This is a genomic window from Nesterenkonia lutea (assembly GCF_014873955.1).
In the GTDB taxonomy this organism is placed as follows: Bacteria; Actinomycetota; Actinomycetes; order Actinomycetales; family Micrococcaceae; genus Nesterenkonia; species Nesterenkonia lutea.
The window spans coordinates 1-57,671 of sequence record NZ_JADBED010000002.1 but is presented as its reverse complement, the minus strand read 5'-3'; the positions used below and the strand labels follow the sequence as shown (position 1 = coordinate 57,671).

The 57,671-nt window shown below is 60.2% G+C and carries 51 protein-coding genes and 1 pseudogene; 29 read left to right on the top strand and 23 right to left on the bottom strand.

Annotation, left to right across the window (positions count from 1 at the left end):
• Positions 1-179: 179 nt before the first annotated feature.
• A complete protein-coding gene (ald, locus tag H4W27_RS13405) occupies positions 180-1,298 on the bottom strand; it encodes an alanine dehydrogenase (protein WP_192596672.1) in 1,119 nt (372 codons plus the stop codon).
• A 120-nt stretch (positions 1,299-1,418) separates the two neighbouring features.
• Between ald and H4W27_RS13400 the strand changes: the two genes are divergently transcribed.
• The 3 genes from H4W27_RS13400 (at position 1,419) to H4W27_RS13980 (ending at position 2,639) form a co-directional block, all read left to right on the top strand.
• A complete protein-coding gene (locus H4W27_RS13400) occupies positions 1,419-1,913 on the top strand; it encodes an Lrp/AsnC family transcriptional regulator (RefSeq protein WP_192596671.1) in 495 nt (164 codons plus the stop codon).
• Positions 1,914-2,119: 206 nt separating this feature from the next.
• Positions 2,120-2,347: a type II toxin-antitoxin system RelB family antitoxin gene (gene relB, locus H4W27_RS13395; RefSeq protein WP_192596670.1), complete on the top strand. Its 228-nt coding sequence runs from the start codon at positions 2,120-2,122 to the stop codon at positions 2,345-2,347.
• The gene (locus H4W27_RS13980) at positions 2,325-2,639 is read left to right on the top strand and encodes a type II toxin-antitoxin system RelE family toxin (protein ID WP_192596669.1); all 315 of its coding nucleotides are present in this window, start codon (positions 2,325-2,327) and stop codon (positions 2,637-2,639) included. Before relB (H4W27_RS13395) ends, H4W27_RS13980 begins: the two co-directional genes overlap by 23 nt.
• Here the strand turns inward: H4W27_RS13980 and H4W27_RS13385 are convergent.
• Genes H4W27_RS13385 through H4W27_RS13370 form a run of 4 tightly spaced genes read right to left on the bottom strand, consistent with a single transcriptional unit; the run spans position 2,636 to position 5,927 of the window.
• Positions 2,636-3,106, bottom strand: coding sequence for a DUF4913 domain-containing protein (locus H4W27_RS13385; RefSeq protein WP_192596668.1), 471 nt, complete (start codon positions 3,104-3,106; stop codon positions 2,636-2,638). The genes H4W27_RS13980 and H4W27_RS13385 overlap by 4 nt on opposite strands.
• Positions 3,103-4,029 carry a hypothetical protein gene (locus H4W27_RS13380; RefSeq protein WP_192596667.1) on the bottom strand — a complete coding sequence of 309 codons (927 nt, stop codon included), beginning with the start codon at positions 4,027-4,029 and terminating at the stop codon, positions 3,103-3,105. Before H4W27_RS13380 ends, H4W27_RS13385 begins: the two co-directional genes overlap by 4 nt.
• Before the next feature lie 21 nt (positions 4,030-4,050).
• The gene (locus tag H4W27_RS13375; protein ID WP_192596666.1) at positions 4,051-5,538 is read right to left on the bottom strand and encodes a relaxase/mobilization nuclease domain-containing protein; all 1,488 of its coding nucleotides are present in this window, start codon (positions 5,536-5,538) and stop codon (positions 4,051-4,053) included.
• Entirely contained in the window at positions 5,535-5,927 is a 393-nt protein-coding gene (locus H4W27_RS13370) for a plasmid mobilization protein (RefSeq protein ID WP_404821871.1), read from the bottom strand. Before H4W27_RS13370 ends, H4W27_RS13375 begins: the two co-directional genes overlap by 4 nt.
• A 398-nt stretch (positions 5,928-6,325) precedes the next feature.
• Between H4W27_RS13370 and H4W27_RS13365 the strand changes: the two genes are divergently transcribed.
• Positions 6,326-6,589 (top strand): hypothetical protein, encoded by a 264-nt coding sequence (locus H4W27_RS13365; RefSeq protein ID WP_192596664.1) that lies wholly within the window; start codon positions 6,326-6,328, stop codon positions 6,587-6,589.
• A complete protein-coding gene (locus H4W27_RS13360; RefSeq protein ID WP_192596663.1) occupies positions 6,586-6,885 on the top strand; it encodes a hypothetical protein in 300 nt (99 codons plus the stop codon). The genes H4W27_RS13365 and H4W27_RS13360 overlap by 4 nt, the downstream gene beginning before the upstream one ends.
• Before the next feature lie 178 nt (positions 6,886-7,063).
• Here the strand turns inward: H4W27_RS13360 and H4W27_RS13355 are convergent, their stop codons facing one another.
• The gene (locus H4W27_RS13355; protein ID WP_192596662.1) at positions 7,064-7,948 is read right to left on the bottom strand and encodes an ArdC-like ssDNA-binding domain-containing protein; all 885 of its coding nucleotides are present in this window, start codon (positions 7,946-7,948) and stop codon (positions 7,064-7,066) included.
• A 527-nt stretch (positions 7,949-8,475) separates the two neighbouring features.
• Complete coding sequence (locus H4W27_RS13350; RefSeq protein WP_192596661.1) at positions 8,476-9,552, bottom strand: DUF4192 family protein; 1,077 nt, start codon at positions 9,550-9,552, stop codon at positions 8,476-8,478.
• Positions 9,553-10,376: 824 nt separating this feature from the next.
• Between H4W27_RS13350 and H4W27_RS13975 the strand changes: the two genes are divergently transcribed.
• On the top strand, positions 10,377-10,970 hold the full coding sequence (locus H4W27_RS13975) for a pentapeptide repeat-containing protein (RefSeq protein ID WP_225939526.1): 594 nt from the start codon (positions 10,377-10,379) through the stop codon (positions 10,968-10,970).
• Here the strand turns inward: H4W27_RS13975 and H4W27_RS13340 are convergent.
• The 6 genes from H4W27_RS13340 to H4W27_RS13315 all read right to left on the bottom strand — a co-directional run bounded on the left by H4W27_RS13340 (position 10,935) and on the right by H4W27_RS13315 (position 17,464).
• Entirely contained in the window at positions 10,935-11,540 is a 606-nt protein-coding gene (locus H4W27_RS13340; protein WP_192596659.1) for a hypothetical protein, read from the bottom strand. The genes H4W27_RS13975 and H4W27_RS13340 overlap by 36 nt on opposite strands.
• Positions 11,540-12,625 carry a transglycosylase SLT domain-containing protein gene (locus tag H4W27_RS13335; protein ID WP_192596658.1) on the bottom strand — a complete coding sequence of 362 codons (1,086 nt, stop codon included), beginning with the start codon at positions 12,623-12,625 and terminating at the stop codon, positions 11,540-11,542. Before H4W27_RS13335 ends, H4W27_RS13340 begins: the two co-directional genes overlap by 1 nt.
• 661 nt (positions 12,626-13,286) lie before the next feature.
• Complete coding sequence (gene istB / locus H4W27_RS13330; RefSeq protein ID WP_449867018.1) at positions 13,287-14,018, bottom strand: IS21-like element helper ATPase IstB; 732 nt, start codon at positions 14,016-14,018, stop codon at positions 13,287-13,289.
• A 53-nt stretch (positions 14,019-14,071) separates the two neighbouring features.
• Positions 14,072-15,328, bottom strand: a complete 1,257-nt coding sequence (gene istA / locus H4W27_RS13325) for an IS21 family transposase (RefSeq protein ID WP_192594411.1) — start codon at positions 15,326-15,328, stop codon at positions 14,072-14,074.
• A 470-nt stretch (positions 15,329-15,798) separates the two neighbouring features.
• Positions 15,799-16,287 (bottom strand): hypothetical protein, encoded by a 489-nt coding sequence (locus H4W27_RS13320; RefSeq protein ID WP_192596657.1) that lies wholly within the window; start codon positions 16,285-16,287, stop codon positions 15,799-15,801.
• Between the two features lie 949 nt (positions 16,288-17,236).
• Complete coding sequence (locus H4W27_RS13315) at positions 17,237-17,464, bottom strand: DNA-binding protein (protein WP_192596656.1); 228 nt, start codon at positions 17,462-17,464, stop codon at positions 17,237-17,239.
• Positions 17,465-17,731: 267 nt separating this feature from the next.
• Between H4W27_RS13315 and H4W27_RS13310 the strand changes: the two genes are divergently transcribed.
• From H4W27_RS13310 to H4W27_RS13295, 4 genes are all read left to right on the top strand, one after another.
• Positions 17,732-18,478 carry a DNA-methyltransferase gene (locus H4W27_RS13310; RefSeq protein ID WP_192596655.1) on the top strand — a complete coding sequence of 249 codons (747 nt, stop codon included), beginning with the start codon at positions 17,732-17,734 and terminating at the stop codon, positions 18,476-18,478.
• Between the two features lie 444 nt (positions 18,479-18,922).
• Positions 18,923-20,254, top strand: coding sequence for an AAA family ATPase (locus H4W27_RS13305; RefSeq protein WP_192596654.1), 1,332 nt, complete (start codon positions 18,923-18,925; stop codon positions 20,252-20,254).
• A gap of 2,221 nt (positions 20,255-22,475) precedes the next feature.
• A complete protein-coding gene (locus H4W27_RS13300; protein WP_192596653.1) occupies positions 22,476-23,129 on the top strand; it encodes a DUF6308 family protein in 654 nt (217 codons plus the stop codon).
• A gap of 779 nt (positions 23,130-23,908) precedes the next feature.
• Positions 23,909-24,988 carry a DUF5677 domain-containing protein gene (locus tag H4W27_RS13295; RefSeq protein ID WP_192596652.1) on the top strand — a complete coding sequence of 360 codons (1,080 nt, stop codon included), beginning with the start codon at positions 23,909-23,911 and terminating at the stop codon, positions 24,986-24,988.
• Between the two features lie 53 nt (positions 24,989-25,041).
• Here the strand turns inward: H4W27_RS13295 and H4W27_RS13290 are convergent, their stop codons facing one another.
• Entirely contained in the window at positions 25,042-25,617 is a 576-nt protein-coding gene (locus H4W27_RS13290; protein WP_192596651.1) for a recombinase family protein, read from the bottom strand.
• Between the two features lie 359 nt (positions 25,618-25,976).
• Here H4W27_RS13290 and H4W27_RS13285 point away from each other — a divergent pair, with 359 nt between their 5' ends.
• A complete protein-coding gene (locus H4W27_RS13285; protein ID WP_192596650.1) occupies positions 25,977-26,279 on the top strand; it encodes a histone-like nucleoid-structuring protein Lsr2 in 303 nt (100 codons plus the stop codon).
• 148 nt (positions 26,280-26,427) lie between these two features.
• Here H4W27_RS13285 and H4W27_RS13280 read toward each other — a convergent pair whose 3' ends face one another.
• The 8 genes from H4W27_RS13280 to H4W27_RS13245 form a co-directional block, all read right to left on the bottom strand.
• Entirely contained in the window at positions 26,428-27,114 is a 687-nt protein-coding gene (locus H4W27_RS13280; protein WP_192596649.1) for an RES family NAD+ phosphorylase, read from the bottom strand.
• Entirely contained in the window at positions 27,104-27,466 is a 363-nt protein-coding gene (locus tag H4W27_RS13275; protein WP_192596648.1) for a hypothetical protein, read from the bottom strand. Before H4W27_RS13275 ends, H4W27_RS13280 begins: the two co-directional genes overlap by 11 nt.
• A 336-nt stretch (positions 27,467-27,802) precedes the next feature.
• On the bottom strand, positions 27,803-28,390 hold the full coding sequence (locus tag H4W27_RS13270) for a ParA family protein (protein WP_192596647.1): 588 nt from the start codon (positions 28,388-28,390) through the stop codon (positions 27,803-27,805).
• Between the two features lie 925 nt (positions 28,391-29,315).
• The gene (locus tag H4W27_RS13265; RefSeq protein ID WP_192596646.1) at positions 29,316-30,386 is read right to left on the bottom strand and encodes a replication initiation protein; all 1,071 of its coding nucleotides are present in this window, start codon (positions 30,384-30,386) and stop codon (positions 29,316-29,318) included.
• Positions 30,387-30,677: 291 nt separating this feature from the next.
• Positions 30,678-30,878 carry a hypothetical protein gene (locus H4W27_RS13260; protein ID WP_192596645.1) on the bottom strand — a complete coding sequence of 67 codons (201 nt, stop codon included), beginning with the start codon at positions 30,876-30,878 and terminating at the stop codon, positions 30,678-30,680.
• Positions 30,879-30,968: 90 nt separating this feature from the next.
• Positions 30,969-32,363: an AAA family ATPase gene (locus H4W27_RS13255; protein WP_192596644.1), complete on the bottom strand. Its 1,395-nt coding sequence runs from the start codon at positions 32,361-32,363 to the stop codon at positions 30,969-30,971.
• Positions 32,360-33,871, bottom strand: coding sequence for a hypothetical protein (locus H4W27_RS13250; RefSeq protein ID WP_192596643.1), 1,512 nt, complete (start codon positions 33,869-33,871; stop codon positions 32,360-32,362). The genes H4W27_RS13255 and H4W27_RS13250 overlap by 4 nt, the downstream gene beginning before the upstream one ends.
• Positions 33,871-34,137: a helix-turn-helix domain-containing protein gene (locus H4W27_RS13245; protein WP_192596642.1), complete on the bottom strand. Its 267-nt coding sequence runs from the start codon at positions 34,135-34,137 to the stop codon at positions 33,871-33,873. Before H4W27_RS13245 ends, H4W27_RS13250 begins: the two co-directional genes overlap by 1 nt.
• Positions 34,138-34,289: 152 nt before the next feature.
• Here H4W27_RS13245 and H4W27_RS13910 point away from each other — a divergent pair, with 152 nt between their 5' ends.
• The 8 genes from H4W27_RS13910 to H4W27_RS13205 all read left to right on the top strand — a co-directional run bounded on the left by H4W27_RS13910 (position 34,290) and on the right by H4W27_RS13205 (position 44,927).
• Complete coding sequence (locus H4W27_RS13910; protein WP_318782404.1) at positions 34,290-34,919, top strand: DUF6668 family protein; 630 nt, start codon at positions 34,290-34,292, stop codon at positions 34,917-34,919.
• 23 nt (positions 34,920-34,942) lie between these two features.
• Complete coding sequence (locus H4W27_RS13235) at positions 34,943-35,206, top strand: hypothetical protein (protein ID WP_225939520.1); 264 nt, start codon at positions 34,943-34,945, stop codon at positions 35,204-35,206.
• A 35-nt stretch (positions 35,207-35,241) separates the two neighbouring features.
• Positions 35,242-35,982 carry a hypothetical protein gene (locus H4W27_RS13230; RefSeq protein WP_192596640.1) on the top strand — a complete coding sequence of 247 codons (741 nt, stop codon included), beginning with the start codon at positions 35,242-35,244 and terminating at the stop codon, positions 35,980-35,982.
• 14 nt (positions 35,983-35,996) lie between these two features.
• Complete coding sequence (locus H4W27_RS13225; protein ID WP_192596639.1) at positions 35,997-37,826, top strand: hypothetical protein; 1,830 nt, start codon at positions 35,997-35,999, stop codon at positions 37,824-37,826.
• Positions 37,823-39,334 (top strand): SCO6880 family protein, encoded by a 1,512-nt coding sequence (locus H4W27_RS13220; RefSeq protein ID WP_192596638.1) that lies wholly within the window; start codon positions 37,823-37,825, stop codon positions 39,332-39,334. Before H4W27_RS13225 ends, H4W27_RS13220 begins: the two co-directional genes overlap by 4 nt.
• Before the next feature lie 23 nt (positions 39,335-39,357).
• Positions 39,358-40,962: a hypothetical protein gene (locus tag H4W27_RS13215; protein WP_192596637.1), complete on the top strand. Its 1,605-nt coding sequence runs from the start codon at positions 39,358-39,360 to the stop codon at positions 40,960-40,962.
• A 438-nt stretch (positions 40,963-41,400) separates the two neighbouring features.
• On the top strand, positions 41,401-42,366 hold the full coding sequence (locus H4W27_RS13210; RefSeq protein ID WP_192596636.1) for a HamA C-terminal domain-containing protein: 966 nt from the start codon (positions 41,401-41,403) through the stop codon (positions 42,364-42,366).
• A complete protein-coding gene (locus tag H4W27_RS13205; protein WP_192596635.1) occupies positions 42,363-44,927 on the top strand; it encodes a DEAD/DEAH box helicase in 2,565 nt (854 codons plus the stop codon). The genes H4W27_RS13210 and H4W27_RS13205 overlap by 4 nt, the downstream gene beginning before the upstream one ends.
• Positions 44,928-45,995: 1,068 nt before the next feature.
• Here H4W27_RS13205 and H4W27_RS13200 read toward each other — a convergent pair.
• Positions 45,996-46,262, bottom strand: a pseudogene (locus H4W27_RS13200) (transposase); the annotation flags it as partial.
• Positions 46,263-46,563: 301 nt separating this feature from the next.
• Here H4W27_RS13200 and H4W27_RS13195 point away from each other — a divergent pair.
• From H4W27_RS13195 to H4W27_RS13900, 10 genes are all read left to right on the top strand, one after another.
• Positions 46,564-47,709, top strand: coding sequence for an FAD-dependent monooxygenase (locus H4W27_RS13195; protein ID WP_192596634.1), 1,146 nt, complete (start codon positions 46,564-46,566; stop codon positions 47,707-47,709).
• A 42-nt stretch (positions 47,710-47,751) separates the two neighbouring features.
• A complete protein-coding gene (torT, locus tag H4W27_RS13190; RefSeq protein ID WP_192596633.1) occupies positions 47,752-48,900 on the top strand; it encodes a TMAO reductase system periplasmic protein TorT in 1,149 nt (382 codons plus the stop codon).
• A gap of 17 nt (positions 48,901-48,917) precedes the next feature.
• On the top strand, positions 48,918-50,522 hold the full coding sequence (locus tag H4W27_RS13185; RefSeq protein ID WP_192596632.1) for an amidohydrolase: 1,605 nt from the start codon (positions 48,918-48,920) through the stop codon (positions 50,520-50,522).
• On the top strand, positions 50,519-52,063 hold the full coding sequence (locus tag H4W27_RS13180; RefSeq protein WP_192596631.1) for a sugar ABC transporter ATP-binding protein: 1,545 nt from the start codon (positions 50,519-50,521) through the stop codon (positions 52,061-52,063). Before H4W27_RS13185 ends, H4W27_RS13180 begins: the two co-directional genes overlap by 4 nt.
• A 5-nt stretch (positions 52,064-52,068) precedes the next feature.
• On the top strand, positions 52,069-53,088 hold the full coding sequence (locus tag H4W27_RS13175; protein ID WP_192596630.1) for an ABC transporter permease: 1,020 nt from the start codon (positions 52,069-52,071) through the stop codon (positions 53,086-53,088).
• Positions 53,085-53,645, top strand: a complete 561-nt coding sequence (locus H4W27_RS13905; protein ID WP_192596629.1) for a helix-turn-helix domain-containing protein — start codon at positions 53,085-53,087, stop codon at positions 53,643-53,645. The genes H4W27_RS13175 and H4W27_RS13905 overlap by 4 nt, the downstream gene beginning before the upstream one ends.
• Before the next feature lie 531 nt (positions 53,646-54,176).
• Positions 54,177-54,404 carry a type II toxin-antitoxin system RelB family antitoxin gene (relB, locus tag H4W27_RS13165; protein WP_192596628.1) on the top strand — a complete coding sequence of 76 codons (228 nt, stop codon included), beginning with the start codon at positions 54,177-54,179 and terminating at the stop codon, positions 54,402-54,404.
• The gene (locus H4W27_RS13160; protein ID WP_192596627.1) at positions 54,388-54,651 is read left to right on the top strand and encodes a type II toxin-antitoxin system RelE family toxin; all 264 of its coding nucleotides are present in this window, start codon (positions 54,388-54,390) and stop codon (positions 54,649-54,651) included. Before relB (H4W27_RS13165) ends, H4W27_RS13160 begins: the two co-directional genes overlap by 17 nt.
• A gap of 112 nt (positions 54,652-54,763) precedes the next feature.
• Entirely contained in the window at positions 54,764-56,482 is a 1,719-nt protein-coding gene (locus tag H4W27_RS13155) for a type IV secretory system conjugative DNA transfer family protein (protein ID WP_192596626.1), read from the top strand.
• Between the two features lie 610 nt (positions 56,483-57,092).
• On the top strand, positions 57,093-57,341 hold the full coding sequence (locus H4W27_RS13900; protein WP_318782401.1) for a DUF1016 N-terminal domain-containing protein: 249 nt from the start codon (positions 57,093-57,095) through the stop codon (positions 57,339-57,341).
• Positions 57,342-57,671 lie beyond the last annotated feature (330 nt).

Below are 57,671 nucleotides of genomic sequence, written 5' to 3'. Positions count from 1 at the left end.
GTCTCCATCATCCTTTCCAAACGATGGAGTCTCCAAGAATCCCAGTGCGGTTCACACGCCTCATGACTACGACCTCGCTCAAGCCATTCAACCGCTCACCGCCGGAAGCTAGTCACGACGAGTGGAAACCAGACTGCAGGTCACATCAAAATGTCACCTATCGGTGCGGCAGACCCTTGTTAACCTGGAACCAACTCGTTGCGGTCCAGATAGGGCCAGCCATGGGCAGCACTGACCGACCGGTGGGTAACATGGCCGTCCATGGTGTTAAGACCGGCAGACAGAGCTGGGTCAGCCGCCAGTGCGGCATCGACGCCAAGGTCGGCTAGTGCGCCCGCGTACGGCAGCGTGGCGTTCGTCAAGGCGTAAGTCGAAGTGTTGGGGACGGCTCCAGGCATGTTCCCCACACAGTAGAACTGTGTTTCATGCACCTTGAAGGTGGGATCCTCATGCGTGGTTGGATGCGAGTTCTCAAAGCAACCTCCCTGGTCTACGGCGATGTCCACCAGCACACTGCCGGGCCGCATGGCGGCGACCATAGCGTCGGTGACTAGTTTAGGGGCCCTAGCGCCGGGGATCAGAACTGAACCGATGACAAGATCAGAGTCTACGACTGCACGCTCAACCTCTAGAGCGTTGGAAACGATGGTTTTTAAGCGGCCCGCGTACTGAGCATCGAGCTGGCGGAGCCGGTCGACGTTTATGTCCATGATGCGCACCTCGGCTCCTAGGCCCACAGCCATAGCCGCGGCGTTGGTGCCGGCGGTGCCGGCGCCGAGCACCGTTACCTTCGCTTGGTGCACACCGGGCACGCCGCCCAGCAGAATGCCTTTTCCGCCGGCCGGAGCGGCCAGGGCGTTAGCGCCCGCCTGCACGGAAAGTCGACCCGCGACTTCGCTCATCGGGGCCAGTAGCGGCAACCGACGATCAGGAGTCTGGACTGTCTCGTAGGCGATTGCCGTCACGCCTGCGTCCAGCAGGGCTCGCGTCAACTTCGGCTCGGCGGCCAGATGCAGGTAAGTGAACAGCACCAACCCGTGACGGAAACGGTGATACTCGGACTCCACGGGTTCCTTGACTTTCAGGACCATGTCCGCTCGTGCCCACAGCTCGTCGGCACGAGCGACGATCGTGGCACCCGCTGTGCGGTAGTCCTCATCGTTGATCGCTGACCCGAGGCCGGCACCGGCTTCCACAAGAACCTGATGGCCCCGCTTGGTCAACTCGTGGACGCCAGGGGCAGTGATGGCAACCCGGTATTCATTGTTCTTCACCTCGCGGGGGACGGCGATGATCATGGGTGGTCCTTTCGAAGAAACGGTGGTTCGCTTCGGAAATTCTTGCTCAAATTTCAAGTCGATTCGATAGGATCGAAGAAATATCGGCGACCGCCCGGAAACCCACAGAATAATGGAGCTATGCCAACCTCTCGAGTGCGCACACCGAAGGATCTGCAACTGCGCGAGTTGGACCACGTCGACAGGCGACTGCTCGAACTGTTACGGGACGACGCCCGCATGACCAACCAGGCACTCAGTAATACTCTCGGTATTGCCCCCTCCACCTGCTTAGCTCGTATGAAGGCGTTGCGGCAAGCGGGGGTGATCCGGCGTTTCACCATTGACGTAGACCCACAAGCGCTCGGTCAGGGCATAGAGGCCTTGATCAGCGTGAGGCTGCGCCCTGGGGCCCGGCAACAGATGGCATCCTTTGGGGAGACGCTTAAGAAGGTCCCGGAAATCACCCAGTATTTTTTCGTCGGCGGGGTGGATGACTTCCTCATCCACGTCACGGCACGGGACATCGATCACATCAGACAGTTCGTACTGGAGCATCTGTCCGCGAATCCGATCGTGGCCACCACTCAAACCAGCCTCGTGTTCGACCATGTTGCCGGTCCCGCCACGCTCTGAACTCGAGTCCCGTGCCGCGTTTCCCTGACGCGGCTAATGCAGGAAGGCGGCATAGAAGCGAAATATTGTTGGCATGCGTAGGAAATCATCTCCCCCACTGGTCCAGACGTCATCATCTCCGACCGTCCCGTCGCGACGACTAGTTCGACCGCATCACGAATAAGTCTGGTGTGGACATAACACAACCTGGCGCAGGAGGTGCGGATATGACAACCACTGTGCGATTACCAGCAGAGCTAGAAGTCCGGCTCTCCCGAGTGGCTCAAGGCACCGGACGCCCAAAGAGCTATTATCTGCGCTCACTACTCGAAGAGAACATCGAACGACTGGAATGGGAGCTCTCACTTGGGCAGAAGGTCGCCGAGATCCGCCCCGGTCGGCGCCACACATACTCGCTCGAGGAAATAGAGCGTGAGCTCGACCTGGCGGATTGAACTCGATGCCGACGTTCGCAAGGTCTTGAAGAAGCTCGACAAGTCAGTGACGCAGCAGATTCTGCGAAAACTACGAGAGGTCGAGTCCTTAGACGACCCGACCAGCATGGGTAAGCCTCTTCTACCAAACTGCAAGGGGTTCTGTGTCCACCGTGTGGGCCACTACCAAGTCGTCTGCGACATCCAGCGCGGAGAGTTGTGGGTGTTGGCTACTGAGCTTCGACAGCGCAGCGACGGCTGCAAGATAGTGACCCAGCCACCTCCGGGGCCACAGTGCTTCTTTGTTCGCTAGTTCTCGCGGGAGTCACCTTCCTCGCGGAACCACCCACGCGGCGTGGAGTTGGTCTCCCAGGCCGGTGGAACAGTGTTGCTCTTCGCCGGGGCATAGGTGCCGTGGTAATTCCAGAACGGCCCGTCGCGGGCGGTGAGTTGTTCCATGATCGGGTAGAGATAATCGCGGTAGAACACCGCGATTCCTGTACCCGGTTCCAGTCGTAGGTGCTCCCAGGCTTGCCACAGCGCTTCGAGCGCGCCGCCTACCTCTTCGTAGTGCCACCAGTTCGGGTCCCAGCGGCGCTTGCTGCCACCCAGCTCGCGCCGGTAGTGCGGCAGAAGCCAGCCGTCCACCCATGCCCCAGCGTTGGGGTAGGCCAGCGAGGGCATTTCACCCTCGCTGGGCTCATCGACCGCCGTTTCACTCTCGGCCTCCTCGGGCTCGTGGATCTCTAGAGCGGGGGCAAAGGAGTTGGTGTCGCTCATCGAGAGATCACCTGCGACTTGTTCTGAGTCTTGACGGCTCCGCGTGCCGGGGTGGGTCCGGTCTTGCCTGTTCCGGTGGCGGCGGACTGCGCCGACACCGGGAATGCCTGGGCCTGCCGCTGTCGAACGGCGGCCAGGGCCGGATCGAGCTTCTGGATCTCGTTAAGCTCCTGTTTCGAGACCCGTGTGTAGGGCTCGGGCTGTCGGCCTCCGGTGGCTTCTTCTGATCGGGCGTGCTCCTGGTCCTGGTGTGTCTCTGATCCGGCGCGATCTGCGGTGGCAAGGTTCGCGCTCTCTGAGGACTGTGCCTCTGCTGCGCGGTCGGTTGCTTCATTGACCTCCGCGGTCTGCTCGGCTGGTGCGGCTGCCTGCGTGTTCTCGGCCGGCTGCTCAGCTTCGGTTTCTGCCGGCGCGATCTCAGCGGCGGCGACCTCTGGCACGGCTGTCTCGCGTTGGGCGTCGATCCGCGTCTGGTCGGCGTCGGCCTCGACTCGTGCACGGTTGAAATGATCATCCAGGGCATCGCGCAGCGCGTGGTGCCGGTCCTCCAACGAGTTCGGATGGTCGCGGTTCATGTGCTCGACGTTGATCCCGAAATCGTTGCGCAGCACATCGGCCGTGTGCATGGCTGCCATGCGGGCATCCGGCTGAGTGCGTCCCAGGTGTGAGGCCACGGTCATATGGTCAGCGATGTTCTCACTCGATGCCGTACGCCAGAACTCTCGGCTGTAGACCTCCTGGCGCAACCCTGATGCGAGCTGCGCCTCCGTGCGCTGCATGTTCGCCTGGGCGGCGGCGCGCTGCTGCGCTTCGGCCTGGTGCTGACGCGTGGCTGATTCTCTGTACTGCATCGCAGAGCCGGTGATGGTCCGTGCGAAAAACGCGATGCTTTCCGTGATCTCTGATTCTTCGTTGTCAGCCATGTTCCTACCTTCCGTAGCCGATTAGCGTCCGTGTCCCCGGTCTGCACTCCAACCTTGGGGGCGATGAACACTCATAGGAGTTCGTGTGGTCGGTTCCTTCGTCGGTGCCGCTACTGAGCTGCTGGCATTCTCCTTCTGCATACGGATGAGCTCGGCCCGAATGATCCGGTCAGCCTGAGCCAAAGCGGGCAACGTCGCGGCGGTGAGCTGGGGTCGGTTACTCGCCAGCTTGTCATCAGTCATCGCCCGGGCAAGCCGGTTCGCTTGCTGCAACACGGCAAGCCAACTACGCGCTGAATTCTTCGACGCGAACCGTGCTCCCAGACGCAGAGCGTGGGAGGCGTTGCCGCCTGACTGCGCGGCCCGGGCGTAGTTCTCCGATAGCTGGTGGAACACTCCCGGCTTGTCCTTCTCCATCGACATCGAGACCCGCGCGTAGATGTTCGCCAACGCATCGGGTGCCGCGTTTCCTGCCATGAGCTGCTGCGCACGGCGCGGCTCGAAGTCATGGACCTTACTCGCGCGATCTGGCTGCGCGATCGATCCTGAACGAATACCGCGCAACAGACGATCAGCACCCTCTCTACCCTCGCCGTTGAACCGGGCGCTGATGTAGGGCCAACCCAATGTGCGGTCGATCTTCGACGGCGCATAATAGATCGTCTGTTGGCTCGACCCCTTCTCAGGGGCAATGCCGACCCGATAGCCCACAACGTGATCTGTCGAGCCCTTGGCGAAGCGTGGAGCCACACGCACACCTGAATCCATGAGCCGCTGCACGTACTCGTGCTGACTCGATGACGTGGACAGGGCTGCGCGCATCCTGCGGCGCAGTTCAACCGGGGCCGGCATCGCCTGGTTGTTCCGCTGCGCAGTGCTGCGCTCGGCCGGCTTGTCTCCGGCGAGACCACGGCTTTTATCTCGTGATTCGAGCACCACGAGACCGCGCTTCTTCTCGATCTCCCCGACGACTTTCTGAGACCGGCGCTTATCAAAGTGCACGTCGGCCTTCGTGCCGTCCTCACGGACCATCTGCACGGCGATATGAATATGATCGTTGCCGTTCCTGGAGTCCCCGTGGTGAATGGCGGCCCAGCGAGACGATTTCGCGCCGTCCGGGTCGATGAAGCCCATGCCTTCTACGAAGTCGTAAGCGATCTCGGCCCACAACTCATCACTGAGTTTCCCCTCGTCTGCTTTGAGCGCGAGCGAGCAGTGCCACACGTGCGCGTCCTTGTAGCCGGTGGTGACATACGTGGACTGTTCCTCATCGAACTCACGCACGGGAACCTGCACGCTCGTGCCGTGCTGCTTGCGCGGAGCATCGAGCACATTGGCGATATCAAGCGCATCGTCTCGGCTGAGATCCTTACCGGGCGCAACAGCGAAAGTCACCATGTCATGTCCGGCGATCAGCCGGGGGTTCGTGTGCTCATTGGCGCGGCCTGGACCGGCCAGGTACATGACGAGTCCCGCCATACGATCACCACGCGTGACGTTAGGCATCATGTGGCATCAGCTTCCTCGGGGGACACAGCCAACGACGGCAACACATCATTGACACGCTGCATAGTGGCGCGCGCCTGAGTCAGTGAGTGAGTTAACTCCGCGCTGATCTCTTTGGTGAGTGCATCCTCGGCGTTGGCGTGGCGGGCGAGCTGATTGATGTTGTTGCCAATGGCCGCAATCGCGCCTTGGATCTGGTGAAGTCGAGTGATCAGTTCGTGGCGCTCCGACACGCTGATTCCACGGTGACGGGACAACGCAGATTCCTTGAGGAATCGCGCGGGAGTCATGCCGGCCGCCGAAGCTGCGAAGTAGAGGGCGTTGTCCTCGAACTCGGTCAGCTTCACCTCACGACGGATCGGGCGACCGCCCCTGGCGTTCGCTTGCCGCATCCGTCCTGACATGAAACTCACCGCCCTTGAAGCCCAGTGCAACGACCCTTGAACCCTATGGGTTCAAGGGTGCCACAGGCCCAGCGCAGCAACAAGGGCCGCAAGCAAGTTAGCCGTGCTAACTCTACAGCTTGCTCCGCCGGGAAACCTTCCGCGGTCCTTCTGTGTCTGAACGTGCGGACTTGAAAAGACAAGCGTTCTTTTCGCAGGGGGAGCTTGCGGGCTGCGCAGAACCGGTCAAGCCATCCGACCGGCTTTCGCGGCATATCCTCACTCAATCGCTTCGCTCAATCGCTCCGGTATTCCACGGACCAATCTCCAGGCTGGACCGAACCTGATCCACCCGATATTCGGCAGTTGCCGAAAAGAACGATGACCAAGCAAACCAGGAGGTAACCATGTCCCGAATCATCACTCCCAGCGAGGTAGCGCAGCAGCTCGACGTGACAGAAGCAGATCTCGCGTTCTGGCGCGGGGCCGGTCTCGGCCCGGTCTGGTTGGAGTTCGGAGAACACGTAATCCGCTATGTAGATGAGGCGGTGCACGCGTGGGTGATCGGTCAGCTAGAGCGGACTGAACCGACGTTGCATGTGTCCAGCTCAGGGAATCAGGCTGCGACACTTCAAACTGAGCAGCTACCCGGCATAGACTCAGACCAATGAGAGAACTCACCCCAGCACAGCGCCACGTCCTTGAAGAAGCACAGAAGGTCAACGAAGAGCGCATGGCAGCCGTTGAAGATCTCGCCAAGGCAGTCGCCCGGCGCGTGGATCTTGAACACGAACTCAACGAAGCGAAGAAGGAAGAGAAGCGCCTGATGACCGCTGCTGAAAAGCAGGGATGGACCCGCGCCCAGGTCAACAAGTTCGCCAAGCCACCGAAAGCAACTGCGCGCAAGACTGGCGACAGTGAGGGCGATAGGTCCGAACGGATCAACTACGAAATGACACACAACTAGAGGCACCTTCTCCTGGTCCGGTGGCGTCCCGGGGTCAGCGGGGAGCGCGAGGGGTGGCAGCCCCTCGCCGGTTTGCACCGCTCGATGCGGTGCACACCGATACCGCACTAGAATCAGAAAAGAGGCCCGTACCTAGCTAGTTTGGATAGCTAGGTACGGGCCTCTCTCTGTGTGCTGCTTAGGCTATTGCTTCTACCTGCTCGGCGGTCTCGGTCAGTGCCTCGTAGATGATGTGTGAGGCTTTCAGAACGTGGGCGGCGGTGCTGCGTATTATCTCGGTGTCCCCCTGCGCCCAACCTGCGATATACCCGATGGTGTAGCTGCTGGTGTCCAGTCCAAACATTCCCGCGACCACATAGGCAACGCTCTCGGCCTCGGTCTCCTTCTGGCCTCGGTGCTCGACGTACTCCCGGGGATCTTCGTCGGTGTGCAGCACAACGTGTGCAGCTTCGTGAATCATCGTCTTAGCGCGCTGGGCCGGTGAAAGCTTCTCCGAGATCATCACCTTGCGAAGTGCGGCACTCGTCATGCCGTTGGTCTCGCCGCCGATAGCCTCCGTGGTGACGGTCCAGCCTTCATCGGTGAGCCAGTCTTCTACGGCACCCGCGATACCTCCGGCGTCCTCACCTTCGAGGCGGTGGACGATCACTCCTGCGTTGGCCTTGTCCTCATCTATTATCTCGGTCTGCGAGATATCGAACACTGACAGCGGCGGGAAATACTCGACGTATCGTTCTTCGGTCTCGCCCTGCTCGGTCTCTTCTTCTATCTTCTTCTTGGCATATCCCAGGATGCGGATACCCTTCTCGCCACGAGACACGCACCGGCCCAGCTCCTGCCAGCGACGGAAGCCGGCCACACGCGAGGCTTCCGGCATCTGCGCCATGATCAACAAAATATTGCTGATGCTGTACGAGTGGAACGCGCGGCAATAGCTGAGGTACTTTTCCCACTGCTGCGAGTCGGTCAAGCTCTCGACTCCTGCGGCGATCTGAGCGTGCAGCTCGGCAGCTTCGGTCTTGCGCTGCTCGGGAGTCTTGGTGTTCTTGAATTTCTTAGCCACGGTAGCTATTCCTCTCGGTAGTGGGGGCTCAGGACCGGTGCCCTGGGTTGGTCTCCCCCATCGTTTTTCCTGCTGGCGAGTTTCACGAGCTGTTCCCAGCGGAGTTGTCACACCGAAGCCCAGCCGTCCGAGAGTTTTTCGAGGAAATAAGCGAGGCACGAGCGCCGAGGAAAAGTCTTGGACGGCGCAGACCCGGTGAGAAACGAACCGGGTTGTGGCGGCTCCGATGGGGACGAAAAATCCGAAGGACAGCAGGAAAAATGAGGATGGTTCCGGTGTGGAGTGAGGAACGAACGCAACACCGGGACCACTACAGGCCGGGTCGATGCGAGGAACGAGCAACGGCCCGGCCTGTAGTGCAGCGCACGGGTTTTCGCGCTGCGCAGCGGAGCGCGAGGGCGGGCAGCTCTCGCCCGCTGCGCGCCCTCGCGGCGGTACGCAGCGGTCCCCCGATTTTCAGGCAAAGGACCGGGCCGGCCCTAGCTAGTTTGGATAGCTAGGACCGGGCCCGATTAGCCTCTACTCGATCACTGGTTGCGGCGGATCTTGTACTGGCCCCAGGAGTGTTCTCGCACTGCGGCCCATCGGCAGACACCCATCACGTCCAGCATCCGGGGCAACTGGATCGTGGGATCAATCTCTAGCGCCTTGTCTCCGAACTCTCCCCCGATGGAGCCCCGGCCCTTAGTCCACTCAACCCAATTCATGACTGTGTAGGACTGCGCCGTGATCTTCCCTTGGTCCTTCAAGCCTGAGATGATCACCGCGAGGATCTCCGCTAGCGCGTCGATCCCTGCCCAGTTGGGGGCCTGCCCGGTGAGTCCGAGACGCAGTTTCTCGGCCCGCTCGTGCTGGGGCGCATCAGAACCGAGGTAGATGGCTCCGGCGGCGGGGCGATCTCCTGCCGCCAGCACCATCACCGCGTCGCGGTGCTTGGTGCGCTCTAGGGACACTGCCAGGGTGGCCAGCGTGCTCGGGAGGATCGGATCGTGCTTCGTGATCCGCTCTAGTGCTGATTCCCAGACGGTGAGCACCTGGGCGGCATCGAGGTCAGCGGCTCGGGCCTCGTCCAAAAGGTCCGCGAACTCGGGGGCCTCCACGGTTGAGAAGCGTTCCACCCGCTGAGCTGGGGTCACCATTGATTCCGTGGTGAGTCCTGCCAACTGTCGGTCGCATATCTCGGTGACTACCTGGGTCACGTTCGATGATGCTTCCGGGGTGTTGAAGCGGAACATATCTTCTGCTCCGACATACCAGCTCATGACTACCTCGGGGCCGTTGAACAGCTCCAACTCCGCCGCGATCTCTGAGACCAGCGGGGCCAGGGCCTGCGCGCCGTTCGGGGCCTTGTGGTCGTCGTAGACTCCGATCATGATTGCCTCTGAGCCGTTGCCTACGGTCGCGTCTCGGACCATCGCCAGCACGCGGCCGGTGTGGTTGAGGTCTGGCAGATCAACGCGCAGGTGGTAGGTCGTCATCCCGTCGTGGATTCCCTGGACCAAGAGTGAGTTCTCTGGCAGGTAACCGAACGTGGAGACGACACTTGCAAGGTAGCCGGTCGCCTCGGTGATGTTCAGGGCCTTGTTGCTCTCGTTTTCAAACATCAAGTGTTCCGTATCCGGGGCTATGAGACGGTGCCAGCTCCCCGACCCAAGCCCCTCAACGTTTTTTCTTCGTGCTGGCGAAGCTTGCGAGCTGCTCGCGTCGGAACGGAGACACCGAAGGCCAGCCGGCCGGGAGTTTTTCGAGGAAATAAGCGAGGAACGAGCGCCGAGAAAAAGTCTTGGACGGCGCAGACCCCGACGAGGAACGAGGAGGGGTTGTCGCAATGGAGCGCGGGCGTATTATCGGAAGGACAGCACGACAGAAAAAAGAGACTGGGCCGGACCTGTAGCGAGGAACGAGCGCAAGGGCCGGACCATCACAGCCGGACGCGCCAGCGGCCGTCCCCTAGTGCAGCGCGCGGGTTTCGCGCTGCACCGCCCTTGGTGGCTGGTGCTCGTGACATGATCACGGTGTGAAAACACGGATTCGGCGGCGGTGGGTTCAGCGGTGGGTTCCTCGCATTGGGGTTCCCGTTTGCCTGATCGTGTTCTTTGCTGCACTAGTTCTTTTGATAGTACGAGCCCCGGACCTATTTAGCTGGCTCGGTGCCGGTGCCGATGACGAAACCGACCAGGCAAGTTCACAGAGGCAAGTCGTCCTGCTGCTTTTTGGAGGAATCCTCGCGGCTGTGACCGCACTCCTCTCGTGGAAGCGGCATGAGCGGGAGCAACAGGCTCTTCAGATTGAACGGGACCGGCACTGGACAAGTCGTTACACCGAGGCCGTCTCACAGCTAGGCGATTCCTCGAACACGCTCAACTACGGAGGTCTTTACGCCCTTCAGCGTCTTGCGATTGAGACGAGAGAAACCGAAGACGCGCAGATGATCACGAACCTACTGAGTTCATACATTCGCGATCAAGCAGAGCGGCGTGATCCTCCAACGTCAGATGAGAACGCGCGCCAGCGGACCCCACCTCAAATATTGGTCGACACCTTCCGAGCCATAAGCCAAGTGGCGGGCCACCACGAAATCAGTGGGGACTTTCACGGGTCGAATCTCCAGAATTTGAACGTATCCAGCCTGACGTTGCCGCGTTCTCGGTTTTCGGGATGCCATTTAGGTGACGCCAGCTTCTACAAAACTGAGCTACCCGAGTCCGTGTTCATCTATAGCTATATGCCAGGGGCCAACTTGCAGGAGTGCGAGTTGATCGACTCGAACTTCCATAAAGCCGACCTACGCCGAGCCGTACTCAAAGGAGCGAGCTTGGAAGGCTGTCTTCTCCACGGGGTAAACCTGACCGGAGCGGACCTGCGAGGGACGATTCTCGCTGACGCCAAAGGGTGGCGTCGCAAGCAGCTCGAGGCAGCGGCAAGGTGGGACACTAATACGGTATGGCCAGACGGGCACCGACCTTCAACCCCAGAAAAGGGAATCTCAGGCGGTGTCGTAACTGTAGTTCGAGACCAGTAGCTCGCCGTCGTCGCCTTCCTCGAAGTTGAAGAAGAACAGCCGGCGCTCGGTCGGATTGCTGATCACGTCCCCATCCTGAGTGACCCATACCCACGTCGCCTCGATGGAGACAACCTCGTTAGACGTCGCCCGGTTGGGTTTCACGGTCGGTTGACTCGTCGCGCCGGCCTCGGCCGCTTCGAGCCATTCGGTGCCTGTGGTCGGGCGCTCGGGTGCGGTGATCGAGACGGCTAGTTCCTCGGTCATGAGATCCGCTGCGCGCATTTCGGCAGCGGTCTGGTTGAAGTCCTCGTTGGGGTCCCAGGTGGTCATGATTTCCGCGACCTCCATCCCCAGTTCCTCCATCGCCTCACGATCAGCAGCTAGGGGATCTTCGTCCTGACCTTCATCCAAGGTCTCTTCGGGCGGCTCGGGCTGAGACGCTGAAGGGCTCGGCGGCGTGGTCCGCGCGGGCGCGGGTTCCTCAGCCGTGGGCTCATTCGATGAGACAGCGACGTAGGCGAACGCTCCCCCGGCTGCGACGAGCAGCAGCACGGCGACGATGATTCCGATGACGGTGTTCCGGCCCATTAGCTAATGCCCTTTTCTCTCAGTAGCGGCGCGGGATCAACGAGGTTTTCCCACCCTGGAATGGACTCGTCGCCCTCGGGCGTTCCGATTTGGAAGTGTAGGTGCTCTCCTGCCGATGACCCGGTGTTTCCCTGGGTGCATAGCGGGGTGCCTGGTGCCACGGTGTCACCGGGATTTACCTCGATGCTGTTAGCGGCGCAGTGGGCGAATTCGATATGCAGACCTGGTGCGTTGGGCATCTTTGCCAGCACTACCCAGCCGAGTTGTCCCCAACCGTCGATCACGCCGGTTGCGCGGATCTCTAGATCCATCGGCGCGACCACAGTTGAACCGGATGAGCCGGCGAAGTCGATCCCCCGATGATCAGACGAGCCGCCTGAGCAGTTCAAGGCGTTAAGGATCGGACACGTCCGGGCACCAAAACCGGACGTTATGGGAGCACCTGGCAGCGGGCTTGTCCACTCCCCTGTGCCAAGCTCTCCGATCTCCTGGCCACCAACAGGTGAGCAGTCGGCCGAGTAGTTGCCCTGCGCGCTCCCCATGATCTTGTCTACATATTCTTCGGTCTCAGGGAAGCCTGGGATTCCCCCGGCGTTCTGCACAGCCCCTGGGCCGGCGTTGTACGCCGCGAGGGAGAGTTCGGCTAGCTCGCGCCCATTTCCGGCGAAGTCCGATACCTCGTCGGACACAGCGGCCATATAGCGGCCCATAGCTGCTATCGCGTCCTCGGGGTTGAAGGGGTCTCCCCCGTCGCCGTAGGTCGTCCACGTCTGGGGCATGAACTGCGTGAGTCCTTCGGCTCCTACCGGGCTCGTGGCGTCGGGGTTCCATCCTGATTCGGCGTCGATCTGTGCGGCTAATAGATCGACGGACAGCCCGGATTCAGCGGCCGCGGATTCAAGCGCCTCTTGATATTCCTTGGGAATGGCTGAGCTATCTTCCGTGGTGCCCGGTCGGCAGGAGGCTTGCGGCTGCTCTTCTTCGCCACCGCTGATCGCTATGACGAGGATGAATAGCGGCACTCCGATCAACACGGCGAGGATGCCAAGCACGAGGCCGCATCCTGATCCCTGGTTGTCTGCCATACGCTCCCCCGGTTGTTAACTAGACAACCCATAGTGTGTGGCATGGGTTATAAATCTAATAGTTCCCAAAAAGGCTATAAATGTTTTAGGTGTCCAAGAGGGCACCCTCAGCACTTGGCCAGCCGAGCCCCTGATTTGCTGGTATACGAGGGCATTCGGCTGTTGCGGATATGGGTGCGCGCGACTACGGTAGGGACTGCCCCCCCGTTACGACGGGTAGGGAAGAAGGCCTTAGAACCCCAGCCGGACGACTGGATCTAGGGCCTTTCGTTTGCCCTCTTCAAGATGAACCAGTGAATCTGGCGTGTGCTGTCGGAGCAGGATCGTGTCTTGAAGCGCCTCGAAGTGCGCCGGCTCGCCGAGATATGCAGAGTTCAAGGAACCAAGCACAGCGTCCGCGATCCACAGCAGCGGTTCGTCTCCACCTCGTAGGTGCTGGATGCGCACACCTTTATTGAGTCCCTGTCCCTGAAGGGCCACGATGTGAGCCCGGTCTTTCTTGTCCTGAGAAGATCCCCGGCTCTCCAATGTCACCGGATAGACCTCGTGACCGGCTAACTCGTAATAGAGGGTTTCAAGACACTTGCGGCGGAATCGCTTGTCAACGACGGCCGAAAACTGAACACTCAGCGACGGGTAAAAACTGAACGCCGTGTTTTCCTTACGGGGTTCTAGAGGTAGTGGTCTCGATGAGCTCGCGGCGGCTCCGTGTGCGGTAGGACTCTCCATCGAGGGTGAGGACCTCCGCGTGATGGACCAGCCGATCGATCATCGCCGCCGCGACGGTGTCATCGCTGAAGATCTCACCCCACCTGCCGAAGGAGAGGTTGCTCGTGATCAGCAAAGACCCCTGTTCATAGCGGGCAGCGACCAGTTGGAAGAACAGATTCGCCGCATCAGCATCGAAGGGCAGATAGCCGAGCTCATCAATGATCAACAGCCGGTACCTGCGAAGCCTTTTGAGCTCCTGATCCAGACCACCGTGGCGCTGATGCGCGTCGCTGAGCCGGTTGACCCACCCCGCAGCAGTGTCGAAGAGCGCCGGGTACCCGGCCTGGCAGGCCTTGATTCCTAGCCCGATGCCCAGATGAGTCTTACCCACCCCTGGGGGTCCCAGCAGGATGACGTTCTCTGCCTTGGGCACGAAGCTCGTGTTCTGCAGATGAGCCAGCACGTCACGGCGCAGGCCGGGCTGATAGTCGGTGTTGAAGTCCTCGAGGGTCTTGATCGCGGGGAACTTCGCGGTCTGGATCCGCAGAGCGGTGCCGTTGGCCTCTCGATCAGCGACTTGGCGCTCCAAGACAGCAGCGAGGTATTCCTCGTGGGACCAGCCCTGCTCCCGGGCAATCTCGGCGAGGTCTTCCCAGACCCTGCCGATCGTGGGAGTCTTCATCACCTTCACCAGATGCGCCAGGGTCGAGCCGATCTTCTCACCACTGGTGGCACTCATGCGGCACTCCTGTGATCATCAGCCGGCACCGTGGTGTGGGTGAGTCCGAAAAGCTCGTCATAGACGCTCAGCGGCCGGTAGGCCACCTCAGTGTCCTTGGTCCCGCGCACCTGGTGGCGCACGGTGTCGTTGTAATGAGCCCGCATGGCCTTCGCGGTGCCCACATGAGCCGGGTCTGTGATCACCTGGGCTCGGGCCCAGCACCGCCGGTGATCAGCAGCGATCTCACCGTCACACACGGCCACCACCCGGTCCAAGGTCGCGGTGACCTGGACCAACCGACCGATGAACCGCGGATCCACCGAGTAGTCATTCGCATCGATCCGCAGATAGTAGTCCCGGGCCAGACGCACCTGGTGCGAGAAACCTGTCGAAGGTGGGGAGGGCGGTAGCGCGGTCATCGCCGCCAGATCTCGGCCCAGGACGTTGACCGGTCTGTCCCCGAGGCTGCGGATCATGCGCTGATTGGCCCGGCCAGTGATCCACGTGCTGATCTGGGTGTTGAAATCTTGCGGTGAAGCGAAGGATCGGCCGGGCAGGAAGCTGGTCTCGAAGTACCCGTTGTTGCGCTCGGTCATGCCCTTGAACTCCGGGTCCCTGGGTGGAGCGATCACCATCTTCGTCGCGGTGGTCCCCGCGAAGGCCTGCAACGGCGGCAGCGGTCTGCCCTTGGGGGCGATCGCAGCTTCACGGTCCCAGATCAAGGACTTCGAGACCGCTCCGACTCCGCTGATCAGCTGCCACATCCCGGCCAGCAGGTCGCCGGACTGCCGCGAGGGCAGCATCGTGGCGGTCAGGAATCTCGAGAACGTCAGGGTCATCACCAGCACCGGCAAGGTGCGGGTCTGTCCGAAACCGACCGGGATCTGAGGTTCGGGGAACCATAGATCAAACTGAGCGGCTTCCCCAGGGCGGTGGACCAATCGGTCAGCCGGATCGACCCCGGTGTAGAGGGGGCGCAGTTCCCGGACCTTGTCTTTGAGCACCGTCATCGAGTGTTCCCACCCGATCCGTTCAGCGATCACCGTCGCTGGCATCCGGGGAGTGTCTTTGAGCAGCTTGTGGATCTCTGGGACGTACTCGTCGGCGATCGAGCCCTTAGGTTCGCGCTGGTACTTCGGAGGTCCACTGGATTCCAAGGCCTTATAGACAGTGGTTCGGGAGACCCCGAGCTTCTCAGCGATCTGCTTCTTCGGCATGGACTCGGCAAAATGTAGCCGACGGATTTCAGCCCAATCTTCCACAGTGATCATGTCTCCTAGCATGGTCCGGGTGTCCAGAATTCACCCGTCGCTAAGTGACCAGTATTCACGCGTCGTCGACATCGCTCTGTCTTGGCTTGTCGTTGACTGAGGTGGGCAACGATGAAGTTCATCGGTTCCAAGCTGGCAATGGCCGAGACGATTCGGCGACGTCGACTCTCCTGCTCGTCTGTCCAGTGCAACTTGATCTGCCCTGGCAACAGCAAGGGGCGAAGTTCCTCACGGATAGCAGCCTCATCTGCGGCATCCATGATTGCTGCGCCTATTAAGTATTCCTGTGTGGAGTCGCTGCGATTGCAGCTCGACTCGTCCACATAGGCACCTAAAGTTCCTGGCATTTGATCCACCGATATACCGTAGCCGACCGCGTGCACTCGCGAGATGCGCTGCGCTGAGGGGTGTGGATCGCAGCGATAAGTGGCGGTCTATTCGCAGCGTTTGATGTCACCCCCGCTGCGCACTTATTGCTCCGTGTAGGTGGCTTTCCAGTCCTCGGCCAGGCCCTGTAGATCCCGCGAGCCGGGATGCGCCAAGTCCGTGGCTTCACCGTCTCCGGCGACCTCCGTGATGTCTGCGACGAACCACGTAGAGTCTTCGACTACGGACAACGGACCTTGAGCTGAGGACATCATCTCCCGTATCTCAGCCAGGCGTTCCTCATCATCTGAACTGGCCATGACGATACTCTCCGCGCAGCTGCGGCCTTGCAGGATCTCCGCGTCTTGGTCTGATGGAAGGGCGAAATGGTACTCCCCGCTTGAATCTTCAGGGCAGTCCAGCTGGTCATCGACAGCAGAGAAGAGTTCATCAACGTCTTCGAAGGCGACAGGCGTAGCGTCGTTCTGCTGCTCAGGTTCTCCGCAGGCAACTAGGGCCAAAGCCCCGGTCGCAAGCATTGTCACCATAGGGATTCCACGAAATCGTGGTGAGGGAACTGAGGGAGTAGCCATGCTCGACACCCTACTTATGGCCTGGGCTCCCGTCACCACGAACACCAGCGCACCATCGGCAAAGTGTCCGGCCCAGTTAGACCGCCAGTACGACCTCGGAGCCACTCGGGGGACTCACGCAAAATCCCACATCTAGTTATTTGAGCAATGCTCGAATACTAGATGTGGGGTTTTGGTCACCGGGCGTGTCCGTGCCTGCCGATACAATGGAATTGCTGGGTGTTCGAGCACCTGAGCAACTGACCGGCAGCTCTCGGACCGCGCTATCAGAGTGTTTTCGAGAGTAGCAGGGAGACACCCTCCGCCGGAGAATTGGAGTCAATCATGGCTCGAGGATCTGTCAGCAGGAGCGCCCGCAGCGGGCGCTTCGTCACGAAGGCTCACGCTAAGCGGTCGCCCCGCACGACGACTACTGAGCGTGTCGGTTCCGGCACCTCAAACAGTCGCAACGTCACGCGCTCTGCCACGACAGGCAAGTTTGTGACCACTCGCTGGGGCAATGAAAACCCAGGAGGAACGATCAACCAGAAGGTCTAACTCTCGGAACCCAGTGGGGCGGTGCGAAAGCGCCGCCCCACTTCTCGCCATGCTGCGTTGCTTTGCGTATACCCAGACGCCGCCAGAGGTGAGAACATTCCCTGGGCCCTTCAGGAGCTTGTGGCATGAAGTCAGCGCGCACTCTAGAGCCCCGCCATTGCGCTCAGGTTTAGACCCTGAGCGACACATCAGGGACAGAGCTCGTACTAGGGGACGGGGCCACCCCCTGGAGGAAATGAGTCTCCCAAGTGGACCAAACCGCTGAGTGCGAGCTGCAGTTCCCAACCGCGGCGCTCCGAACTTCCTAGTAGCCATGCGAACGCGATTAAAATGGAGTGTTAGAGGTTGTCGCTGAGCAGAGCTTATTCGCTCGTTCGGCGGGGGGCAGAGATTGATCCGCCATCCCCACAACTCAGCTGCGAAACTCGCGCCCCGTGTGCTCCGCCCAAACACGAATCTCACGCACGTCCCAGACATCACCAGTCTTCAATCTTCTGACTGGCAGAGGAAAACTCTCGTGGCGGACTTTCCACACGTTGATTGTGTTGGCTTCGACACCCAATCGCTCGGCGATCTCTGCTGGGCCTACGAGAAACCGCGCGAGACCACGTAAACTCTGCTCGGATTCCGGCTCAGACACGGAACAACCCTACAGGCGCGGGCCTGATTCGCCCGCTCGTTCGATCGATTGATATCCAGATAGCGGATTAGCACTGCCGTCGGAGATCTCTTACAATAATGGTACGTTAAACGTTGCATGCAGCCCTCCCCAGTGAAAGTAGCAATGAACTCCCTCCATAAGACGGACGACCATCTCTTCGCTGGCGGAGCCGGTCGGGACGACACGACGTGGCAGGTACTACTCGGCGACTGTCGCGAAGCAGTGAAGGGTCTAGAGCCTGAGTCAGTGAACACGGTCATTACTTCACCGCCCTACTACTGGCAACGCGACTACGAGGTCAACGGTCAGTTCGGCCTTGAGGCGACGATCGATGGTTTTGTCGAAAACCTCGTGGAAGCCTTCGCAGCAATAAAACCTGCCCTTGCGCAGGACGGAACCGTTTTCCTCAACCTAGGCGATACGTATTACAGCGCCAAAGGCAAACCTCACGGCCAAGATAACAAGCATCGAAGCCGTCGATTGCCGGGACTGCGCGCCGTCGACGGACCGGGCCTAGGACTCCCTCGGAAATCATTGATTGGTATCCCATGGCGAGTTGCACTGGCAATGCAGGCAGACGGATGGACGCTCCGCAGCTCGATCATATGGGTACGCAACAGTGCAATTCCTGAGCCAACCAGCAAGGACCGACCTTGGCGGAAATACGAACATATTTTTCTGTTCTCAAAACATCCTCGTTACTTCTTCAATCGTGAAGGTCTCGGGGGTGAGGAAGATGTTTGGTTTATTGAGCCAGACCGAAAATCGCTGGCTCGAGGCACCCACTACGCGCCCTACCCCCGATCGCTGGTTGAGCGTTGCATTGAAACTGGGTGCCCTGAGGGAGGCACGGTTTTGGACCCCTTTGTCGGCGGAGGGACCACAATGTATGTCGCTGAAGAAATGGGACGATCTTCCGTTGGTGTTGAACTCAACCCCTCGTTCTGCGGATTGATCGCGGACAACATGACCAAACAGACCCAGGAGCGTTAAGGGCAGCATTCGCGCTAGTCTGAGCACGTGCAATTCCCTCCTCCCCAGCTCGTTCTAGCCGCAGCCCACGCGTTCGACGGCGCTCACCCACTCTCGGTGGTCACGCTCCCCGCTCTGTTGCGCGCAGGCGTGGAGGCTGGCGTTGACGTCTCAAGCTCCGCGATCCCGTTTGGGTCGACCGAAGAGGGGGCTCTACTCCGGGAGTTCTTCCTTCTCCCCCGCCCCCCAGACCCCGATCGCCCCTACTACGCACCATGGTCCCGCACAGCTTCAGCACCCGAATGGCAGACAACAAAGTACCCAGGCGGGGGTCTGCAGCGGCAGCGAAACCACCTCATGAACCAGGGGGTCGTATTTAAACAGCAGGCCTCGCCAAAGGGCCGTGACTCCTGGTCTCTCACAAGCACTTCCGGCGCAGAACTGCTGAAGCACAAGAATCAGGCTGTGCGACTGGTCGACCTAGCTCTCTGGTTCGGCCGAGAAGTCGACGTCGAGACTCTCACACCCGCAGTCGTTGGCAGTGCTACAGAGCCGATCGACAAACTGATTGCGTGGTTTCGACACAACTTTTACCCAGATCGCGGCGACCTAATCGGCACCCTTTACTCCACGGACGTCCCTGACGAATATCGGAGTGCCCCATTTGCGGACGCGGCCGTCGACGAAGGGACCTATGAGCTCTTGGGCTCAAGACCACCAGCACCGGTCGTCAATCTGTCCCTTGAGGAACTCGTCGGCGCCTTAGAAACAACCATTGGCGCAGGGGGTTATGTTCTCCCCGCGGGGCTGGTACGCCGCGTACTAGTCGCATGGATGCGTGGCGACTTGGTTGTGCTGGTAGGCCAGCCTGGTACGGGAAAGTCGCTATTCGCAAACCTTCTTGGGCGGGGAATGGAATCGGTCCTCGATCTCGCCGCGCCTCTAGTCGTCCCAATTCGAGCTGACTTCGATGAAGCCGAATTCATCGGATATGAACGCTTGGATGGCTCACCGGAGTATCGCGACTTTGCGCGATCCATCTTGCGTACCGAAGAGCCACTCGAAGCCCGTGTGGTTGTTCTAGAAGAGTTCAACCTCGCTGCCATCGAGACCTACCTTTCTTCGGTCTTAGTGGCGACACAGGATCAGGAGCGATTGGTTCGGCTCCCCGCCGGCCAAGAAGCTCAGCTCCCTATCGACGCATTCATCATTGCAACATGCAACTCCTACCGCGACGAGCCTGAAACGCGCGCCCGCGTAAGCTCACCCACGAAGCGACGCTCCACCATCATCACCATGTCGAATGTTCTAGGCGACCGATACGATGAAGATCCAGCAAATGCGGTTACCGACCTTGCTACAGATTTAATTTTAGCTGAACGAAAACGAATTCAGAATCGGGCTGACCGTTCGGCTGGAACACAGTTTGACGGGCTACGCCTGTACAATCTAAACACAGTTGATTCTGTCGACGACTTTAGCGATGCGGTACGCACCTCTCTGAAGGATGTGACCTCCGCCGTGCTCGAGACTCCGACAGGCCGCTCTTGGTTTACGATGGGCCTTCTGCGCGACGTCGTTCTAAACATTGCCCACGCACCTCGCAGCGAGAGTGCTGAACTCGAAGCGCTCGGCCATTCCGTAGCCGACAAGATTCTTCACCAGGTCCGTGGCTCCTTCAGTGACGTCGAGGCATTCCGCTCGGCCTATGCGAATCTGCCTAATGCTGAGGAGATAGACCGACTGATGGAGCGAATGATGGACGGACCGTCCGACGAACTCTTGTCGCTGCTCTAAAATGCGGGCGCAGCGAGCGTTCCAGCAACTGCTTTAGCCACGTCGACGATATTAGTTATTGATGGGGATACGGCCGCCTCGACTATACGATGACCCTTCCCCGAAACTTCCTCAACCGAGGATTTAGTTCCTGGGAAGAGGACCGTTACGGCCGTCAAACCGTACAGGCTCATGTAGGAACTCATATCTCTACGTGAATCTTCCGAGGACCCTCCGTCCCGAGCTCGACGATACTTCGCGTCAATCACGGCGACGCGACCGGAGCGTCGTTCATACAACAACAAATCTGGACGAGATAGATCTGGTCGGTGACTGAAACTGCGCCATGATCGAAGCACATCCGACGGCGGACGGGTGTCGTAGTAGAGGTCAAACTTCTGTCCGGAAAAAGCAGGTTGAACCGATCCCAGGACGCTCGAAGTCTGCACCATACCGAATTCCCTCGCGAGGCGAGAAGCCGCATACGCCTGAAATATCATGTCGGATTGCTGCACATAGCTCAGGCGCGATCTCGGTTGCAGACTTGCGCTCCAACCGAAACGCTCCAACAGGTCACTCGCTATCCGATAGGTGGCCTGATATGCACCGTCAGTGATCTCTTCGGCCTGCCTCGGTTGGGCGCTAAGAGCTTGTTGTCCCAATGTTTGAGCCAGTGGGCGATTAAGCAAGGCTCGAGCGCGATTTGACCACAGTCGGGCGCGAGCGACAGCGTCGGTGTTCACACTCGCCTCAATTACGTCTTTTGACAACCGATCAACCCAACCCAAGATTGCAAGAGCTCGCCGATTCGCGATGGTGTCAAGAGTTGAACCCCGGCGCCGGGCGACAACACGCAGGGGGTCGTACTGCTGTCCTTCGACGTTGAGTATCCCGGCTTCTCGCGGAGCTAGGTATCGCTGAGGGTCCGAGCGTAGTAGTCGCAAGGTTGGAGCGAGCAACACACCTGCGCCACCGCGCCGTCGAAGGACCTGGTCGTTAATCGTTGTGGAGCGTGGAGTTTCGATGACCACGGATACTGCCCGCAGAGCTTGATCCGCCCACTGGTCCAGCCATCCGTAACTAACATGGGGGTCTCTCAACCCTGCACCGCTTGAGAACATTGCTTGTCCGGTCCACCCCGTCCCGACACTGCTCAGCTCCTCCAGCATCGCCGTAACACCTGCTAAGCCCAGTTTCGCGTCCTCAGTACCGAACCAGTAGCTCTGCCCATCGACAACTAAGTGGTGAAACCCCGTCGATCTCACGAGGTCAAGCGCAATGACGCCTACCTCGCCGGAAGATAAGCGCACCGCTCTCCCATCTAGAGTCACATTCCTCGAGTGAGCGCCTGCTACGGAAATGACCACTTGGGTCGCTGGAACGATTTCAGGCTCGCCACTCAACGCCACCTCAAATCGTCCAGCGACCACGTGCACCTTTGCTGGATTCATACTTCGATTGTGTCTCGACTCGAACTCATCTCGTACCAACGGCAAGCAGACGCTTTCTAGCACCAGCCTCCACGAGGGCTTCAAGAAACGTGACTTAGCAAGGGCCAGGACCCATCAGGACTAGGGCCCGGTAGGCCGCTGCCTTGCAACCCTTAGGTTGCGAGGCAGCGAGATGCGACAGCTCTCCCCCGCCTAAGATCCGCGAGATCCCGCAGCAGCCGATACATCCAGGAGCCTCGCAACAGTGTCTCGATAGCTTCGTGTACTCATCGTCAGTTGCGAGGCACCTGGACGAAGCGGCGATAGTGAACGTTCGATTGGGAATGTCTGGCGGACGCTAAGGAGGATGGCGCCCCGAGCCCAGCGCTGAGATCGCCTGCTTGCTCCAGGAAAGCGCAAACCCCGCGGCCGGAGTGTGAGGGAACACTGTTTCCGGACGCGGGGTCTACTGAATCACTCGCACCTTCAAGAGGTAGTCACGACACTAGAGGGCTTCCTTGGACAAGCAGTGTTCGTGGCCTGGGAGCTCCCTGGGGCCAGAAAGCGGGCAACACAGACTGCGTAGAAGGACGCGAACGGTAGAGGATCCCTAACTGACACACCTTCCCCGCAGATTGGCCCAGAGCATCATGCTTGTCATGCTCCACCACTGACGATTACGACAACGACGAGGTCTTACATCGGCAGGGGCCGCCGGCAACCACGCATTTGCCCCCGCTTGAATCTTGATAGTTTCTGCCTCGCCTGTGACCGGTCGAGCTAAAGGTCGTAGGAGGGATAGTGTTCGAGGCATGGCCTCCACCGTCACGTTAACCGTCGCAGGCTCCGATTATGTCCTCGATCAAGCGCTCGACCGCTTCGTAGGCTACCCGCGCAAGACGCCAGCCAGGTTCGACTACCCGCCGCCCGGTGGCCACGGGAGAATCACCCCGGAAGAGATTAGGCGGACTCGGTACGTAAGTTCGAGAATCTCGCACGCCGAGGGTGACTATTTCATCGCACGGGCTGCGAATGCCCCGTGGATCGCGACGGGTGCGGATCTCGCCGACGCGCACCCAGAAGTGCGCGGTGGACTCTTCGACGACATGTCGGACCTGTACTGGCACTTCGCCGGGACGGCCCCGCGCGGAATTTCCTTCGCGAAGGTCTCTAAGGTCCTACACGTGAAGTACCCGGCTTTGTTCCCGCTATTGGACTCTCGTCTGTGGAAGGCGTACCGGGCGGCTGCCCGGGCCCACGCGGCGCAATACCCAGAGCTACGGCGAAACCAGCTCAGGTGGATCGCCGTACGCGAGGACCTACTCGCCGCCCGCTCGTCCGGTGCCATCGAAGAATTGCGCGAAGCCTTGGCCCGGTACGAGCACCACGAGCCGGCTGTCCAACAGCGCGTCCGCGACATGACGCAGCTGACCGACCTGAGATTGCTCGACATCCTCGTTTGGTGACCTGGGAGGATTTAGGGCAGGTACACGAAGCACCGTTGCATCGACTTCACCGCGCTGTCCAGAGCCAATTCGTCCGCACGTAAGCCGGTCGTTCACCGTGCACTCCCGCACCCTCAAACCAGTTCATATAGACGCTGGCTTCAGAGTGACCGTATACCCCGCCCGATTAAAAGCCCGGTCAAGGCCCCTTATATGCGACACAGGAAATCAACCTCGTGCGCCCTACTCCGAATAGACGGCCTTACATAGACACGGCACGCGAGGTTCTCTAGATACATTTCTTGGCATCAACGCACATCGACGAGAGAACATACTGTTCCGAACACGGAGGCGTGAAGAACTTCTCGAGCTACCAAAGCCCCACTCTTCGAAACCACGGGAGTAATGGGCGACCCCAACCAGACGCTCTCCACCGCAACTACGGTGGTCACACCAGCTGTTTCGCACTCGCGAGATATCGCAGCCGCCCGGATGGGGAAGATCGTATGCATAAAGGTTTGGTGGGCCTGGCCACCGCGCGAGCCTTCTGGGCTCCCCCAGGAAGCTTGGAGGTAGAGAGTGTCTGGCCCAGCCATCAGTGTCCTGCGGGTAGCAATCTGAGGAGGGTAGAGGGCGCTGGCAGCTTCGGTCGATCGATTGGCGCAACGTGGCAAGAGTTGGACAAAATCGGATACGAGACTTCAGGGATTCTGCCTGACATAGGTGGTGCTCCACCGCAGAGTGCGTTTGCCCTATTAGCCGTCGAAGCTCAACGTGAAATCCATAATTGGCGAGTCTCGGTGAATCTCGATACTGGGGCGCTCTACGAACATCTGCCTCTTCCGGCTCAACGCTTCATTCTGACCGCGGCGACTAACGACGTAATCGCACTCCTAGAGCACGTTGACCAACTTGACGGTCGTAGCGCTGCGGCAAGCGCGAGGACACTCTTCGAGCATCTCGTAAATTTCAAGGACGTCAGCCTCTCAGAGGAGAACACCTCTGAACGATTCATGGATCATCGTCGTGTGACAGTAGAGCAACTGAGCCGTCGACGCTGGCACATTGACGCCCTTGATAGGGCCGCCGCGAAAAAGGAGAGCAACTTTCTAGACGGCCTGGCATCACAGGGCCGAAGGAAACTAACTGAGGTGGTCGCCAAGTACTCATCGAGATTCAAATCCGGATGGGCCACCGGGAGTCTGCACGACCGGGCTAAACACTATGGGCTCATCGGTGAATATGAGGGGTATCGAATCCTCTCGGGAGTCATCCACGGATCAAGTGGCGGTGTTCGAGGCTTGGTCCAGGAACGAGGAGAGGAGAACATCCACCGACTTGGCCACGACATGCAACTAGCTCCTATTGCATTCGAGGAAGGTCTCAGGTCGTTCACCCATCTGTGTGAAGCTCTTTTCGACGTAACCCAACGCCAAGAAGCCGACGAAATGGGAGGACGAAGCTTCTGGCTCTTGAGAAGTCGGCTACAAGAGCTCCGAGACGTCTCGGCTAAGGAAGACCGGAAGATGTGGCCTAGAAGACTTCCTCCCTCTCCATATCTACCCAGTCTGGCTATCTGGCCCACCGGAAAACACGCCTGGTACATCCGTGACCTGCGCACGGAACTCATGGCAAGAGCCGACCCAGTGGGAGAAGATCCCGATATCGCTCTAGAGCTAGCAAGAGCAGCAAGCCACGATCCGGAAGAATTCGGCGGTCGCCCCTTCATGCGTCCAAGGCCTGACGTTCAGTTGCAGCCGCGACGAACAGCCCAATGGTTTCCAACGCGATCAATGCTCGTGCCGCCAGACCACCCCAAAAACCCCAACAACATGGGCCTTACCAAAAAAGAGATCAGTCAAAACTGGTTCGGCGTCTGAAGTACCCAATTGTCTGCGGTAGAAGGTCGAAGAACGGCCCGAGAGACCAACACTCACTCTGCCGACCCCTGGTGTCTATAGAAGGTCGCCCTGCTCCACCCCACGAGCTTCGCCGCTTCTGTGGCAGTTCGACCTCGCGCCCGAGCCTCTTGAACAACCCGGAGTTTCTCCGCGATCACTGCAGGATCCGAGGGTGGCCGGCCGAACCGTGTACCGCTCTGTCGCGCGGCCGCAATGCCTGCGTTGACTCGTTCAGTAATGAGCTCCCGCTCGTATTCCGCCAAGGTCGCCAGCATGTTCAGCATCAACCGTCCCGTCGAGGTTGCAGGGTCAATCCCGTCGCTGATGGACTTCACCGCCACTCCCCTCTCCTGGAGAAGGTTTACCGTGTTCAGCACGTCAATCAATGAGCGGCCTAGCCGGTCGACGCGCCACACCACCACGGTGTCTCCGGACTCGGCGTGCTCCAGCAGCTTCTTCATCCCTGGACGAGAGACCGCGGTCTTCGATCCGGAGGTGACATCGAAGAACACATCCCGACGCTGCACCCCCTCCCCGAGCAACGCGTCGACCTGCAACTGTGAATCCTGACTTGCCGTACTAACCCGCGTGTACCCCAAAAGCCTCATGGGACAAGAATGCCTTAGAAACATGCGCGAAGAGTCCATGTGAGACAAATTGCGTCGAAACAACTTCTCAAGACAGGTCGAGTGCCGGGTTTACGCGAAATTGAAGGTGCCTCGTGGAAGCTCTGCTGACTGTCTCAGAAAACTAATGTTTGCTGAGGCACCCTGGGCAACCACAGTCTGTCGACGAATCACGTACGAGGCCCGCAGTCTTGCTCAGCTTTCCTCAAGTCTCACCCTGTAGTTTCATTTTCAGGAGTATTCACAATCGCAAACACTTCTGCGGGACCGTTCCTTGCAGAAGGCGATGCGCTGGACGATGTAAATATCGCCCCTCATCAATTAACAGTTAGGTATTAGAGATGGCTCAGAAGGTAGAAGTGGTTCTCGTGGACGATCTCGACGGCAGTGAAGCGAAGGAGACGGTCACCTTTGGTCTGGATGCTCGGTTCTACGAGATCGACCTCAGTGAGGAACACGCCAAAGAGCTGCGCGAGACGCTGAAGAAGTACATCCGCAAAGGCCGGGCGATCGCTCCCCCGTCGCCACAGAATGAGGCACGGCAGATTCGCGAGTGGGCCGTGAAGAACGGCCACCAGGTCTCCGCGAGGGGTCGGCTGCATCGAGACATCGTCGAGGCATACCGCAACGCGAAGAAACGCTAAACGACAACACCCTCCCACCGATGAAGGGAGCCTGGACGCGAGGGTCGCGTCCAGGCTCCCTTTGTGTGCACCACACGCTGCTCCGCACCGTTCTGGGGATCCCCGCTCTCGGTCTCCGCAGAGAACCCCAAACGCTTCAGCGTGTGGGTCAGAAGACTCGCAGCTTGTAGAGCTCCGCGATGGAGACCAGTTCTGGCGCATTGGGATCGATCGGGCTGGTCTTGGTCTCACGGAACTCGGCCCCACCAAAGACAGCCCAGCACTCAAACCGCGTATCCACGCGGGAGAGATACCGCAGACCCCCGTAAACGGGCCTACCGGCGGCGTCTCGCTGATCAAAGGTCCACGACGCAATCGCCCGTGTCAGCAGTCTGTTCCGTCCGCGGACACTGGCCACGTCGATGACCCCCTCCCCCAGGTCCACCAGCTCTGCCGCCATGACGGTGGTGAGAGCTTCGTGGGTGTGGAGGCTCTCCACATCAAGGAAAGGCAAGGGGTCGCTGAGGACCGCTTCTGCGATGGTGCGCTTCTCTCGCCAGTCACGCGGCACTCCCCCGACCATCATGAAGCCTGGGTCTTGTTCTGCCACGTGTTTCCGGATGGCTGGTGATGGTCGGAACCGGGCCAGGGTCTCCGCGTAGGCGCCTTCGAGGTCGGTAGCGAAGTACAGCACCCCATGACCGGGAACGTCGAAACGGTTGCCGGCGTGTTTGCGCGGGCTGTCTTCGGCGGAGATCTCAGACCAGTAGAAGGGGTTATCCGCTCGCGCGACTCGGAAGAGCCGCTTGTCATAGAGGTCCTTGGTGGCCGGGGCTTCGAGGGGCTCAGGCAGCATTGAGATACGCACGCGCAGCGGCCATGACGTCCCGGGCAGAGCCGTCGCGGATGGCTTCAGCCGGAGAGGCATCATCGAGCTGCGGATTCATCCCCATGAACCACGCCCGGATCGTGGCAGGCTCCTCTTTTTGCCGCAGGAACGCGACCACGGTGTCGAGATCCCGAACTCTCTTCTCTGAGTCGTACCGTATGCCGTGACCCCCGGCCCAACGCTGCAGAGACCGGCTGTCCACCTCCATAATGAAGGACAGCAACGAAGACCCGAAGACCTCTGTGAGTTCTTGGACGATCTCTGAAACGTCCCTGATCGGGAACTCAGCGGCTGAGTGCGTGCGAACCGTTTCACTCATCGGGGCCACCTCCTCTAGGTCTAGTGCAACCTATTGTCGCACTAACGTCGCTAGTTTGTCCCGCGCTAGGGAGTGCCCCAGAATCCTGGACTCATAAATACCGCTTCCGGTATTTATGACTGCCTGGCGTGCCAAGCATTGAGGGCTTCGATGAGGATCGAGACTTGCGTCCGATCTTGCTCCACCGCAGCAAGTTTGAGACGGCGGTGAACAGAGACTGGGAGATCGTACGATGTTCGCTTCGTTTGCTCTGCGCTCCCCTGGGCCTGCGTGAATGTCGGCTTTGGCTCCGACGTTTGCTGCTGCGCACGCCGGTTGGCCAGTTTCGATTTCATGTCACTCACCAGCGATCTCCTTAAGCTCCTTGTAGACGGTCTCGTATCCGTACAGCTTGTGTGGTCGTGAGTAGGTGTTCTGCGAGATCGCGGTTCGTCGCCGAATCTCTGTGGTGAACTTTGGGGGTGCAGTCTCGTCGGCAAGTACGTCGCGTGTGGTCAGTGTTAGCTTCTCTCGGTTATCCACGGCGCCCAGCAGCAGAGCCGCGTCCTTCCCGTGGGCCAACCCATCGAGAGTCGCGTAGGCGCGGTCGAGCCCCATTGGTTCCGGCATAACGGGAACGATCACGAAGTCAGCGAAATCGACTGCGGCTTGCATAACTTCTGCTTGCCCCGGAGGAGTGTCGACGAAGATCCAGGGGGTCCTTGCCTCTTTGCGACGAAGCTTCGGCAACGATACCGAGTGGACCTCGTACTCCAAGGGCTCCCCCTCGTCTTGAGCGCGGGAGGCCCATTCGGTTGCTGACCCTTGAATATCTGCGTCCCATAGTTCTACATCCCTGCCGTCGCGCGCTGCGGCGGTAGCGAGGTAGATGGCGGTGGTCGTCTTCCCTACCCCACCCTTGCTGTTAACGATGGCAATGCGCATCTAGCTCCTCCCCTATCGCGGTATTTCGTCATTGCCAGTATTACCGCGATGCCGTGATACCGGTGTAAAGACACGCCTATTCAGCTATATACCGGGCTACCGTTACCCTTATCACGGTATACACCGGTACCTCTATATCGTTACAGTCTTATCTACCGGTCCCGGTATTACGGTAGGCCCCTGAGTATTTCGCAGTATTTGGGTACTACCGTTATACCGCTCTAACGCTACGCCTATTCCGCTATCTACCGGGATACCGGTACCCCTGCCGCCACATATACCGGTACCCCTAAACCGTTAAGACTCTATCTACCGGTCCCGGTATTACGGTAAGACCCTGGATCCCTGTTGTTATCGACGATATGTTCGATAGGTACTAAGTCGCATAGATGCCCGTCGTGATCGCTATCCTCGACGGCGCACTGACCAAGAAACGACCCAGGCTGATCAATAGGGGAGTGGTGCCCCAAACAAAGAGCCCTTCCCGTCCCTCAATAGATGTTCGGAAACTCTCTGAGTTCGATATTCGGGGAGTCGCCATCAAACACTCCCACGGCGTCAAGGCTACCCGGGATCACCGGAAATCCAGGGTAGCGGAGCACGTCACGCTCCTCGACGTCAAGGCGTTTTCCATGTCGGCCGAGCGGATCTTTGACCCGCGGTTGCGCAACCGGCCGTCATCGTCTTATCGACCAATGACGGCAGCCAGATCGGGCTAAGCAAAGACACCAACGCGCTGGGCATCAGGATGGGGGAGAGGTGGTTCCAACTCCCCGCACCGGCCGAACGTATGAATCAGGTAGCGAGGTCCTCGAACTACGAGTCGTGCGCCCAATGTCAGACGGTTCAGTGGTCCGCGGCCCAAGTGCGCGGCAGTCTACGTCGATAGACAGTCGTAGGACTCAGAAGCACGCTTCCCGAGCTGTCAGACCGGACGCCCCGACCATAGGGGCAGGCTGTAGCAACGCCTCTTGGAGCTCACGCAGGTAGCCCTGGGGGAGCCAGGGTAGGTGTTGGACACCCGCTGGATCTTGTGGGGGCGTCCACGGAACACCTGATGCTCCACTAATGAGACTCGGCACTGATGGGTGACGTGGCGGCGCAGCCACCGGTAAATCGTGGCTCGGGAGGCGGCGAGCTTTCTCCCGATCGCGGCTGCTGAATGGCCTTTTGCTCGCATTCTTTGGGCCTGGCGGGCCTTAGTGTTGGCCCGGGCTCTGCGGACGACTGAGGACGCTCTAGGCCCCAACGCACGGGCGGCGCGCTGCGCTGGCGTATTGGCTAATCCACCACGCCGGCCCATCTCTGCGAGCAGTTCCCGCATCTGCGACGGCATGGCTACGGCGGAGCGGTGTCCACGGGGGTTCACCATGTATCTGGCGATGCTGCGGATGATGCCGCGTACCTCGGCAGCTTGCAGCGGCTCGGGAGCGGCGTCGTTGGTCTCCCATGCCACCGCCTCGAAGTCTCCACCGGCATAGGCGACTTGACGCGCTACGTCGAACACGGTCTGGTTCCGATTCCCGGTGTCCATCGCGGCCGCGACGGCCCGGTGGGCCTCCTTGGTGGCGCTACGGCCGGTAAATCGCTTCCTTTCGGGCCATAGGTCCGCGGTTTTCAGCGTTTGGTGTAGCTGCTTGAGTCCATAGACCGGGGGAGTGGCGGGTGCGCGCAACTCAGCCCGCCGATATGTAGGGTTACGCACGCGCCCAGGGGTCAACGGGTCTACTGCTTCGTCGCCGGCTAGCGCGTCGCGCAGCGCAGCGCCGACGGCGCGGGCGTAGGCGACCGGGCGTTCCCGCGCGGACGGGCGAAGGTCTACGGGATCGATCAACCAACCTGCCTGTGCACCCTTACGTGTCTCCACGATCCAGGAAGGTCGGATCTCGGTCGGGATCGTGTCGAAAATCTCGAGCAGCGCCTCCGGGCGGTCAATATCGATCACCAGTGCAGAACCCACCGAGCGCGAAGGGGTGAAGAACTCGAAATCCGCCAACTCAGTGGCGCTGATTCGGACCGATGGAGCGGTCTTGGTCTTGGACGCACGCGCCCAAGCGGTGCCGATATGGCCAAGGAAAGCAGCACGAAACGCCGTGGCGTTGCGTAGTCCCTGGGGCTTTTGGGCGCGTGGTGCTACAGTGGGAAGCACAGAAGGTGCCTCCCATGCATGGGAGTCATCGGTTCAATGTCCTTCGGGATGTTGGATTCAGAACCGGACTGTTTGGCGACCGAACGGTTCTGAAAAGGCTTTGGAGAAGCGCTCACCGATAGGTGGGCGCTTCTTCTTTTATGCGGTGAGTGGCAACCTCTCCTGTTGCCGGTCCAAGTTTTCGAGGTCGACGGGCTCGAGCGCTTCTGCGATGAGTCCACCAACGAAGTCCGTCTTGGTGGTCTGCGAACGCTTCACGTACGTGTCCAGTTTTTGGAAGAGCTCTATGGGCAGGCGAACAGTGACTACTTCACGATCACCCTTGTTGATCTGGGGCATCGACCTCTCCTCTCGACTGTGTTCCCTAGTAAACCTGAGCGGGGCCTGAATTGAGTGAATCTGATTCGGCGTGTCGAAGCTGAATCAGAATCAGAGTCCACGAGCGACGGCTGCGCCCGCGCGCAACCATGCGCGCTGCGTGGAGCTGCGCAGCGCGTCATAGTGCAACACCCCATCAACCATCGCCGGGTCATACGGGATCGAGACCGCTTCTCGAGCGAGCTTGCTGAACCCGGCGCGGACATCGGCCGCTTCGGTGGCCTTCGCACTGTCGTTGGATTCCGAGACGATCACCACGGCCTCATCGGCCAGCGCTGCGGATCGCTCATCGCGGTCCGCGAGAGCTTCCAGAAGAAGGGCTCCGGCCTCGGCGTGCTCGTCCTTGGTGGTGGTGGCCACCACGAGTTGGTCGCTGAGGTCGATCATGCGCTTCCACAGTGGATCGGACTCGTCGTTACCGGAGTCAATGAAGATCAACCGGTAGAACTTGCTGGTGACCTGGTGAATGGCGTCCACATCACCGGCATCGACGCGCTGATCCTCGGCCAGGGCGACCGGCTTTGAGCGCAGGACGTCGTAGCGGTCAGTGGTCTGGTGGTGCACGAAATGCGCCAGATCCGCCGACTGCGCCCCAGTCGAAAGCAGGTCAGTGGCCTTCGGCAATAGATCCAGGATCGTTGCGTCGTGGGGGCCTTGCTCGGTGCGCCATCCCAGGGTGCCGCGCGTCTGGTTGTTGTCATAGGCCAGCACGCCGCCGCCACCGAATCGGGCGAACACTGCTGAGAGCAGGATCGTCGTCGGGGTCTTTGAGGCTCCACCCTTGCCGTTGACGATGGCGATAGTTCGGGGTCCGGGCCAGTGCTGAGAGACCGCCTGACGGTCGATTCGCTGGGCCTTCTCTGCCTCGCTGGGGGCGATACGGATCCCCATGCTCGCCAGCACGCCGCGCCACCCTTCGGTGGCTGGCTGCTCGCGCTGCTCCTGGTTCAAGAAGCTCTGCCGCTGTTCGCGAACCTGCCGCCGGCTCGCGGCCGGCGCGGGAGCGGAAGAGGAATCCGCGGTGAAAGGATTAGGCCGCGAGGGGGCCTGTGTGGCGGGCTGTGCCGGCGCTGCTGCGGCCGGCGGGGGAGTGGGCTCTACCGGCTGCTCGGGCGCGGCCGGCTTCACCTCTGCCCGCGCTGGTTCTGCCGGCGCTGCGCTGGGCTGCTCGGGCTGGGCCTCGGTCGGGGCTGGTGAGCTGGAGGGAGCTTCGGCAGCGGGAACCGGGGTCACTGTGCCGCTGGGTTCAATGCGCAGCGTGGTCGGGGGAGTCTCGTCGGTGATTGCGTGCAGCGGTTCTCCTGCTGCCTTGGCGCGGGCGATGAGCTTATCTATCGCCTGGGCCTGGGCTTCGGCGTAGGTGGCAGCAACCAAGGTTTCTGGTTCTGTCCCGTCGCCGTGCAGCGTGGCGGCGCCGTCTGGTGTGATGCTGATGTGAATGCTCATGAATCGTCGTCTCCGTTCTCAGAGGTCTCCGCGTCGTCTGCCTCGTCCACGTCTGCTGGTGCCCTGTAGAGGATCGTTTCGTCTAGTCGTGGGGCCACGACGTAGGCGGCATCGTCAGCGACGATGAGCGGGGCTGTGTCGTCATCTGTGAAGGTCGGGTAGGTCTCAGCCCCGTCCTGGGACCGGCCGAAATCCACTTGGGCCGGCCCGTCTGTGGTGTTGCCGTAGAGGGTGTTGCCGGCGAGCACCGGATCTTCCAGCACGGGGACCTCGTTGAGGCTGGGATCGTCGTCGTAGCGGATCGCCAGGGCGCCAATCACGGCGCGCTGCGATCCGGTGTTGTAGGTGATCTCGGCGCTCTCATTGGGCAGCCGTTCGATCCGGTCTTTGATGATCGTTTCCCCGGTGTCCTGGTCCATGACCGCAATCACCGGTTCATCGGCTGCACCGTTGCCCGACCACGCCAGCACCAGGGCCTCGGTACCGATGGTCCAGAACATCTCTGGCCGACCCTCGACACCTCCGGGCGGGGTGAACTCGGTGACGGTGGACTCTCCATCGAGTCCGGTCCTGTAGATCGCGTCAGCACCGATAGAGACAGCTTCGCCCTCCACGGCTGAGACGGGCTGAGATCCTGCGGGGATCGTGACCTCAGTCAGCGTGCCCGCCTCGTCGGGGACAAGCACCACGAAGTCACCCAGGCTGACCAGGGGGGCGTCTCCCTCCCACAGCAGTTCGGCGGTGTGATCCACCGGCACTTGTTCGGGGGCCACGGCATCGCCGGGGCGCACTTCCTCTATGGGCCATAGGTTGAGGTTCCCGCGTGAGTAGGAAGCCAGAACGGGGGCGCCGGCCCAGGTGCTCTCGTGGATCTCTGAGAGATCCGCCGGAGCACCTGAACCGGCCCACGTCGGTTCAGCAGTCTCGGGATGCCGGGCGGAGAGGATTCCATCGCTGTTCGCGGTGAGAATCCGTCCATCGTCAAGCCCGGTGACTCCGGTGTCATCGTTGATATCTACTGACCAGGCTGCCGGGCCGGTGAACCCGTCAGGCAGTCCCACAGGGACTTGGGCATTTGCCCCGGGGGTCTCCCATGGGGGCGCTGTGTCCTGGTCTTGGTCTGTATCGGTGCTCAGATGCACCGCGACGGCGGTTCCCCCGCCGACGAGCATCAACAGAACGACTCCGCCGAGAACGGTGGCGGTGCGTCTGCGGGTTTTGTGGGTGTTCTTCGATTCAGGGGGCGGTGTGGTGTCGATGGTTTCGCCATGAACGGAGACGATCATCTTCCACTCTTCCCCGACGTTGGAACGGATCGTGACCCGTACTGCGTCGAGGCCGTGGGTATCTGCTTTGCGCGCCGCTGCTGTCAGTGCAGCCTCACGCAGTGACACTCCTGCTGCCGGTTCGATGGGCACCCCATCGAGTCGAGCGGTCTGGGCTTCCTCGTCGTAATCGATGACGTACTGAGGAAACGCCGGAACCTCATCAGGAGTGATCTGGCCCATCAGTCTGAATCCTTCTCCTTACCGAGAGCCTCGTCAGCCTCAGGGTCTTTCATCTCATCGGCATTGAGCAGAAAATCCCTCAATTGCTTCTTGGGGATGCGATTAACCCGCAGCCCGGCTCGGATCGCAGGGATGTGTCCTGCCCTGATCCACTTATTGATCGTCACCATGCCGACCCGCAGCAGGTCCCCGACCTCCTGTGGCGTAGCCAGGTCAGGAAAGTCCTTCAGCAGCTCATCGATCAACTTGGGATCGTTCACGGTCATGCTCCTAATGTACAAAACGCCTAAGAGATCGTATATATCTACTATCGTCTATATATTCTTAACGTTGATTAGGCATTTAGGGTGGAAGGGTCCCTTGGAGTCTACGGATCACTCTGCGCTCTGAAGGGCAGGACTACCCGCGATCGAGGAGAGTGCCAGCCGTGCCGCGCAGCAACCCGTTCATCGACATACCAGTCCAGGACCCAGGACCGGTATGGGAGTTACGGGATGAGGTCTTGGGGGAGAAGACCATCGTCACAGGCCCTCAGAAGCCGCTGGCGTCTGTGTCGGCCCCGGCTGACACGGTGCCGTGGCCACGGATACCGGTTCAAGACCACCGGCTGATCACGGTCGCGGGGCTCCACGGGGGAGCCGGAACCTCCACGGTGACAGCGATGCTCGGAGAACAGGCCCTCGACGCCGGCACGGGCTGGCCGGTGGCTTCCGGGTGGGTGCGACCGTTGCCACGGCTCGGTGTCGTGGTCGTCGCGCGGACCCACTGGGCGGGGGTCGCTGCGGCTGAGGATTTCACTCAGCAGTGGCTTGCTGGGGAACTCAATGACTCCCGGTTGCTGGGGCTGATCCTCGTCGATGATGCCCCGCGCCTTCTTGAGTGGCAGCGGCGCGCGGTCAAGCGCCTGGTGCGCAAGGCCCCGTTGGGGGCGCATATCCCCTGGGTGGAGAGCTGGCGGGTGCAGCCGCCGGACTTCACCAAGCCACCGAAGCGGCTACAGAAGATCACTCGTCAGTTCCACCAATCAGCAGAAGAGGAAGAAGCATGATGATTCTCGAACTACTGTCAGCAATGTCTGGACTGACCCCGGCCGGCATCGTCCCTGACGTGAGCCCGGAACAGCCTCCCGGGGTCGAAGGATTCACCACACTGTTGAACTGGATCTCCTGGGCGGTGATCATGCTCGGCCTCGCCGGCTTCCTCGCCTCGGCCGGCTTCCTGGCGTTCGCGTCCTTCACCGGACGTGAGATCAACGGCTTCAAGGGCCTGGTGATCTCGATCATCGTCTGCATCCTCGCCGTGGCGGCGGCAGCCATCATCCGAGTGTTCATCTAAAGACGCTCTAGCCACGACGGAGACGGGAAACCGATATGGCACGTACAAACAAGCAGCGCGGCGGGCGCTCCTGGATATTTTGGGGGGCGGGACTGCTGATCGTCATTGTTGTCGTGGTGGTGGGTCTGCTCACGATTCCCGCCGGCTCAGATGATGCGCCCGACGAGGAACCAGCAGCGCAGAACACGGATTCACCGGCTCCTGAGCCGGTGGAACCGGAAGATGAGGAACCGGCAGAAGAACAGGCCGGTGCGGTGTCTCAGTGTGAGGGTATGGACGCCGATAGCGCGTTCCCCGCTGAAGCACCTGAATTCGCGTGGGAAGACTTCGACGGGGCAGAGGGCTTGGCCCTGCCCGTCTCTGACGAGCACGGGCCAGCCGTCCAAGAGGACGGCTTCTGGCGCTGCTTCTCCCAGACGCCAGCCGGCGCAGCGTTCGCCGCACCAAGCCTGTTCCTCAGCTTCGTTGTCGGCCGCGAGTATGAGGCCGCTGTAGACAGTCCAGGAGCACGCGAAGCACTGCCGCAGGTCTCAGCCGACGAATCTGCCGAGAACTTTGAGGGCGTGCTAGTGCGCGGGTTCCGAATCGTGGATTCTTCCGCCGAAGAAGCGACCGTGCGGGTCTGGCTGGGTTATCCAGATCTTTCGGCGGACGGTGCCTACGATTTCACTTTGCTGTGGAACGAGGATGCGAACGACTGGCGACTTGATCTCGCTGCCGGTGAGGCTCCGTTTAGCGAACTGACTGAAACGTCTGATTTCACTGAGTGGAGGTAGGTCCAATGGTCCTGATGACTCTCCTGGCTGCCGCTGAGGAAGAGGGTTCGTCGTGCTCATGGGACAACGGCGCATGCAAAATCGTTGAGGGCGTCCTCGGTACCGGAAGCGCTATCGCGGGCAATGCCGCGACTGCCGCTCTAGAGGCGGTCGCTCAGGGCCTTGCAAACGGCGCTGTGGCCTTCCTGGAAATGATCTCCACCTGGTGGATGAACGCTCCGGGGCCTGACCTCGATAACCCTGCGGTGGCGTCTCTGCAAGCGGACATGGGGTACTACATCGCCGCGTTCGCCATCATCGGCTTCTTGTTTGGCCTGGGCCGGATGGTCCTGAGTATGGACTTCAAGAAGATCATCACCGCATTCGCGCCCATAGTGACGCTGATCGTGGTCACCGGGGTCTACGCGGTGGCCATCGGGGCGCTACTCGCCGCTGGCGACAGCACCGCCGCCTGGCTGCTTGACCGGGCGACGGAAGGTGACGCGAACCTAGAGATCTTGGCCGCTCCGGTCGGTGACATGGGCCAGAACATCGGCGTTTTCCTGATCGTGTCGCTGCTGACGTTCTTCGGCGCGATCATGAACTTCCTTCTGATGATCTTCCGCGATGTAACCATTCTGGTACTGCTCGCATTCCTCCCTGTGGTGGCTGCCTCTACGGGCTCGGTCTCGGGTAAACAGGCGTTTCAGAAGATCAACTCCTGGCTTATCGCGCTATTGCTCTTCAAGCCAGTCGCGGCCGGGATCTACGCGCTGGGGCTGCGCATGATGACCGAAGATTCAGAAATCGAGGACCTCGCCGGCGAGCTGCAGAATTACTCGGCGGCAATGACCGGGATGCTCATTCTCGCGCTGGCCGGCCTCGCGCTGCCGGCGCTGATCAAGTTCATTGCTCCTGCTGCGGCGATGGGCGCTGCCGCCTTTGGCGGTGGCGCAGCTATTGCGGGCGCGGCCACGGTCGCGGCCGGCGCAGCGGTCATAGGCGCTTCGGGCGGCGCTGCCGCTCCTGCTGTAGCAGGGGGTGGCACCGCTGTTGCCGGTGGAAGCGGTGCAGCTGCCAGCGGTGGCGTGGGCGCTGCGGGTGGCGGCGGAGCGGTTGGTGCCGGTGCGTCCGGCGCGGGCGCTGCGGGCGGGGCATCATCCGGCGCGGCCGGGTCAGGCGCTGGCCAAGGGGCCGGGGCCTCCGGCGGTGCCGGATCTGCTGGTGGTGCTGACGGGGGCTCTGGTGGCGGTGCTGCTGGTTCGACACCGGGCGGCGCTACTCCTACCTCGGGTAGCGACTCCGGTTCTGATTCTTCTGGCGGTGACGATGGCTCCGGTGAATCCGGGGCTGGCGGTGCAGCCGGTGGCGCTGAATCTGCCGGGGCTGATAGCGGCGGCGCGGCTGCGGGTGCTTCCTCGGCCGGCGGCGCTGCGGGTGGCGCTGGTGGCGGTTCTGCTGCTGGGGGTGATTCCTCGGGAGGATCTTCCGGTGGTGGTCAGGATGCTTCGACTCCCGCCGGGGCTTCGGCTTCCGGTGGGGGATCTGCTTCCTCTGGTGGCGGGTCCGGCAGTGGCTCTGAGGGTGCCGGCGGATCTAGTGGTGTTGGCGTAGACGCCGGCACCCCCGGCGGCGCTGAATCCTCCGGTGATTCCAGCGACGGACACAGCGGCTCAGGTGGCGGCGCAGCCGCTTCGGGTGCCTCACAGAACACCGGTAGTGATTCCGGTTCCACCACCGGGAAAACGCGGGGATCTGGTGCTGCCAAGACGCAGCAGTTGAAGAACGTCATTGATACCGGCACTGCCTCCGGGGCACAGATCAACGATGCCGTTGAAGGCGACGACGGGGAAAGTGGCGCATGAGCGATTCAACATCTGGGGTGATCCCCGGGGTCTATGGCAACCTTCGCCATCCTCAGCGCACCGGCATCTTGGGGCTCTCCCTGGGTGTCTCACTGGCTGGGGTTCCGTTCATTGTGGTGGCCATCGTTTTGATGGCCACGGGCCGCGCGGCTGTTACCGGCGTGGTGATCGGTGTCGGGGTACTCGGCGCTGTGCTGTTGCTGGTCACCAAGCGGCAAGGCCACTCGATCTATGGGAGAACCATGCTGAAAATCGCGCAACGACGTAAAGAACGTGCCGGCAAGCACCTCTACGTCTCAGGCCCCACGGGCCAGACACCGGATGGCGTCACGCGCCTTCCCGGGCTCATGGCCGATACCGAACTCTCAGAACACCTTGATAGCGCCGGCCAGCCCTTCGGACTGCTGCGCATCACCGGCCGGGGAGCTTATAACTACTCCGTGGTGATCGAGGCGCGCCCGGATGGCGATGCTCTCGTGGATGAGGAAGCGGTCAAGCGTCAGGTGTCCCACTGGGGCGGTTGGCTCCAAGCTCGCGGCCAAGATGACGGAATCCGCGGGGCCTCGGTCACGATTGAATCTGCGCCCGATACCGGGCTGCGACTGCGCCGACTGCTCTCCCATAACCGGGCTGATGGTGGCCCTGAGTTTGCTCGCATGGTCACTGACGGAATCGCTGATGAGTATGACCACGGGGCACCGGAAATGACGGTGCGGCTCACGGTGACTTTCGACGGTAAAGCGTTCGAGGCGAACCGCGATCGTGGCCGCGATGAAATGGCGATCGACATTGGCGATCGACTCCCGGGAATCCTCGGCGGGCTGCATTCCACCGGGGCCGGGGTCGTCCAGGCGTGCGGGGCTCAGGAGATCATCGACTTCACGCGCGTTGCCTATGATCCTCAGACTGCGCCGGCCGTGGAAGAAGCGCAGATGGAGGGCGGGACGAACCTGCGCTGGGTTGACGCCGGCCCGTCCTACGCTGCGGATCTCTTCAACTACTACAAGCACGACAGGGCCTATTCCTCGTCCTGGACGCTCTATGAGGAACCGCGCGGCACATTCACCCATGATTCTCTGCGCCGGCTCCTCGAGCCGATGCCAGGGGTGCTCCGTAAGCGGGTGACCCTGCTCTATCGTCCGGTCTCCATCGACCGGACCACCGATCTCGTGCAGCGCGAGATCAAGGAAGCGACCTTCGGTGGATCTCAGCAGCGGGTTTCAGTCCGGGCTGCGCAGCGGCAGAAGGCGGCGCTGAAGTCGGCTCAGGAAGAAACGATGGGGGCCGGTGTGGCCCGGTTCGGGACCATCGTGACTGTCTCGGTGACTGATCCCGAACAGTTCCGCCGGCTGGATAAGGAAGTGCCGGCCCTGTTCTCGAGAACGCGTCTGCGCGTTCGTAAGGCACTGGCGAATCAGGCCGTGACGTTCCAGGCGGGTTTGCCGTTAGGTGTTGTGCTGCCCGATCACATGCTGCTCAACGACGAGATTCAAGACTTCTTCTCCTAAACCACACACCTGAAGGGGTGTTGATGATGAGTCCACGGAAATCCAAGGAACACAGCCAGGCGGAAGCCTCGGGCCTGGTGCTCTCCAAGAAAGATGTCGCCCGATTGGAGCGGGAGGACCGTCGAGCTCGCGAGACCGCGAAGCCGGTCACGGGGCTTCGACGGGTCTTCGCGCAGATCCAGTCGGATCGCAAGGAAACTCTGACTCAGCCGGGTGCTACGGGCTGGAACAGGCCCGGTGGCGGGCCTGTGGGCTTCGTGGAACGTCCCTATGAGCTACAGGGCACCACGGTTCAGCTCTGCGGCTACTGGCCCTTTATCGCCGGCTCCGGGGTGGATCTCGTCGGCGCTCCGCTGGGCGTGGATTTGCGGCGCCGGTCTCTGGTCTGTGCTGATCCGATCTCCTGGTTCACATCTGAGCTGATCCGTAACCCTTCGGCGTTCGTGCTCGGGCAACCGGGCCTGGGGAAATCCTCGCTGGTTAAGCGCATGGTCGCGGTCCTGTTGGATTGGGGCATCATCCCTATGGCGCTCTCTGACGCTCGGCCCGATTACGTGGACCTGATTCGGGCGGCCGATGGCCAGGTGATCGAGTTCGCTCCGGGGCGCGCGCATATCAACCCTATGGACATGTCGGCCTTCGCGGCCGCGCTGGCGGACGTGAAGAATGAGAATGCCCGGGAAGAAGGGCTCAACGATCTGCGCACGCAGCAGCTCTCGTTGATGAGCGGGCTGGTGGCCATGTTCGCGCGGCGCAGCCTGGAACCGCACGAGACCACGATCTTGTCTCACGCGATCCGCACGCTAGACCCGAATCTCACTACCCCGGCGCTGATCCCGGATCTGACCGAGTTCATCCAGTCCCGGCCGGCGACGCTACGGACTCTGACCCTGACCCACGAGGACGAGGATGCCTACGACGCGCGTGTGCAGGGGCTCTTGGATGCGCTGATCTCGATGGGGCCTGATGGGCTCTACGGCAACCTATTTTCTCGGCGGACGTCGGCGCACATCATTCCCGGTAAGCCGGTGGTGTTTGACGTGTCCGGCGTCAATGAGAACGACACTGTTCTCATGGCTGCGGTGCAGTCCTTGTGCTGGAACCTCGGGACCGTCACCGTGGCCACCGAGAAGATCCTGACCACCGATCGAGGCATTCCGCCGAAGCATTATCTTCTGGTGATGGATGAGTTGTGGAAGGTGCTGCGCGCCTCGGATCAGATGGTCTACTTCGTGGACTCCCTGACGCGGCTGAACCGGGGGAGGGGCATTGGACAGATCATGATCACCCACACCATGAATGATCTGAAGCTCTCGTCCGGGACGCTGACCGATGTGGCGTGGGGGTTCGTGAACCGCTCAGAGATGGTGTTCCTCGGTGGACTCGCCCCGGATGAGATGGGCAACCTCGAGACGGTGTTCGCCCTGTCGGATACGGAGAAGTCCTGGATCACCGACTGGACTGATGATTCCGGTGGGGGAGTGGGCACTGAGCGGCGACCCCACACGGGCAAGTTTATCCTCAAGACCGGTAAGCGGCCCGGGATTCCGTTCAAGGTGCTCCAAGTCGCCGCGGAAGTCGCGGTCACCGAGACTAACCAAGCCTGGAAACCGAGACCCATCACATGAATCTCGGGCAGCACCGGTTCTGCATCCTTACGGCACGGGAAGTCTCCCGATTCTCATAGCTATTAATTATTCACACCGTGGCACCCGCACAACAACGACGTCTGCCCCGTTGCTAGACATATCCGAAGCACGACAGGCCACCTCGGAGGCTCCGGACCTAGTCTCCCGGTACATATCCGGCAGCACACTCCGAAGACGACTAAGGACGTGCTGAAACTTCATAGAGACACCTCCCTGCGGTCGTCTTCAACTAAGGGAGATGCCCTCCGGCGTGTCGTGAATACTTCTTAACATCCTTGCTGAAGGGTTAGTCATACGCCAGTCTGACCTGGGGAGTCGGTTTATCGACCCTCAATTGAGGAGGTCGATGATGAACTTGGACTATCTACGTGCGCCTGAATTCACGACGCCGACGCTAAGTACGATCTGGCGACTCGTATGACTAACGACGACGATCCATCCGCCTCCAATACCCAGACGCCATTAATCGAGGTCGTCCAGCGGCTTGTGCGAGGTGGATGGGACGAAGTGGAGAGTTCGCTCGTTACCTACGGCGACCCGATTGCCCTCGATGGCACGCGGTCGACAGTCCGATGCCATCTCCTCCGAAGCGATCCGCTGGGTACCCCGCGCCTAAAGACCTTGGCGCAGCAACTTGCTAATCAGATAGTGAACTACTGCATCCCCCGAACGGATATCGAGAAAGTTAGTCAACTCTCGCCCGATCGACAGGTCCCGGAGATTACTCGCCTGGCCAATGAAGCAGCACGATTGTTTACGCAGACACAAGTAAAAACGGGTGAGGGTGCAGAGCTTCTTCTCTATGCACTACTCGAAAAAGGACTCGAGATTCCACAGGTTCTTAGCAAAATGTCTTTGAAGACGAGTACCGAGATGCAGTATCACGGCGCAGACGGGGTACACGCGAAACTTCTTGAGAACGGTGATCTAGCTGTGTATTGGGGCGAGGCAAAGCTCTATGAGTCCGTTGCTAAGGCGATGACAGATTGCATGGACAGCATCGCGCCCTACTTGACCGGCATGGCCCATGAGCAGGATGTATTCCTAATTCGACACTACGCCGATACTGGAAACGCAGAGGTCACGGCCCGTCTTTTGGAGTACTTTAATGACAGTTCGCTCCTGTCCGCCAGTGTAGAGATGCGCGGCGCTTGTCTTATCGGGTTCGTACATGACAACTACCCGAGTCTTCCTCGTGATGAAGCCGCGGTCCGGGCAGAGTTGGACGTAGCCCTCGCGAGCTGGGCCGAATCAACTAAGAAACGTCTTGAGAACCGCTCTCTCACGGCGCACGCCATCGAAGTCTTCTTCTTCCCAATGCCGTCCGTAAAAGACTTTAGAGACGCTGTAAAATCGGAGCTTCGAATCGATGTGAAGCCATGAGTGCACTATCTGACCGGGTACTTGCCCTCAGCAGACTTCGAGCCGGGCTTGAGGGCCTAGCGGTTCGGTCAATCCAGGCTGACGTCCCTCTAGCACACGAGTCGGCCGCTCTGACGGAGGAACCAGATTGGCATTTTCTGCTGATCTGCGCGAGCGCGCTCACCCCGGAGCCCGATGAGGTTGCGCAAGATACCGTACTTCGCATTGCACAAGGTTGCCTGCGTTCAAAACAAAGCACCAACGAGCAGCAGGCCGCCGCCATTCTTCTACTCGATCGTGTAGGAAACCAACCAGCGATCGCGTTGATGCGAGACCGGGATCGGAACATTCTCACGTCGATCGAGGCAACTTCGTCAGCTCTAGTTCTTGATGCGCTGGGACGCCGCGCCGAACTGACGGTGAGACTGCCGAGCGGTGAGGTTCTCGAGGTTAATCCTTTTCAAAAGACATTCTGGGAACTTGCGTCTGTCAATGACTGGGTGAGTGTATCTGCGCCAACATCTGCCGGGAAGTCCTACATCATCCGTGAGTGGATGTTCTCAGAACTTCGAGAGTCTACGCACGCCAAGCTTGTGTACATCGCGCCCACGAGAGCATTGGTCGAAGAAGTAAGCGCGGTTTTTAGGTCCCAATTTGACGGCAGCGTAGGCGTCCACACGATCCCTTGGGACCCCGAGATAACGGCCTATGACAAACAGGTCTTCGTTCTGACACAGGAACGGCTACATCTGTTGCATCAACGGTTGCCACTGTTCGCGCCAACTTTAATTTTCGTCGATGAAGCACAGAAGATCTCCGACGGCACTCGCGGAATATTGTTGACACAGGTACTCGATGAGGCGCTTCGTCGAAACTCAAACGTTCGACTGGTGTTCGCGAGTCCTCTATCAGCCAATCCCGAGGTGTTGTTGTATTCACCATCATCACCCAGGCGCAAAGCCGCTCTCGTTGGGGAAACGGTGACTGTGAATCAGAATCTAATCTTCGTCAACCAGGTGCGTCGACAGCCTCGTCGCTACAATCTCACTCTGGTTTACGACGGTGAAGAAGAACCGGTCGGCGAGGTCGAGCTTCCCTTAGCGCCGGATGGAGTGGGCCAGAAGGTGCCTCTCATCGCCGCTGCGATTGGGGGCGACTCTACGGGGAACCTTGTTTTCGCGAACGGCCCCGCAGAGGCAGAGAAATTCGCACGGACCATTTTCAACGCACTTAGCGATGAACCTGAGAATGTTTCGGACGCAGTCCAAGAGCTGGTCGATTTTTCCGAAGGAGTTGTGCACAAGCGATTCCAACTTGCTACCTTCGCAAAACGCGGTGTTGCTTTCCATTACGGTAAGATGCCACTCGTCTTGAAGGCGAAAGTTGAAGATTTGTTTAGACGAGGCGATATCAAGTACCTCGTCTGTACGTCGACTTTGCTTGAGGGAGTTAATCTACCGTGCAAGAATATGTTTCTCCGGTCCCCTCACAAAGGTCCCGGATCGCACATGCCAATGTCGGATTTTTGGAATCTAGCCGGACGGGCCGGTAGGTGGGGTAAAGAGTTCCAGGGGAATATTTTCTGCGTCGACACGTCAGACTCGAGGGCGTGGCCGGAGAAGCCTGGGAAACGGGAGCGGTCATCGATCATCCCTGCAGCGACTGCGACGCTCTCGAACGTCACCGACGTGGTGGATTACATCAACGGCGGGGCGCAGAAATCTGATCGCGGGACTCCTGCGGAAATGGAGTCGGCGTTCAACTGGCTTGCTGGACGCTTCATGTCCGACGGACATCTAAGAGGACTCCACGGCGTCTCCTTGGAGTTGGACCAGGCTGATCGGATTGCTACGGCCGTTGGACGCGTAACACCACGGCTGCAGGTGCGCGCGGAACTCGTAAAGAAGCACGCTGGCATCAGTCCTATGTCGATGCAGCGCCTACTGGATGCCGTCCTGGCAAACGGTCACCCCGAAGAACTCGCACTCGTGCTGCCGACTAGCGACGACGCGTTCGAAGAATACAAGACAGCTCTGGATTATGTAGCTGAGTATCTGGGAGGGTCGTTCGAACCACACTCGCGCCGCCTCTCACTTGCACGACTCATCGTGCACTGGATGCGGGGCGTCCCTCTGAGCGTCATTATCGATAACCGCGCGAAATGGCTTCGCGCCAAGGGCGACGAGGTTTCCTACCCGGGATTGATCCGACGAGTTATGGCAGACATTGAGGACATCGCGCGTTTTGAGGCGCCGAGGTACCTGTCGTGTTATGCCGATGTTGTAGCGCAGGCCGCTGGAGAGCTCGGGCGACAAATGAGCGTAGATTCGATCGATATCGAGATGATGCTCGAACTTGGCGTGCCCCGACCGACCGACATGTCATTCATCTCAGTTGGTCTGTCGCGGGCCACGACTCGGGCGATCGCTGAGTTTGTGCTTGATCCCGCACTCTCGCCCGCACAATGCTCAGCCTGGATCGAGGACATCGACTTGGAGCAGCTTGAGCTGCCTGCGTACGCGGCGCGAGAAATCATCTCGCAACGACAACTGCTGGCACAGCGTCGTTGGCAAACGGGTTAGTTCCAAAGCGCGTTGTGGTCCCGAACAATTGTCGTCACTTCTGACCGTGCGTATCGGAACCCGTTCCTCCGCGGCAGTACAAAAAGATTCGCGGGAGATACCCCCGATACAGTTCTACAGTAATACTGGCGCCTGTACGGTCGTGAGCATTGGTGCACGGGAGGGAATCGCGAACTAAGTCAACCTGACATAAGATAGATTATCGGCATATCGGGTGTGATCCTGGATGTGGTTTCACCCTTGTTTTCGGGTGTACACCGTGGCACGCTGAACCCATGACTCCCGCGGGACCCGAACAGGCCGAACGTCGAGCCCATCGTGAATCTGTCCAGCTGGCAACGCCTGAGCTCGTCTATGAGCTGCGAGAGCTCCTCGGTTCCCAGCTCGTGGCGGACATCGGCCCAGTGAAGGAAACTCGGGCGGTTCGCCAATGGGCTGACGGGGAACGCCAACCCCCCGCAGCTGTGATGAATCGACTCCGCAGTGCTTATCTCGTCTCGGCGATGCTGCATGAGTACTATTCCGCAGCGATTGTTCAGTCATGGTTTTCAGGCATGAATCCCCTACTCGGAGATTCCACCCCAGTCCTACTTCTGCGGGACGGACCACTCGAGGACACCGGCCCAGCTGTTCTAGCAGCGGCACGTGCATTCCTGGTTACAGACCAACTCGAAGAGAGGCGCGGACGAGCAGCCATTTCGGAGCCGCAGCCTTAAAGTTCTGGACCGTATTTGGGTCTGGGAGGCCCCTAGGCCGCCTCGGGATTGTCAAAACGCAGAAGGCGACTGGGGCAGAGAATGCAACCCAAGGGTCAATTCTGGGTGGATCCGACGTTAGCTGCAGGGACCGCGGGAGACGATGAGGGTCTCGCAAATGGTGCCTGTCAGGGCGTTTCCGGCTGCGCTGGCCAGGCTCCGTCTGCATCGGCCGCGTCGCCGATATCAGGGAACCCCGTAGAGACCTAGGGACCTGCTGTCGCCTGCCGAAGTATCCGGCAAAACTACTACCACTGCACCTGGTGCGCCTTATTGGGCCAAGAGGCTTCTTGTCGAACCGGATGGATGCTCATCAAAACGCAATCCGGTGACCGAACTTATGGGACTCATCGCAAGTGCGGTGTACCAGCGGTCTGAATCCTCCAGTGTCCAGCAACGGTCTGGCGATGTAGTGGGCGAGGTTCCGGAACCCCAGTGCAGTCCCACGAAAGTGCTCGAGTCGTGCATTGATGGCTTTTGTGGGTTCGTTGGGAGTGCCAGGCCTGTCGAAGTAACCAAGTATGTCCGCTGCCCGGCGGTTGAAGGCAGGGACATGCGTAACGGTTAGAGAGATCCGAGCCGAGAGGCGTATGACCAAGTCCGGTTATCCAGTCTCCGCATGTGCTGTTAGACGCCAAGAGGTGTCAGCCTCTTCTCAGGCACGTCCAGCCTCGCCAGCGATCCACGATCCCTCGGCGCGGGGGTGGCGGATCAAGGTGCGCCTAATCGGGACTCTCTATGGATGTTGCCCGAGCCTGCAGGAGCCTTGTCGATACGTGCACGGGAACCCGACTCCCCCAAAAGCTATTGCCACAGTACTCAGCGGTGACGAATACTGAAGTACTACTTCAGCCGTCTGAACTACACATACAGGGAGACCCATGTCTGAGCGTACAGAGAACCGCCACGCGGAAATCGCTGGAGGGGGGATTGCGGGGCTTACAGCAGCAGCCATGTTGGCGAAAAAAGGCTGGAGTGTGCGCGTTCACGAGCGTGCGGCTGCGCCTCGAGAGATTGGCGCAGGCATCTTCATCTGGGAGAACGCCATCAAGTCTCTAGAAGAGATCGGTGCTGCCGATGAGATCTCCAAAAACTGGGAGAGAGTGGACAACCACCAGCTTCGCGATCACAAAGGCCGCCTTTTACAGGACAACTGGCTGCACAACAGCCGTCTCTACACCACTCGTAGAACCGACCTCCACCGGGCACTGGGCAACGCTGCGCGGGCCGCCGGTGCAGAGATCGTCACGTCCTCGCCTGTGACTATGGCACGACCGGAAGGGACCCTAGTCCTCCACAACGGCGAAGAGCTCTCAGCGGACCTGGTCATCGGAGCTGACGGAGTGCACTCGCGAGTGCGGGATTCACTCGACCTTGCACACATCAAGGTAAATATGCGCGACGGCTGCGGCAGGTACCTGGTACCACGCAAAGCTGAGGACGGTGCCAATATCACGACGGAAGCATGGGACGGGGGACGTCGTATCGGCATCGCCCCGGTGAGCAAAGAAGATATCTACATCTTCCTCTGCGGGCCTGAGAAAGATGCTGAAGCGAGGGACCAAAAACCCTTCAATCCGAAACCGTGGCTGGAGTCCTATCCCCAGTACCGGGATTATATTGAGCGCATTCCGCGGAACGGCTCCGAACGCTGGGCCCCCTTCTATGAAGTGGAGACTCGCAGCTGGTCCAGCGGAAAAGTAGCGCTCCTCGGGGATGCCGCACATTCTATGGCGCCCAATCTCGGCCAGGCCGCGTGCGTTGCTATGACCAACGCAATAGCACTTGGATTCAAGCTGGAGGCCGAACCGGATGTCGCCACGGCGCTGCAACAGTGGGAGGCGGAAGAACGTTGGATCACCGATAATACTCAGCGTTACGCACGTCTGTACGGAACGATCGGAACTCGGTGGCCCCACCGGTTGCAAGGCATGCGTTCCATACTGATGCGCACCGTTATGCGCTCCTCTAGATTCCAGAACCGAGTAAATGCGGCGGCTCTTCATTTTCCGTCCCAGGCTCGCTGACACCTACATCATTCGCGTTGTTTTCTAGTTGAGGAGAACCCCATGTCGATCGAACTTCGTTCACTTTCCTATCGCAGTACAGCAGTGATCGCCGCTGCTGTGCTTGCCCTGTCCGCCTGTAGCTCTTCGGAAGAGGAAACTGCTCCAACCGGGGAGGAACCCTGGGAGATCGAAGCCGTGTTCGTCGAATGCGAATCGGGTGAGGAGCTGGCCTCCTGTGAGGGCGAAGAGACGCTGGACACCTACAAGGCACTCGACGGCGAGCAGGTGGACCAAGAAGTGGACGTCTGTGTCCTGGTGCCGCATGTGCAGGACCCGGTGTGGCTGGGCATTAATTACGGTGCGGCGAGCGAAGCAGAACGTCTCGGGGTCTCCATGCAGTTCAACGGCGCCGGAGGCTACGAGAACATCGCTGAACAGAATACCCAGGTCGAAGACTGTGTGTCCCAAGGGTACGACTCTGTCGTCGTCGGGGCCGTGAGCGCCGATGCTCTCGACCCTGCTCTAGCGCAGGCACAGGACAGAGGAGTCCACATCATTGACGGAGGCAACGGAGTCAATTCTGAGCATGTGGACGCTCGCGCAGTTCTCGACTACTACCAGATGGGAAGCACCATCGGCGAGCATCTAGTCGAACGCAATGAAGAGCTATCCGTCGCTCTTCTGCCAGGACCGGCAGGGGCAGGATGGTCGGAGCGATCAGTGGTGGGCTTCGAAGACGCCATCGAAGGTTCGGACGTAGAACTGGTCGATACCCGGTACGGGGACCCCACCCGAGAAGTCCAGGCAGGTCTAGTTGAAGACGCGCTCTCCGCCGACAGCGAGCTCGACGTCGTTGTCGGAACTGCAGTGACCGCCGAAGTCGCAACCAGCATCCTGGAGGAGCGGGGCCTCACGGATGAAGTCGACAACTACAGCACCTACATTTCTCCGGCACTGACCACCAGTCTGGAAGAAGGGACTGTCGCCTGCGCTCCCAACGACCAGGGCGTTTTTCTGGCCCGCATCATGATTGACCTCGCCGTACGTACCGCCCTCGACATCCCATACGAAAATGACACCCATCGCGCCGCTCCCTCTCCCCAGCTGGTGTGCGGTCCGGGAGCCGGCGATGCCGACAACTTCGCCGAGTTCGACCCCGAGTCTGTCTTCGCGCCGGACGATTGGTCCCCGGTCAACGATGTCAACTGATAGGGAGGCTCTGTAACATGTCCGAGCAAATGACCGCGTACAGCGGGGAAGTGTTTACCGCCACAGAGCAAAACGCGTCTGTGGTGGTGGTGAGAGGCCGGTTCATCGAGGCAGTCGGAGACGAGGCCCTGCTGGACTCCCTACCCGCCGGCACTCCGGTAGTGAAGATAAAAGGCCTCCTGGTCCCCGGCTTCGTCGACGCCCACACGCATGTGACGCATACTGCCACAGGAGGAATCGGAGCCGCAGACTGCCGAGTGCCGCATGTGCGCTCTATCGCGGACATCATCGCTACGCTTCGGAAGCACAGCGAAGGGACCGAAGGCACAGTGCTCGGCTATGGCAATCTATTTTACGATCGAAAGCTTAGTGACCGAAGGCTCCCTACGCGCGATGACCTGGATCAGGTTTCGACATCACGACAGGTCATCCTGCGCTGCGGGGGCCACATCTCCATCCTTAATACGGTAGCGCTGGAACGGATCGAGGACCGTGCGTTGCAGGGGCACACCGGCACGGCCACAGTCTTCAAGGACGCTAAAGGTCGTGCCACCGGTGCTGTAGCGGAAGCAGATGCCGAGTTAGACCTGCCCCGCCCCGGGGAGGCTGCCATCAGAGAGGAAATGAGCCGGATCCTTCAGGACGACTATCTCCGCCACGGTGTCACCACGGTCGGTGAGATCTGCGAGTCGCGGGACACTCTCGAGGCTCTCCGGGATGCCGTCCAGTCTAAGAGAAGCACTCCCAGAGTCCGTGGCTACCTGCTCGTCTCCCCGGCGCTGCCCCTTAAAGAAGCCGTATTTGCCGCAGATGAACTCAGGGACGCCGACAACCGGTTCTCGCTGGATGGTATCAAGGTCTTCGTCGATGGCGGCTACTCCTCCAGGACAGCAGCCGTCTCTTCGCCCTATCTGGATACTGAACCCGAACACGCCCACGGATCACTGGCGCTGACCGCGGAGGAGCTCGGCCGCATACTGCGGGAGGCTGCGAAGGCTGAAGTGAGTGTAGCTGTCCACGTGAACGGAGACCGGGCGCAAAAGCTCTTCCTGGAGTCCCTTCCAGAGAAACCGAACCCACGCTCCCGCCTTCGAGCAGAGCACGCCGGTAACTGGGTGTATGACTGGAAAACCGTAAACGGCCTCATCGAACGCGGAGTGACCCTCGTGGTGAACCCGGGGTTCTTTCACAGCTACATCGGCGATGAGTTCCCCCGGATCCTGGGCGATGTCGCAAGAAAAGGAAGGATGCCCATCAGGTCTTTGCTCCAGCAAGGCGCGCACCTAGCGGCCGGAGCAGACGCTGGGTTGGGCGCGGAAATCTCACAGAGCTGGCCGGCGGCCCACCTATGGAATCTGTGTTCGCGACCTACCCGGTCAGGAGACTCCGCGGAACCGGAGGAGACCGTCTCGGTCGAGGACGCCCTAAAGGTCCTGAGCATCGGATCCGCGCGTGCACTGGGAATCGATCACCAGGTCGGCTCCATCGAAGCTGGAAAATATGCAGACCTGGTGGAATTGAAGACCGACCCCCGCAAGATATCGCCAGAGTCACCAAGGGAGATACAAGCGCGCCGTGTCGTTCTCCAGGGTGATGTGGTGTACGGGGATGGTGACCAATGAGCGCCGTACGACTGGATGTTCGCAGCATCTCGAAATCATTTGGTTCGAATCACGTTCTGAAAGGTCTTTCACTGAGCGTCGCGCCAGGAGAGATCCACGCTATTCTCGGAGAGAACGGGGCCGGAAAGTCGACCCTCATCAAGACTGTCGCTGGCGTCCATATGCCGGAATCGGGCGAACTCCTGATCGACGGGGAACCGTTCAAGCCGCGCAAGCCGCTCGATGCGATCAATTGCGGCATTGCGACGGTCTTCCAGGAGTTCACGCTGGTACCTGAACTGTCAGTGGCGGAAAACATTCTGCTCGGAGAGTTGCCCACCAGGATTGGCAGCCCAGTGCTAGACCGGGCCCACCTATACAAACGTGCCCGAGAGCTAGCGGACATCGTAGGCCTCGAAGCCGATGTGCGGACTCGCGTCGGCACTCTGCCCCGGTCGCTGCAACAGCTTGTCGAGGTGGCCAAAGCCGTAGGGCGGCAAGCCCGGCTCTTCATCTTCGACGAGCCCACCGCGTCCTTGACCAAATCCGAGACGGACAAACTCTTCGATGTGATTCGAAAGTTGGCGGCCGAGGGCGCAGGAGTCATCTACATCACCCACCGGATGCACGAAATAGACGACCTGACAACACGTGTTTCGGTTCTGCGGGACGGAGAGATCACGTTTCAATCTGATACTCAGGACGCCGATCATGATGAACTGCTCAGAGCGATGACAGGCCGCGACCTCGGGACTATTTACCCGGAGCTTCCTGCTGCGGGCGAGGAGCCGGTGGTGAGGGTACGTGATCTTCAGCTACGTGAGGGCGGGGACGGCCTGGCTCTCGAAGTGGCCGAGGGGGAAATTCTCGGCATCGCCGGACTTCTGAACTCGGGAAAAGATTACCTGGCCAGAGTCATCGGAGGAGTCGAAGCGCCGCGTGCGGGTACCGTGCAGTTCACCAACAGTGCGCCGCGTCGTCGATACACCGCAGGGGTAGCCAGGCGAGAGGGCGTCATCTACTACCCTAGCGACCGCAAGCGTGAGGGGTTGGTCCTTGGCGCTCCCATCTACCGAAATATCACGATGGGCGCGTTGCAGCATTCGGACTTCTCGCTCTCGGGGGTGCTCAGGCGCCGAGCCGAACGTCGGATCACTTCCGGCTATGCACACGCGATGACAGTCTCTCCCCCCGACGTGATGCGCACGGCAGGACAGCTCTCCGGAGGGAACCAGCAGAAAGTTGTTCTCGCTCGTGGCCTGACTGAGGACTACAGACTGCATGTCTTTCATGACCCCACTGTCGGTGTCGATGTTGGGGCGCGCACCGAGGTCTATCGGCACATCGTCGGGTTGGCAGAGAAGGGCTGCGCAATAGTTCTGGTCTCATCAGACCTTTCAGAGGTCCTCGCAATGAGCCACCGAGTCGCTGTCGTGCGGGACGGCAACGTAGTCGCGGTCCTTACAGGAGAACAGCGAACTAGCCGTGCCGCTCTAGGACACTTCTTCGGAGCAGATACAGAGACCGACCCCCCCGCGCCAACGCGCAGATCTTTGAGGTGAAGACGATGACAACCACTAGTAAGACCAATTTTTGGCTACGACTCAGGCCCACACATATCGCCCTTCCACTCATGCTCCTGGCCCTGGTGATCGTATTCAGCGTGCTGAGCAATGACTTTTTAACCAGCGCCAACCTAATCAGCGTCGCCCGCCAGTCGGTCTACCTACTTCTGGTGACGTTTGCCCAGATGATCGTGTTGCTGAATGCCCAGTTGGACCTTTCAGTGGGCGCCGTAATCGGGCTATCTTCAGTAGTTACTGCGCTGACGCTCCAGGAGTTCGGCGACCTGGGGGTATGGACTATACCGGTCGCTCTCCTGGTCGGGACTGTAGCGGGGATCCTCTGCGGTTTCTTCAACAGCATAGCGATCGCAGTGTTGGGAGCTCCCGCATTCATGGTGACATTGGGGAGCATGTCAGTCTTCACCGCTGCCGGACTCCTGCTCACCAACGGCACGCCGGCGTCCGGACTACCAGTGAGCTTCACCTCCTTCCTCGGCACCGGTCGAGTAGTGGGTATCCCTGTGCCCATCCTCTTCGCGCTCGTGGTGGCCGTGCTTCTCTACGTCTTCCTCGCCTGGACAGTCACAGGGCGAAACATGTACGCCGTAGGCGGCAACGCTGAAGCCGCACGGACAGCCGGCATCAACGTGACATGGAGTGTCATGCTCGCCTTCCTGATCTCTGGCGGACTCGCAGGTCTCTGCGGAGTGCTTCTAGCGGCCAGGGTCGGCTCGGGCGAAGCCTCCCTTGGAAGTTCCTACCTGCTCATGACTATCGCGGCAGCGGTACTCGGCGGAGCCGCACTTTTCGGAGGGGACGCGGCCGTGAGGCACGCCGTTCTCGGAGTGCTTTTTATCAGCATCCTCAACAATGGGATGAATCTCATCCGGGTTCCCAGCTATATGCAGGAGCTCGTCCTCGGGTTGGTCCTAATAGGTGCCGTGGTAGGCAACGCCGGAAAGATCTTCGCCATGCTGCGGAACTTCAGGCTCCGGACGCAGCGTGCAAGAATAGAAAGGTGATACCCGATGAAGTAGGTGCCACCATCCGGAGCCTCAGGCTCTCCAGAGGCCTACCGCTTCGTGTAGTTGCCCAAGAGGTGGGGGTATCCGAAAGTTTCGTCTCGCAGGTGGAACGCGGGGTCGCGAACCCTTCCATTGCCTCTCTCCAGCGCATTGCAGTGGCTCTAGGCGTGTCCCTCCCGGACTTCTTCACCGGCGACTTAAGTCCTACGCAGGTCGTGAGAGAAGCTGAGGCGCGGCGTCTACGCCGTCCACGGCGGGACGCGGAAGAGATCTTTCTCACTCCGCGCGGTGTGAAGAATTTTGCCTTGATGGTCTCCGTGCTGCATCCCGGACAAGGGTCAGGCGAGGAGTTGTACGCGCACACTGGCGACGAAGAGTGCGTCTATGTACTTACAGGAGAAGTCGTCATCCGCACCGAAGAGAAGGAATACGAGCTCTCCTCAGGCGACGTGCTCGCCTTGGAGCCGCGGCGACCGCACGGCTACAAGAACCAGGGACAGAATGAGGCGAAGCTGCTGTGGATCACCGCTCCGCCCGGCGTCGATCCCGTTTAACTTGATCCCGTCCAGCCCACCTGACACCCGACGCCTTAGTCCTTCATTCTGCAGTGACGGCGAGCTGCCGGGGCTGACGCGTTCGCAAAGCCGCAGCGACACGATCTCCTTCCTCAGTGCCGGCGGCGCCTTGGAGGGCATCTGGAACTAGCGACTGAAGCGATCGCTCATCGGTTCCCCGGCGTCGTAACCGGCCACCCGGCGCTTCACGGCTGGCGGGTGCACTCGTGGCGTTCCTTGTCACTTCAGCCTGTAGTCAGCTGGGCAGAGATGTCCTCCCGCCAGTGATGTGCCTGGTCGAGCATGGATTGGTCCTCGGGGGCGGGTGATGCTTCGCGTCGTCGGCCGTCGGCCGGTACGCCGCCATAGTCAGATATCCGGATGCTGCGACGCTCTTGATCAACCGTGACGCGCCACTCTGGTCGAGCCCGATCTCATGCGCGGGCTGCGCAACCGGGACGGGAAGATCGTGAGAGCCTCACTATCTTGGTTGATGCACATGTAATACACTGTGGTGCAGGAGGTGCAGATATGACGACAACTGTACGACTACCAGCAGACCTTGAAGCCCGTTTAGCTCAGGTGGCCGAGGGTACCGGGCGCCCAAAGAGCTACTACCTGCGCTCGTTGTTGGAAGAAAACATCGAACGTTTGGAGTGGGAGCTCTCTCTTGAGCGCAAAGTGGCCGATATTCGTGCTGGCAAACGCCAGACCTATTCACTCGAGGAAGTAGAGCGCGAGCTTGACCTGGAGAATTAAGCTCGACGAGGACGTCCGTAAGACGCTGAAGAAGCTCGACAAGCCGGTCGCGCAGCAGATCCTGCGAAAACTCCGAGAGATCGAGTCCTTAGACGATCCCACCACGATGGGTAAACCGCTCTTGTCTAACCGCAAGGGGTTCTGGGTCTACCGGGTCGGGGATTATCGAGTCATCTGCGATATCCAATACGGGCAGTTGATTGTCCTGGTGATTGAGCTTCAGCACCGCAGCGAAGCCTACAAATAGGGTCTGAGAGATCTCACGAGACGACAGGCGGCCAGCCACTCTGCGATGGCCCCTCTCCCCTATCAGAAGACCGCGCCAGAGAGACCACGCATGAGCCTGGAGAGGATCTGACATGAGCCAACGCGCCGGAAGAAGAAACCAACCGGGCTCCGGGGAGACCGGCTGGATCATCCTGGGCGGATTCCTCGCGGTTGTGCTGCTGCTCACCGCCGGATGGTGGGGGGCAGCACTCATTGATCCTGCGATCACTACCCCTGCCGGGGCTAGTGATCCGCTGACGATCCTCACCGGACAGATGACGGGGACGCTGCCGGTCACGGCTGCGCAACTCGTCATGTTCAGCACCATCGTGTTCGGTGTGCTGGTGCTCGTCGCGTTCCTGGTGTTCGTGGGGCTGCGCCAGCGAGGAAAGTCCTCCCGAGTGGATCATCTGGCGCGGTCTATGTCGCGGCCGAAAGATCTCATCGGGCTTAGCGTCAAGGCGCAGACCGCCTCGGCTGAGCGGCTGCGCGCGGCCGATGCGTCACCAGGTGTGCCGCTGGCGCGTGCGGTGACGAACAACAAGGAGCTGCGCGCCTCGTGGGAGTGGGTGCAGACCTGGATTATGGGGCCTCGTGCGGGTAAGACGTCGTGCGTGTGCGTGCCCCAGATCGTAGAGACCAACGGGCCGGTGTTGGCGACCTCGAATAAGCGAGACATTGTGGATCTCACGCGCGGGCCGCGCCTGGCCAAGGGCCGGGTGTGGGTCCACGATCCCCAAGACATTATTGGGGAGGAACCGTCCTGGTTCTGGAACCCGCTGAGCTTCGTCAAAGACATGGAGACGGCCCAGAAACTCGCGGACGTGTTTATTGCCTCCGAAACCTCGGCAGGGGCCTCCCAGGACGCATATTTCACCTCTGACGGTAAGCGTCTGCTCTCTCACCTTCTGCTCTCGGCCGCACTGACCTCACGTCCAATCACGGACGTGTTCACCTGGGCTAATGATCCTGACGATCCGACGCCGCGTGAGGCGCTAGACTCGTCTGGGAGCCCGACCTACGCGGCGGCGCTGGGCCAGATCATGCAGCTCACGCCGAAGCAGCGTGACGGCGTGTATGGCACTGTGCGCCCGTGGGTCTCGGTCCTGGGCGATGAGCGGGTGATGCCGTGGCTGCGCGATCCTATGCTGCCGGGGGTGATCGAGTTCGATCACGAAGAGTTTTCCAAGACCACGGACACGCTATATCTGATCTCGCGTGAGGGTGGTGGATCTGCTCGCGCGATCACCGCCGCGTTGGTCATGGCCACGCTGACTTCTGCGGAGAAGCGCGCCGGCCGGCTGCCTGGTGGCCGGCTCTCGCCTCCGGTGATGGCCGTTCTCGATGAGGCTGCCAACGTGGTCCGGTGGCGTGAGCTGCCGGACCTGTATTCGCACTACGGTTCACGCGGCATCGTGGTCTCAACGTTCTTCCAAAGCTTCGTCCAGGGCGTGGAAGCGTTCGGCAAGGAAGGGATGCGCAAGCTCTGGTCCTCGGCCAATATCCGAGTAGCCGGCTCGGGACTGTCTGAGGATGAGTTTCTACCGTTCCTCTCCCAACTCGTGGGAGAGCGCGACGTGATCAAGCGCCAGACCAGCAGCGCCCAGCGCGGCCGGTCGACCTCGACGTCGATCCAACGTGAGCGGATCATGGATGTAGCGGATCTCGCCGGGATGCCCTCGGGCCGCGCGTTGCTGTTTAGCTCCGGTCAGCCGGCCGCGTTGATGAAGCTCGAACACTTCTCCGCGAAGCCCTATGCCCAGGACGTGAAGGACTCTCAGGAATACTACGAGGCCATATTGGACCAGTAGCTTCCGCGGAGTACGTATGGATTTTCGTGGTCAGTTGGACCGGCCGGAGCGGTAGAGGGCTATGTCACATGGACCTACCGCTGGCGGCCAGAAAGCGATGGAACCCGCTTGACGCTTGCCACGCGGTTTGGCGAAAAAGCCGAAGCGGTCTTCTCAGAACGGTACGGCTCGGATGCTGAGCGGCAAGTATCTATCCGCAAGGACGCTGGTGTCCCAATGACTCTCAGGCGTATCCGCGATATCCTGTCCTAACCACCGTCACCTGAAATGTGGGGATGCACGTTCCCCTGCTAGTCATCTTTCTCGGGGATCGTCGGCCGCGGCCTCGAGCGCTGGAAATTCGGGTGCCGATCCTTTTCGCCCTCGTGGTGGCTGTGCTTCTGTACTTCTTCCTCGCCTGGACAGCTTCTTATCTGGTCCAGCCTGTAGTCAGCTGAGCAAACATGTCCTCCTGCCAGCGATGCGCCGGGTCGAGCATGGATCGGCCCGCGGGGGCGAGCGATGCTTCGCGTTGTCGACCGTCGGTCGGGGATGCCGCCATAACCAGATAGCCGGATGCTGCGGCGCTCTTGATCAACCGTGACGCGCAACTCTGGCCGACCCCAATTTCGTGCGCGGTTGCGTTGCCCGTCGCCGGGGCGCCCCGCTGGCTGAGCGCATCGACCGCCTCGCAAAACCAGTACGCATCGCCCCTGCTCGCCACCTACGTCGGCTGCGACAGGTTGGCGTTACTGTCGACACCCAACTCACCGAGTTGTACTGGCAGATCTGCAACGAGATCCTAGCCCAGCAAGATCGTCGAGGCTGGGGAAGCGAGGTGATCAAGCGACTCGCTTCTGACCTCGAAAGTGAGTTTTGAAGATGACCGGATTGTCGCAAAGCAACCTGTACTGTATGCGGTCTTTCGCGGCAGCTTGCAGAGATGAAACGGTTGTTGGACAACTGCCGTGGGGCCACATCACCACACTTTTGGATATAAGCTCTACGACAATCACTCGCGTCCCTTTTCCGCCGCGGTGACCGTGAGAATGGCTGGTCACGAATGTCCTGTTGACATAATCATGAACCGTGGTTTGGCGAGAAAAAACCGTCCGGACCGCTCGGTCGCGAAGCCCGGGCGATTCACTTCCTGTATCCGGTGTGGGGCCCCCTTGGGGGACAATGGACAACAGGACCGCTCAAAAACGGC

What these genes read in the sequence shown, in the direction of transcription:
- torT (WP_192596633.1), top strand. Translation starts at nt 47,752, where the DNA reads ATGTCGATCGAACTTCGTTCACTTTCCTATCGCAGTACAGCAGTGATC.
- H4W27_RS13375 (WP_192596666.1), bottom strand. Translation starts at nt 5,538, where the DNA reads ATGATGCCTAACGTCACGCGTGGTGATCGTATGGCGGGACTCGTCATG.
- H4W27_RS13195 (WP_192596634.1), top strand. Translation starts at nt 46,564, where the DNA reads ATGTCTGAGCGTACAGAGAACCGCCACGCGGAAATCGCTGGAGGGGGG.
- H4W27_RS13370 (WP_404821871.1), bottom strand. Translation starts at nt 5,927, where the DNA reads ATGCGGCAAGCGAACGCCAGGGGCGGTCGCCCGATCCGTCGTGAGGTG.
- H4W27_RS13335 (WP_192596658.1), bottom strand. Translation starts at nt 12,625, where the DNA reads ATGGCAGACAACCAGGGATCAGGATGCGGCCTCGTGCTTGGCATCCTC.
- H4W27_RS13285 (WP_192596650.1), top strand. Translation starts at nt 25,977, where the DNA reads ATGGCTCAGAAGGTAGAAGTGGTTCTCGTGGACGATCTCGACGGCAGT.
- H4W27_RS13270 (WP_192596647.1), bottom strand. Translation starts at nt 28,390, where the DNA reads ATGCGCATTGCCATCGTTAACAGCAAGGGTGGGGTAGGGAAGACGACC.
- H4W27_RS13290 (WP_192596651.1), bottom strand. Translation starts at nt 25,617, where the DNA reads ATGAGGCTTTTGGGGTACACGCGGGTTAGTACGGCAAGTCAGGATTCA.
- H4W27_RS13175 (WP_192596630.1), top strand. Translation starts at nt 52,069, where the DNA reads ATGACAACCACTAGTAAGACCAATTTTTGGCTACGACTCAGGCCCACA.
- H4W27_RS13275 (WP_192596648.1), bottom strand. Translation starts at nt 27,466, where the DNA reads ATGAGTGAAACGGTTCGCACGCACTCAGCCGCTGAGTTCCCGATCAGG.
- H4W27_RS13235 (WP_225939520.1), top strand. Translation starts at nt 34,943, where the DNA reads ATGTCTGGACTGACCCCGGCCGGCATCGTCCCTGACGTGAGCCCGGAA.
- H4W27_RS13975 (WP_225939526.1), top strand. Translation starts at nt 10,377, where the DNA reads ATGATCACGAACCTACTGAGTTCATACATTCGCGATCAAGCAGAGCGG.
- H4W27_RS13400 (WP_192596671.1), top strand. Translation starts at nt 1,419, where the DNA reads ATGCCAACCTCTCGAGTGCGCACACCGAAGGATCTGCAACTGCGCGAG.
- H4W27_RS13230 (WP_192596640.1), top strand. Translation starts at nt 35,242, where the DNA reads ATGGCACGTACAAACAAGCAGCGCGGCGGGCGCTCCTGGATATTTTGG.
- H4W27_RS13385 (WP_192596668.1), bottom strand. Translation starts at nt 3,106, where the DNA reads ATGAGCGACACCAACTCCTTTGCCCCCGCTCTAGAGATCCACGAGCCC.
- H4W27_RS13180 (WP_192596631.1), top strand. Translation starts at nt 50,519, where the DNA reads ATGAGCGCCGTACGACTGGATGTTCGCAGCATCTCGAAATCATTTGGT.
- H4W27_RS13360 (WP_192596663.1), top strand. Translation starts at nt 6,586, where the DNA reads ATGAGAGAACTCACCCCAGCACAGCGCCACGTCCTTGAAGAAGCACAG.
- H4W27_RS13210 (WP_192596636.1), top strand. Translation starts at nt 41,401, where the DNA reads ATGACTAACGACGACGATCCATCCGCCTCCAATACCCAGACGCCATTA.
- H4W27_RS13205 (WP_192596635.1), top strand. Translation starts at nt 42,363, where the DNA reads ATGAGTGCACTATCTGACCGGGTACTTGCCCTCAGCAGACTTCGAGCC.
- H4W27_RS13280 (WP_192596649.1), bottom strand. Translation starts at nt 27,114, where the DNA reads ATGCTGCCTGAGCCCCTCGAAGCCCCGGCCACCAAGGACCTCTATGAC.
- istB (WP_449867018.1), bottom strand. Translation starts at nt 14,018, where the DNA reads ATGAAGACTCCCACGATCGGCAGGGTCTGGGAAGACCTCGCCGAGATT.
- H4W27_RS13255 (WP_192596644.1), bottom strand. Translation starts at nt 32,363, where the DNA reads ATGAGCATTCACATCAGCATCACACCAGACGGCGCCGCCACGCTGCAC.
- H4W27_RS13250 (WP_192596643.1), bottom strand. Translation starts at nt 33,871, where the DNA reads ATGGGCCAGATCACTCCTGATGAGGTTCCGGCGTTTCCTCAGTACGTC.
- H4W27_RS13185 (WP_192596632.1), top strand. Translation starts at nt 48,918, where the DNA reads ATGTCCGAGCAAATGACCGCGTACAGCGGGGAAGTGTTTACCGCCACA.
- H4W27_RS13245 (WP_192596642.1), bottom strand. Translation starts at nt 34,137, where the DNA reads ATGACCGTGAACGATCCCAAGTTGATCGATGAGCTGCTGAAGGACTTT.
- H4W27_RS13155 (WP_192596626.1), top strand. Translation starts at nt 54,764, where the DNA reads ATGAGCCAACGCGCCGGAAGAAGAAACCAACCGGGCTCCGGGGAGACC.
- H4W27_RS13380 (WP_192596667.1), bottom strand. Translation starts at nt 4,029, where the DNA reads ATGGCTGACAACGAAGAATCAGAGATCACGGAAAGCATCGCGTTTTTC.
- H4W27_RS13220 (WP_192596638.1), top strand. Translation starts at nt 37,823, where the DNA reads ATGAGCGATTCAACATCTGGGGTGATCCCCGGGGTCTATGGCAACCTT.
- H4W27_RS13215 (WP_192596637.1), top strand. Translation starts at nt 39,358, where the DNA reads ATGATGAGTCCACGGAAATCCAAGGAACACAGCCAGGCGGAAGCCTCG.
- ald (WP_192596672.1), bottom strand. Translation starts at nt 1,298, where the DNA reads ATGATCATCGCCGTCCCCCGCGAGGTGAAGAACAATGAATACCGGGTT.
- H4W27_RS13260 (WP_192596645.1), bottom strand. Translation starts at nt 30,878, where the DNA reads ATGCCCCAGATCAACAAGGGTGATCGTGAAGTAGTCACTGTTCGCCTG.
- H4W27_RS13350 (WP_192596661.1), bottom strand. Translation starts at nt 9,552, where the DNA reads ATGTTTGAAAACGAGAGCAACAAGGCCCTGAACATCACCGAGGCGACC.
- H4W27_RS13300 (WP_192596653.1), top strand. Translation starts at nt 22,476, where the DNA reads ATGGCCTCCACCGTCACGTTAACCGTCGCAGGCTCCGATTATGTCCTC.
- H4W27_RS13225 (WP_192596639.1), top strand. Translation starts at nt 35,997, where the DNA reads ATGACTCTCCTGGCTGCCGCTGAGGAAGAGGGTTCGTCGTGCTCATGG.
- relB (WP_192596628.1), top strand. Translation starts at nt 54,177, where the DNA reads ATGACGACAACTGTACGACTACCAGCAGACCTTGAAGCCCGTTTAGCT.
- H4W27_RS13365 (WP_192596664.1), top strand. Translation starts at nt 6,326, where the DNA reads ATGTCCCGAATCATCACTCCCAGCGAGGTAGCGCAGCAGCTCGACGTG.
- istA (WP_192594411.1), bottom strand. Translation starts at nt 15,328, where the DNA reads ATGATCACTGTGGAAGATTGGGCTGAAATCCGTCGGCTACATTTTGCC.
- relB (WP_192596670.1), top strand. Translation starts at nt 2,120, where the DNA reads ATGACAACCACTGTGCGATTACCAGCAGAGCTAGAAGTCCGGCTCTCC.
- H4W27_RS13320 (WP_192596657.1), bottom strand. Translation starts at nt 16,287, where the DNA reads ATGGCTACTCCCTCAGTTCCCTCACCACGATTTCGTGGAATCCCTATG.
- H4W27_RS13340 (WP_192596659.1), bottom strand. Translation starts at nt 11,540, where the DNA reads ATGGGCCGGAACACCGTCATCGGAATCATCGTCGCCGTGCTGCTGCTC.